Raw genomic sequence first — 56,354 nt, forward strand, 5'->3', positions numbered from 1 at the left:
ACGCGTCGAGTTCCGGGTCCCCGACCCCTCGGCCAACGTCTACCTCGCCTTCTCCGCGATGATGATGGCCGGCCTCGACGGCATCAAGAGCAAGATCGAGCCCCCGACGCCGATCGACAAGGACCTCTACGACCTCCCCCCGGAGGAGTGGGGCGACGTCAAGCAGGTGCCGGGCTCGCTGCCGGCGGTGCTGGACTCCCTGGAGGCCGACCACGACTACCTGCTCGACGGCGGCGTCTTCACGCCGGACCTGATCTCCACCTGGGTGGAGTGGAAGCGGGCCAACGAGGTCGACCCGGTGCGTCTGCGCCCGACCCCGCACGAATTCGCCATGTACTACGACTGCTGAGCAGCCCACGACTGCTGAGCAGTAGCTCGATCACCGGCTGGGCCGGCTCCGCGATCGCGGAGCCGGCCCAGCCGCTTTATAACGCCCCCCGATATACCTTCGTCTCCGATATATTGAGGCGGTGGACACCCCCCTGCGCGAACCCACGTTCCTGATCCTCACCGCACTCGCCGTCGAGCCGATGCACGGCTACGGGCTGATCGGCGAGGTCGCCGCCCTCTCCGACAACCGGGTCTCCCTCCGCCCCGGGACGCTCTACGGGGCGCTCGACCGGCTGGTCGACGCCGGCCTCGTCGAGGTCGACCGGGAGGAGGTGGTGGACGGCCGACTGCGCCGCTACTACCGGCTCTCCCCCGCCGGCGACGCCACGCTGACTGCCGAGACCGAGCGGCTACGTCGCAACGTCGAGGCCGCCACCACGCGACTGGCCGAGCGGACTCGCGCCGCCCGGCCGATCACCCCGCGCGTGGCCGGAGGGCTGGCATGACCGACCTCGAGCGCCGTTACCTGCGGCTGCTGTCCGCGTACCCCGCCGACTACCGGCGCGCCCGTGGCGCCGAGATCGTCGGCACCTACCTGGACCTGGCCGCGCCGGATCGCCGCTGGCCCTCCCCCGCGGACGCCATGGACCTCCTGCGCGGCGGGCTCCGCCAGCGGGTACGCGCCGCCGGCGCGGCCGACCTGGTGCCGGGCGTACGCCTCGCGGCCGTCCTGGCCCTCCTCACCGCCGCCCCGCTCGCCGGGCTCTGGACGGTACTGGAGTTACGCCCCGCACAGCCCGACTTCGGGCTGCCGGCCGCCGGGCCGTTCGTGTCGCTCGGCATCGTGGCGTGGATCGCCTGGCTGCTCGCGGCGCTGGTGCAGGCCGTGACACCCGGTCGGTGGACCCGGTACGCCGTCGCACTCGCGGTGCTCGTCACGGTCGCTCTCGTCCCCGCCGCCGCACTCACCGGCCTGCCGCGTCCGCCGCTGTTCGTGCTGCTGCCGCAGATCGGACTGGGTCTGGTCGCGCTCGGCGCACCCGACACGGTGCCGGCGCCGTTGCGGGCGGCGCCGCTGGTCGCCGTCGGTGTCGTCGGCCTCGCGGGACCGATTCTGCTGCCCAGGGAGCTGTTCGCCGTGAGCTACTACACGACCTGGACGCTGACCCCGGTCCTGCCGGCCGCCGCCGTGGTGGTGCTCGCGGTGGCGGTGCTGCTCGCCGCGGGGCTGGCCCTGCGGGCCGACCACCGAGGCGGCTGGGCCGCGCTGATCCTGCTCACCCCGGTGGGGCTGCTCGCCCTGTACCCGCTGGCCGGGGCAACTGACGGCCAGCCGAGCGCCTTCAGCCCGAGTTGGGCCTCACTCGCCGCGACGGCCGCCCTGGTCACACTGGTCGGCCCCGCACTACTGCCCCTGACGCTCGCCCTCCGCACCCGCCGAACCCGCCTGGCCTGACCCCCGGTGATCATGAGGTTGGCGTGCCTGTCGAAGATCGACAGCGCCGCCAACCTCATGATCAGCGCGGCCGGGGACGCCAGGGACGCCGCGGTAGGGCGCGCAGGAGCACCGCCAGGAGCAGGGCGGTCATCGCCACCGCGCCGGGGGCCTTCGTGAAGCGGGCCAGGTTGGTGCCGTCGGGTAGGGCGAGGAAGGCGGCCGTCGCGGCCGGCAGCGCGAACCACGTCGCGCGGGTGGGGGTGAGCGCGAGCAGCGCCAGCGGCCAGGTCGCGTACCAGGGGTGGAAGACCGGGGACAGCACGACGGTGGCGGTCAGCGCCAGCGCGGCACCGTGCAGCACCACCCGGGGGCGTGTCGCCTCGACCCCGGCCGCCCGGAGCGGGGCGTCGTGCAGTGTGCGCAGCGCCCGCCACCAGAGCAGCACCAGCACCCCGGCGAGCAGGACCAGCGCGACGGTCCGGACCACCGGCACCGCCCCCGGGTCACGTCCGGCCAGCGCGCCGGCGTAGTCCACCACGAAGCCCACCGCGGTCGGTGGCGAGGTCCACTGCTCGGAGTCCCCGCTGCGGGTCAGCCCACCCACCCAGCCGAACCCCAGGCCGGACAGCGCCGAGGTGACCACCAGCGCGGCCAGCAGCCCACCGGCCAGCCAGCCGCCGTCGCGCAGCAACGCCCGTACGCTGTACCGCCCGTGCACGGCGGCCAGCGCGGCGAACGGCACCACCACCACGGCGCTGGCCTTCACGGTCACGGCCAGCCCGAGCAGCGCGCCGGCAAGCAGCAGCGCCGGGGGCCGGCCCGGTCGACGGATCACCACCAGCAGCCCGCACAGGAGCAGGCCCAGCATCACCGCGTCGTTGTGCGCCCCGGCCACCAGGTGCACCCCGATCAGCGGGGCGGCCAGTGCCAGCCAGGCGGCCCGCCGGGTCGGCACCTCGGCCGCCCGGGCCAGCGCGGGCAGGCACAGCGCGGCCAGCAGCAGTCCGGCCACGGCGATCACCCGCAGCAGGACGATCGTGCCGGTGAGGCCGCCGCCGAGTTTCACCGCGAGCGCCGCGAGCAGCACGAACACCGGCCCGTACGGCGCGGGGGTGTCCCGCCAGATCGGCGCCACCGTCTCCAGCCACGGGCAACCCGCCGCGGCCACCCCCACGGCGTACGGGTCGACGCCGTGCGCGTACGCCCAGCCCTGGCAGGCGTACGAGTAGACGTCCCGGCTGCCCAGTGGCGGCGCGACCAGCAGCGGCAACGACCAGAGTCCGGCGGTGACGTACGCCCACCGGCTCGACGGGGCACTCTCGCGCAGGGACCACCACGCCCCGACCAGCAGGGCCGTGCCGAGCAGCCAGCAGGTCAGCGTCGCCGGCCCGCCCGGGGACCGCCAGATCGACACCGGTGTCGCGCCCAGCGGGATGTCGGGCCGCGCCCCGCCGAGGTACCCGGCCACGGTGAGCAGGACCGCGCCGGTCAGGCCGGCGTACCGGACGGCGCGCGGCGTGAGCGAACGGGGTGCGGCGGCGGATCGCGGCGGGGCGGGCGCAGCGCCGGGTCCGGTCACCGGCGCACCTTCCCTCAGTCGGTGGCGACCGGCTGACGGGCCGCCCGAGCCGACCGTACCAACCGGATGACCAGCACGATCACCAACAGCGTCATCAGCGGAGCCCCGACGGACTTGGTGAACCGGGGCAGCCCGGTGCCGTCCGGCAGCACCAGGAACGACGACACCAGGGCGACCACGGCGAACCATCCGGTCCGCCGGGCGGTCGCCGCGAGCACGGCCAGCGGCCAGATCCAGTACCAGGGGTGGAACAGCGGCGCCAGCGCGACCGTGGCGGCCAGCGCCAGGCCGGCGTGCCACAGCGGCTCCCGGGTGCGGGCCCGCCACCAGAGCCAGACCAGCAGCACCGCCAGCACCCCCATGCCGATGGCCCGGGTGACCGGCAGGGCGTCGATGTGCCCACCGAACGGCACCGCCAGGTAGCCGACGGTCTGCCCGACGGCCGTGGACGGCGAGGTCCAGGCGATGACGTCGCCGCCGCGGGCCAGCCCGCCGACCCAGCCGAAGTCCAGCCCGGCGGCGAAGGTCACCGCGACCACGACGGCGACCGCGCCGCCGACCACCCAGCCGCCGTGCCGGATCAGCGCCCGGATGGAGTACCCGCCGACGATCGCGGCCAGCGCGGCGAACGGCACCACGACCAGCGCGGTCACCTTGATCGCGGCGGCGAGGCCGAGCAGGACTCCGCCGGCGAGCAGCGGGCCGGGGCGGCCCGGCCGGGAGGCGATGACGGCCAGCCCGGCGACCAGCAGGCCGACCATCAGGGCGTCGTTGTGGGCGCCGGAGACCAGGTGCACGGCGACCAGCGGGCACGCCAGCGTCAGCCAGACCGCCCGACCGGCCGGTACGCCGACCCGGCGGGCCAGCACCGGCAGGCTGACCGCGGTGAGCGCCACACCGGCCACCGCGATCAGCCGGAACGCCACGATCGCCGCGGTGAGCGACCCGGTGGCCTTGACCACCGCGCCGGAGAGCACCACGAACAGCGGCCCGTACGGCGCCGGGGTGTCCCGCCAGATGAAGGAGATGGTGTCCAGCCAGGGGCAGGGCAGCGCGGATACGCCCTGCTCGTAGGGGTTGATCCCGGCGGCGTAGCTGGCGCCCTGGCAGGCGTACGCGTAGACGTCGCGGCTGGCCAGCGGCGGCGCGACGAGCAGCGGCAGCAGCCAGAGCCCCACGGTGACGAGCGCCCAGCGGGTCGACGGCACCCTGTCCCGCAGAGCCCACCAGGCGCCGGCCAGCAGCGCGGTGCCGACCAGCCAGGTGGCGATGACCAGCGGGCCGTCCGGCCCCTGCCAGATGCTGACCGGGGTGGCGCGCAGGGGTGAGCCGGGCAGGGCGCCGCCCAGGTAGGCGGCGACGGCGAGCAGCGCCGATCCCGCCAGTCCGGTCCAACGCGCGAGGTGGTGAGGCACGCCCGACATGCTGCCAGTACGGTGGTCGCGGTACGGAGGTGGGCATGCGGCGCAGTCGTGTGGTGGCGGTGGCCACCGGTGCCGCCGTCGTGCTCGGCGCGATCTGGCTGGCCCTGCCCCTGATGGGCTCGGACCTCGCCGCGCAGGTGGCCCGGGCTGACTTCTTCGCCGCCCACGGCCCCACCCCGGTGGACCTGCGCTGGTACGGCGGGGTGCAGCAGTTCGGCTACAGCCTGGTGTCCCAGCCGGTGATGGCGCTGCTCGGCGTGCGGGTGACCGGGGCGCTGGCCCTGCTGGGGTCGGCCGCCGCGCTGGCCGCGCTGCTGGTTCGCAGCGGCGTGCCCCGGCCCCTGCTGGGCAGCCTGGTCGGGGTGGTCACGCTGACCGGCAACCTGGTGTCCGGCCGGGTCACCTACGCCCTCGGCGTCGCGTTCGGGCTGGCCGCGTTGCTCGCGCTGACCCGAGGCGTACCAATCGGGCGGCGGCACCCCGGGTGGCGGCTCGGGCTCGCGGCGGCCGGGGCGCTGCTGGCCTCGGCGACCAGCCCGGTGGCCGGCCTCTTCGTCGGCCTCGCGGGCGTCGCGCTGCTGTTGACCCGCCGGTACGCCGACGGCCTGGCGCTCGGGGTCGCGGCGGCCGCGCCGCTGGGCGCGACCGCGCTGCTCTTCTCCGACGGCGGCTGGATGAACATCAGCCACACCGACGCGCTGCGCGCGGTGCTGACCAGCCTGGTGGTGGCGGCGCTGGTCGCGTACCGGCCGGTGCGGGCCGGCGCGCTGCTCTCCGCCGCCGGGGTGCTCACCGCCGCCCTCGTGCACACGCCGGTGGGGTTGAACGCGACCCGGCTGGTGACGATGTTCGCGTTGCCGGTGCTGGCCGCCGCCGCCCGGCCGCCGGCCTGGCTCACCGCCCGGCTGGCCCACCGGCACGCCGGCCCCGCAACGCCGTCCGGCGGTACGCGGCGGACGCGGCTGTTGGCCGGGGTGGGCCTGGCCGCGCTGCTCGTGGCGGTCTGCGGCTGGCAGCCACCGGTGGTCCCCGCCGACCTGCGCAGCATCGGCGACCCGACCAGCGCGCCGGGCTACCACGAGCCGCTGCGCGCGTTCCTGGCCGGGCAGCAGCTCACCGGCCGCGTCGAGGTGCCACCGACGCGCAACTACTGGGAGGCGGCCCGGCTGGGCGAGGTGCCGCTGGCCCGGGGCTGGCTGCGGCAGGCCGACATCGAGCGGAACCCACTGTTCTTCACCACCGTGCCCGGCGCGGCCGGCACCGGCGTACCGCTGACCTCCTCCAGCTACCGGGCCTGGCTGTCGGAGAACGCCGTGCAGTTCGTGGCGCTGCCGGACGCCCCGCTGTCCTGGGTGGGGCGGGCCGAGGCGGAGCTGGTCGAGGGTGGCCTGCCGTACCTGAGGCCCGTCTGGGCCGGCCCGCACTGGCGGGTCTGGGCGGTGGCCGACCCGACGCCCCTGGTCGCCGCCCCCGCCGAACTGGTCGGCGTCGACGGCGCGGCGGTGACCTTCCGCGCCCCGACCGCCGGGCCGGTGGCGATCCGGGTCCGGCACAGCCGGTGGCTGGCCGCCTCCGGAGGCGCCACGGTCGCCGCCGCCGGGGACTGGACCACCGTCACCGTCCCCCGCCCCGGCGAGTACACCCTCGGTAGCTGACCTCCGCTCACATCTCCAGCACGCGCTGGGCGGCGGCGCGGGAGCGCCGGCCGGTCCGCAGGTACTCGTCGAGGAACTCCCCCGGGTCGTCGCGGCCGAGCAGCCGGACCACCGCCGCCAACTCCACCCCGTGCCGGGGCAGTTGGTCGCCGGCCCGGCCTCGGACCAGCATCAACGCGTTGCGGACCTGCGCGGCCAGGGACCAGCCGGCGGCCATCTCCGCGGCGTCCGCCGGGTCGACCAGGCCGGCCTCGGCGGCGGCCGCGAGAGCGTCGAGGGTACGCGTGCCCCGCAGCGCCGGGACCGCGCCGGCGTGCCGGAGCTGGACGAGCTGAACCGCCCACTCCACATCGGCCAGCCCGCCGCGGCCCAGCTTGGTGTGGGTGGCCGGGTCGGCGCCGCGCGGCAGCCGCTCGGTCTCCACCCGGGCCTTGATGCGGCGGATCTCGACGGTCTGCTCCCGGGAGAGCCCGTCGGCCGGGTACCGCACCGGGTCGACCATCGCCTCGAACTCGGCACCCAGGTCGGCATCACCGCAGACGAACCGGGCACGCAGCAGCGCCTGCGCCTCCCACACGCGCGACCAGCGGGCGTAGTACTGCGCGTACGCGGCGAGGCTGCGCACCAGCGGGCCCTGCCGGCCCTCCGGGCGCAGGTCGGCGTCGACGCCGAGCGGTGGGTCGGGCGCGGGCATGCCGAGCAGCCTGCGCAGCTCCTCGGCGATGGCGTGCGCGGCGCCGCTGGCGGTGCTCTCGCTGCTGCCGGCGGGCGGGTCGTAGACGAAGAGGACGTCGGCGTCAGAGAGGTAGTTCGACTCGTACCCGCCGAGCCGGCCCATGCCGATCACCGCGAACCGCAGCCCGGGCGGTGCTGGCTGACTGGCCCGGGCGGCCCGCAGCGCGGCGGCCAGGGTGGCGTCGGTGACGTCGGCGAGCGCGGTGCCGACGCCGGTGATGTCGCTCAGCCCGGGAGCCTTCCGGGCACCGCCCTCCGGCCGGGTGGGTGTGGGTGCGAGGGCGCCGGCCCGGCAGAGCAGGTCGGCGCAGGCCACTCGGACCAGCTCCCGGCGGCGCAACGCGCGCACCGCCCGGGTGGCCTCCACCGGGTCGGTGTGCCGGGACGCCGCCGCGAGGAACCCCTCCCGGAGCACCTCTCGCGGGCGCGGCACCAGCTCGTTCTCCTCGGCCAGCAGCCGCAGCGCCTCCGGGTCGCGGGCGAGCATGTCGGCGACGTACCGGGAGAGGGCGAGGACCCGGGCCAGCCGTCGGGCGACCGGGCCACCGTCGCGCAGCAGCCGCAGGTACCAGGGGGTGCTGCCCAGCTGGTCGGAGACCTTCCGGTAGTTGAGCAGCCCCCGGTCCGGCTCGGGCGCGTCGGCGAACTCGCTGAGCAGCACCGGCAGCAGGGTCCGCTGGATGGCCGCGGTGCGGCTCAGCCCGCCGGTGAGGGCCTGGAGGTGGCGCAGCGCCCCGGCCGGGTCGGCGAAGCCGAGGATCTCCAGCCGGTGCCGGGCCGCCTCGGGGGTGAGCCGCAGCCCGTCGGCGGGCACCCGGGCCACCGACTCCAGCAGCGGCCGGTAGAGCAGCTTGGCGTGCAGCCGGCGTACCTCGGCGGCGTGGGTGACCCACTCGGCCCGGAAGCTCTCCACGGCGCTGCGCCCCGGCGTGGCCGTGAAGCCCAGCGCTGCGGCGAGCCAGCGCAATGCAGCCGGCTCGGTGGGCACGGTGTGCGTACGGCGCAGACCCTGCAACTGGAGCCGGTGCTCGACGCTGCGCAGGAAGCGGTAGCCGCGCAGCAGCGCCTCGCCGTCGGCGCGACCGACGTAGCCGCCCGCGACCAGCGCGCGCAGCGCCGGGATGGTGCCGGGTGCCCGCAGCGTCTCGTCGCCGCGGCCGTGCACCAGTTGCAGCAGTTGGACGGCGAACTCGATGTCGCGCAGACCGCCGGGGCCGCGCTTGATCTCGCGTTCCAACTCCTTCGGCGGGATGTTGTCGATGATCCGGCGCCGCATCGCGCGGACGTCCTCGACCGCCTCGGGCCGTTCGGCCGCCCGCCAGACCAGCGGCGCGAGCTGGTCGATCCACTCCTGCGCCAGCGGCAGGTCACCGGCGGCCGGGCGGGCCTTGAGCAGCGCCTGGAACTCCCACGTGCGCGCCCACCGCCGGTAGTAGGCCAGATGGCTGGCGAGGGTCCGCACCAGTGGACCCCGGCTGCCCTCCGGGCGCAGCGCGGCATCCACCGGCCAGGCGACCAGCCCACAGATGTGGATCAGCCGGGTCGCCACGGTGGTGCCGGCGGTCAGATCGCTGTCCTCGGCCGCCACGAAGATCACGTCCACGTCGGAGACGTAGTTCAGCTCGCCGCCGCCGCACTTGCCCATCGCCACCACGGCCAGCCGCGGCCGCGCCGTGCCCTCCGGCAGCTCCGCGACCGCGATCTCGTACGCCTCGGCCAGCGTCGCGTCGGCCAGCGCGGAGAGCGCCGCCATGGTCTGCTCCAGGCCACGCCCGCCGGTCAGGTCCGCCGCCGCGATGCGCAACAGTGCCAGCCGGTACGCGCTGCGCAGCACCGCCACCGGGTTACCGTCGCCGACCGGTTCCAGCCGGCCGTCGGCGGTCGGGGCGAGCCCGTCGGAGGCGGTGCCCAGCGCGGCGTAGTGCCCGGGGTGGGCCACCAGGTGGTCGCCGAGCGCCGACGACGCGCCGAGCACCGCGATCAACCGCCGCCGCAGCCCGGGGTCGGCGTGCAGCGCCGCCAGCAGGGGTGACCCCGTGTCCGTCGCCTCCGCTGCTGTGCCGCCGTTCTCCCGGCGTTCGGCCTCCACGATGCGGTGCAGCTGACGCAGCGCCAGGTCGGGGTCGGCGGCCCGGGACAGGGCCGCGAGCAGGTCCGCGGCCTGCTCGTCGACCGGCTCCTGCTCGACCGGCTGCCACAGCCGCAGTCCGTCCGGGCCGAGCAGGTCGGCGGCACGCGCACCGCCGTCGCCCTCGGCGGTGCCGAAGCCGTACCGGGCGAGCCGGCCCGGCGCCCTGGTCGGCCGGCTCATCAGTGCCCGAGCAGCGGCAGGCCACGCCGCGTCGTGCTGTCGTCGAGCTCGCCGAGGGCCAGCGCGGCGAACCGGGCGGCGAACGGTTGCCAGACCTCCTCGACGTCGGGCATGACCGACGCGCAGGCCGCGACCACGAGCTCCGGGTCGTAGCCCAGCTCGGCGAGGAGGGTCGAGTCGGCGGCCCAGTCGGCGATCATGGCCGTGTCGCACTCGATGTGGAACTGCAACCCCCAGGCCCGGTCACCGAGACGGAACGCCTGGTTCGGGTAGCGGGTGGAGGCGGCCAGCAGGGTGGCGCCCCGGGGCAGCTCGGTGATCTCGTCGGAGTGCCACTGGAGCACATCCGGGATCAGCGGCACGTACCGGAACAGCGGGTCGCCCTCGGCGGCGTCCCGCCTGCCGACCACGCCGGGGCCGACCTCCGGCCCGGACGGGCTCCGCTCGACCAGCCCGGCGTGTGCGGTGGCGAGCAGTTGGGCGCCCAGGCAGACGGCCAGGGTGGGCACCCGGTACCGCACGGCCTTGCGCAGCAGCCCTTCCACCGCCGGGAACCAGGGTGCGCCGGGCGAGCCGTCCGGCAGCGGGTACGCCTGCTGTTCGCCGCCGAGCACCACCAGCGCCGCGTACCCCTCCAGGTCGGTGGGGAGTTCGTCGCCGGCGTGCGGGCGGACCACCCACAGGTCCAGCCCGGCCTCGGTCAGCCACTCACCCAGTCGGCGCAGGTCGTCCGTCGGGTCGTTCTCGATCACCAGCGCGGTTGCCACCCGTCGAGGCTAGCCGGTGCACCGTGCGGCGCCACGCCCCGCGCCACCCATCCCGCCCGCGTCGCCCATCCCGCCCGCGTCGGACGCGGGCCGGCAGCGCGGCGTTGGTCGTTAGGCTCTGCGGGTGATCAGCGAGGAGCGCGCCACCGTTCGCCCGCCCGTGCTGCGCCCGGGTGACACGGTGCTGTTGGTGTCGCCGTCCGGGCCGACGTCGCCCGAGCGGGTGGCCCGCGGCATGGAGTTGCTCACCGGCTGGGGCCTGCGGCCGGTGCCCGCGCCGAACGCGTACGCCCGGCGGGGTTACCTGGCCGGCGGGGACGAGGTGCGTGCCGCCGACCTGAACGCGGCCTTCGCCGACCCCCGGGTACGCGGGGTGATCTGCACGCGCGGTGGGTACGGCGCCCAGCGGGTGGTCGACGCCATCGACATGGACGCCGTCCGCCGCGACCCGAAGGTGGTGGCCGGCTTCTCCGACATCACCGCGCTGCAGTTCGCGCTCTGGCGCGGCGCCCGGCTGGCCGGGGTGCACGGCCCGGGTGCCGCCTGGCGCGACGAGCGCACCCCGCTGCGCTCGGCCGAGTCGCTGCACGCCGCGCTGATGACGACCGAGCCGGTGACGGTCACCGCCGTGCCCGGCGAGGACACCTTTCCGGTACGCGTCCCGGGCCGCGCCACGGGCACCCTGCTCGGCGGCAACCTGTGCATGATCACCGCGTCGATCGGCACACCGGACCTGCCCGACCTGACCGGGGCCGTGCTGTTGATCGAGGACGTGCAGGAACCCCCGTACAAGGTCGACCGGATGCTCACCCAGCTGCGCCGCGCCGGCGCGCTGGACGGGCTGGCCGGGGTCGCGGTCGGGCAGTTCACCGACTGCGCCGACGGTTGGGAGACCACGATCGCCGACGTGCTGACCGAACGGCTCGGTGACCTCGGCGTCCCGGTGCTCGGCGGGCTGCCGATCGGCCACGGCCCCAACCAGCTCACCGTCCCCGTCGGCACCCGAGCCACCCTCGACACCGAAACCGCAACCCTCACCGTCCAACCAGCCGTCACCTGACCCCGCCGGTCCTCCCCAAGCCCCAGCCCGGTGATGCCTGGATCAGGGGGTCAGGTGGGCCAGGTGGCCCGTTTCCAGGGCGGCGTGGACCGTGCCGTCGGGGGTGATCGTGATGCCGTGTGGTTCCGAACCCGGGGTCGGCAGGTCGTAGGTGTCGATCCGGCCCGCCGGGTCGACGTGGCCGATCCGGTTGCCGGCCCACTCGGTGAACCAGGCGCCACCGGCCGGGTCGGCGACGATGGCGTGCGGCCGGGCCGTCCGGTCCGGCAACGGGTACTCCTCGATCCGGCCGTCGGGGCTGATCCGGCTGACCTGCCCGGCGGCGATCTCCACGAACCAGAGCGCCCCGTCCACGCCAGCGGTGATACCGACCGGTGCGGCGCCCTCGGTGGGCAGCGGGTGCACGCGTACCGCCCCGTCCATGCCGACCCGGGCGATCGCGTTCGCCTGGTTGAGCGTGCACCAGACAGCGTCGTCCGGCCCGGCGGCCACCATCGAGGCGAACGCCCCGGAGACCGGCAGACGCACGTGGGTGACCGCGCCGTCGGTGCTCACCCGGCCGACGGTGTCGGAGTTCATCCCGGCGTACCAGAGGGCGCCGTCCGGTCCTGCCGCGATGCCACACGGGCCGGTGCCGGTCGGCAGGACGACCTCGGTCTGCTCGCCGGAGGCCGTGATCCGTCCGATCCGGTCGTCGCCGGAGCGGGTGAACCAGAGGGCGCCGTCCGGGCCGGGAGTGATGATCAGTGGCCGGCTGCCCGGCCCGCCCGCCGGCCAGCGGCGCACCGAGCCGTCCGCGTCGACCCGGGCGATCGCACCGGCGTGGACCAGGGTCAGCCAGAGCGCCGCGTCGGGCCCGGTGGTGATTGCGTACGGCCCGGCCTGCGGGTCGGTGATCGGGAGTTCCCGGATCGGGGTGGACGTCACGAGGCCTGCCTTCCGTCGATGGGTACCCGCTCGGCCGGCTCACCGGGCGAGACACGGCGAGTAGTCACCCTCACCCACCCGACGTACCCAGGCAACCGGTTTGTCCGGCTCCCCGGCCGGTTTGCCAGCTGGCGGACAGCTTCGGCATGGGTTCCACCCAGGCGGGCTGGTCACTGTCGGTGATGACATCGCAGCACCACCCAGCATCTGGAGGAGAGCATGTCCCGCACGATCCGCAAGAAGCACCTGCTGGCCGGTCTGGCCACCGCCGGCGTCCTCGGCGTGGGCGTCGCGGCCCCGACGATGGCGTTCGCCGCCGACGCCGGTACGCCGACGCCGAGCGCCAGCAGCACCGCCGACGGCTCGGGCACCTCGAAGGCCGACCGGCAGGGCGAGTTCGCCGAGGCTCTCGCCAAGGAGCTGGGCGTCTCCACCGACAAGGTGACCGCCGCGCTGGAGAAGGTCCGCGATCAGCAGCGCGCCGACCGGCCGGAGCGACCGTCCGCCGAGGACCGGCAGGCCGCGCTCAAGGAGCGGCTGGACCAGGCCGTCAAGGACGGCAAGCTCACCCAGGAGCAGGCCGACGCGATCACCAAGGCCGTCGAGGCCGGCGTCTTCCCCGGCCCGGGTGGCCACCGTGGACCGGGCGGCCACGGCGGTCAGGGTGGCCCCGGCGGTACGGCCGGCAAGTGACCGTTGGCGGCCCCGCCCCACGCGGGGCGGGGCCGCCAGCGAAACAGGCGCTCAGTCGACGGCGGCCGGCGGGGGCGTGAACACGCCGAGGTGGTTGCCGGCCGGGTCGAGCAGGTGGGCGAGGGTGAGCCCGCTCGGCACCGTACGCGCCGGCACCAGCACCTTGCCGCCGGCCGCCTCGGCCTGCCGGCAGGTCTGCGCCACGTCGGCGACCTCGGCGTAGAACACGGCGTAGTTCGGCGACGTCCCGTCGGTCGCCCGGATCGCCCCGCCGATTCCGATGTCGCCACCGGCTTCGGTCACGCGGTAGGACCCGCCGTTGGCCCCGCCCTGCTCCTCGAAGGTCCAACCGAACAACTCGCCGTAGAAGCGCTCGGCCTCCTCCGGCCGGTCGGTGCCGATCTCGAACCAGGTGATGGGCGTCGTGGACATCTGCTGCCTCCAGTTTCGTGCCGGCCGTTCGGCCGTCGTCAGGAGCAGTCTCGGGGGCGTCCACGACACCGTCCTGTCGGTGTTTCCGCATCACCCGACGGGGGCCGCACGGTCGGTCTCAGACCAGGCTCAGCCGTCGGACCCGCTCGCGTGGGATGTCGAGATCCGTCGGGCGAAGCTCCCGGGCCACCACCTCGGGCAGCGCCCGGACACTTCCGATGCGGTCGGTGCGGAAGCAACGCAGCTCGTCGCGCAGCCGGCACCAGGCCAGCAGATACCAGTGTCGGGAGTTGCCCAGGTAGCCGAGAGGCTCGACGTCGCGTACCGAATCGGTGCCGCCCCGGTCGGCGTACCGGATGCGCAGCACCCGCCGCGCGGTGACCGCGTCGGCGACGATGGCCGGGACGGGCGTTGCCGGCCCGTCGCCGACCAGGTGCACCCGGCCCGCGAGCCGGTGGGCCTCGGCCGCGTCGGCGGCCGGCAGCACCGCCACCAGCTTGCGCAGCGCGGTGGCGCCCGGCCCGGCGAACGGTGTGCCGGCGAGCCGGTGCAACGCGACGGCCATCGCCACCGCCTCGCCCGGCGTCAGGTTGACCGGAGGCAGGGTGCGGGCGCGGTCCAGCACGTAGCCGCCGGTGCGCCCCGCCTCCGCCCAGATCGGCACCCCGGCCTCCTGGAGGGCGCCGATGTCACGCTCGATGGTCCGGCTGCTGACCTCGAAACGCGCGGCCAGCCAGCGGGCGCTGCGCGGCCGTGGCGAGACCGCGCGCAACTCCTCGACGAGTGCGTAGAGGCGATCCGTGCGGTTCATGCCCCGCACGCTACGACCGGGGTACGACGACCGTGCTCAGGCGATGCAGGCGCAGACGATCAGCGCCGCACCGAAGTGGGTGGCGGCGCTGACCCGGGCCGCCGGGTGCGGCTCGTCCGAGCAGATGATCTCGCCGAGCTTGCCCGGGGTGAGCAGGTCGAGCACGAAGAAGGCCAGCGCCATGATGGCCAGCCCGACGAGCCCGAACACCACCGTGGAGGCGAGCCCCTTGCCGAAGTCGCTGTAGCTGGTGAGGATCGCGGTGAACACGATCCCGGCGATGCCGAGCTGGTTGGCGGCCAGCAGCAGCCCCGCGTTGGCGTTGCGGTGCACCCAGATCAGCTCCCGCAACCGCCCCGGGGTGAGCAGGTCGACCAGCACGAAGCCGGCCGCCATCAGCCCCACGCCGACGATCCCGAACACGACGCTCTGCCAGGCACCGCTGAGCAGGTCCTCCAGCACCGACTGCCTCCCGACTCTCCGCCCGGAGGGGTACCGGCGCGGTGATCGAGACGATAGCGGCAGCGCGCAACGGCGTCAGCCCCGCGCGGCTACAGCGCCAGGTAGCGCTGCCGCTCGTACGGGGTGACCTCGCGGCGGTACTGCTCCCACTCGGCCCGCTTGTTGCGCAGGAAGAAGTCGAACACGTGCTCACCGAGCACCTCGGCGACCAACTCGGACCCGGCCATCACGTCGATCGCCTCGGCGAGGTTCTCCGGCAGCGCCTCGTACCCCATCGCGCGCCGCTCGGCGCTGGTCAGCGACCAGACGTCGTCCTCGGCGCCCGGCGGCAGCTCGTAGCCCTCCTCGATGCCCTTCAGGCCGGCGCCGAGCAGCACCGCGAAGGCGAGGTACGGGTTGGCCGCCGAGTCCGGCGAGCGGACCTCGACGCGGGCCGAGTTGGGCTTGCCGTACGCGGGCACCCGGACCAGCGCGGACCGGTTCAGGTGGCCCCAGCAGACGTACGCCGGGCTTTCGGTGATCCGGTCCGGCAGGTGCTGCGGGAAGAGCCGCTTGTACGAGTTGACCCACTGGTTGGTGACCGCCGTGTACTCCCGGGCGTGCACCAGCAGGCCGGCGATGAACGACTTCGCCACCTTGGAGAGCTTCATCGGGTCGCCGCCGTCGTGGAAGGCGTTGCGCTCCCCCTCGAACAGCGACAGGTGGGTGTGCATGCCACTGCCCGGCTGGTCGGTGAACGGCTTCGGCATGAAGCTGGCCTGCACGCCGGTGGAGAGCGCCACCTCCTTGACCACGTGCCGGAAGGTCATGATGTTGTCGGCGGTGGTGAGCGCGTCGGCGTACCGCAGGTCGATCTCCTGCTGGCCGGGGGCGACCTCGTGGTGGCTGAACTCCACCGAGATGCCGATCCGCTCCAGCGCCAGGACGCCCTGCCGGCGGAAGTCCCGGGCCACGGCGTGCGTGGTGTGCTCGAAGTAGCCGCCGGTGTCCACCGGCGTGGGCACCGAGCCGTCCTGCGGGCCGTTCTCGAGCAGGAAGAACTCGATCTCCGGGTGGGTGTAGAACGTGAAGCCCTTCTCGGCGGCCTTGGACAGCGCGCGGCGCAGCACGTGCCGCGGATCGGCCCAGGACGGCCCGCCGTCGGGCAGGAGGATGTCGCAGAACATCCGGGCGCTCTCGCCGCTGACCCCGCCCTCGAAGGGGAAGACCTGGAAGGTCGTCGGGTCGGGCATGGCCACCATGTCCGATTCGAAGACCCGGGCGAAGCCCTCGATCGCCGAGCCGTCGAAGCCGATGCCCTCCTCGAAGGCCGCCTCCAGCTCGGCGGGCGCCACCGAGACGCTCTTGAGCGTGCCCAGCACGTCGGTGAACCACAGCCGGACGAACCGGATGTCCCGCTCTTCCAGCGTACGGAGGACGAACTCCTGCTGACGGTCCACTTCCACCCCTCGCAACACCTGTTTGCCATCGCCTGCCGGGCCGGCCGGGCCTGACCGACCAGTTTCCACGGGCCTGGTTACGCCGACGTTACGCCAACGCCCGGCTGCCGTCCCGCCGCGCCCGCCGAGGTGTCCACGGGCGGGCGGCGCCCCGGCCGTGAGCGCTGGCCGATCGGGGGGCGGTGCCCCGGCCGCGCGCGTGGCCGCCGTCTCCCGCCGGCACCGTGTCCGCCCCGACGGGCTGGGGCAAAATGAGGACATGCCCACCCTGCGTCTCGCCCTGTCCCAGGTCAATCCGAGCGTCGGCGACCTCGCCGGCAACGCCGACCTGGTCCGCAGCTGGACCCGCCAGGCCTCCGCCGCCGGCGCCCAACTGGTGCTCTTCCCGGAGATGATGCTGACCGGGTACCCGGTCGAGGACCTGGTCTTCCGGCGCTCGTTCGTCGCCGCGTCCCGCGCCGCCCTGGAGCAGCTCGCCGCCGACCTCGCCGCCGACGGCCTCGGTGAGCTGCCGGTGGTGGTCGGTTACCTGGACGCCGACGGGCCACCCCAGGTCAGCGGGGACGCCGAGCAGGGCCGGGGCGCCCGCAATGCCGCCGCGCTGCTGCACCGGGGCACGGTGGCCGCCCGCTACTTCAAGCACCACCTGCCCAACTACGGCGTCTTCGACGAGGACCGCTACTTCGTCTCCGGCGACATGCTGACCGTGGTGCGGATCGGCGGGGTGGACGTCGCACTGACCATCTGCGAGGACCTGTGGCAGGCCGGTGGCCCGTTCGCCGCCGCCCGGCAGGCCGGGGTCGGCCTGGTCGTCAACATCAACGGCTCGCCGTACGAGCTGAACAAGGACGACATCCGGCTGCCGCTGGTCCGCCGGCGGGCCGCCGAGGCGAACGCCGCCATCGCGTACGTCAACATGATCGGCGGGCAGGACGAGCTCGTCTTCGAGGGCGACTCGATGATCGTGGCCGCCGACGGTGAACTGCTCGCCCGCGCCCCGCAGTTCGTCGAGCACCTGCTCGTGCACGACATCGAACTGCCGGCCGCCGGCGCGCCCCCGGCGCAGGAAACCGTCGCGGACGGCATGCGGGTGGTGCACAGCACGCTGGACGGCATCCCGCCCACGCCGTCCGGCCCGGCCGTCACCGGCGGGCTGATCGAGCCGGTGGCCGACGAGGCCGAGGTGTGGCACGCACTGGTCCTCGGCCTGCGCGACTACGTCAACAAGAACCGGTTCCCGTCGGTGGTGCTCGGGCTCTCCGGCGGCATCGACTCGGCGGTGGTGGCCGCGCTGGCCGTCGACGCGCTCGGCCCCGACCGGGTGGTGGGGGTGTCGCTGCCCAGCCAGCACTCGTCGGAGCACTCCCGGGAGGACGCCGCCGACCTGGCCAAGCGCACCGGGCTGGACTACCGCGTCGAGCCGATCCAGCCGATGGTGGACGGCTTCCTGGCCAACCTGTCCCTGTCCGGGGTGGCGGTGGAGAACCTCCAGGCCCGCGTACGCGGCGTGATCCTCATGGCGCTGTCGAACCAGGAGGGCCACCTGGTGCTGACCACCGGCAACAAGAGCGAGCTGGCGGTCGGCTACTCCACGCTGTACGGCGACTCGGTGGGCGGCTTCAACCCGGTCAAGGACGTGTGGAAGACGCTGATCTGGCGGCTGGCGAAGTGGCGCAACGCCGACGCGGCCCGGCGGGGCGAGACCGCCCCGATCCCGGAGAACTCGATCGGCAAGCCGCCGAGCGCCGAGCTGAGCCCCGGCCAGCTCGACAGCGACAGCCTGCCCGACTACGACGTGCTGGACCCGATCCTGATCGGCTACGTCGACGGCGACCTCGGCCGGCACGGGCTGATCGAGTCGGGCCACGACCCGGCGGTGGTGGACAAGGTGCTGCGGCTGGTGGATACCGCCGAGTACAAGCGACGGCAGTCGGCGCCGGGCACGAAGATCTCGATGAAGGCTTTCGGCCGGGACCGCCGGCTGCCGATCACCAACCGGTGGCGGGAGGACGGCTGAGCCGTCCGACCGGGCGCCGGGCCACCGACCAGGTCCGGCGCCTCACCGCGGTGGAGTGACATCTTCCACTGCGCCCTGCCGCCATCCCGTCCCGCGGTGCGACGATCGCGAGGAACCCGGGGACCGCGCAGGCGGCCTCGAGGAAGGAGACAGTGATGGTGGAGTCCACTCCCAACGAGGTGACCGCGCTGTACGGCGGCCCGGCCACCCGACGGGTCCGTACCCGTGACCTGATCGCCGCCAAGGAGCGCGGCGAGCGGTGGCCGATGCTCACCTCGTACGACCAGTACACCGCGGGAATCTTCGACCAGGCCGGCGTTCCGGTGCTGCTGGTCGGCGACTCGGCCGCGAACAACGTGTTCGGCTACGAGACCACCCTGCCGGTCACCGCCGACGAACTGCTCCCCCTGGTACGGGCCGTCGTGCGGGCCACCCGGCAGTCACTGATCGTCGGTGACCTGCCGTTCGGCTCGTACGAGGAGGGCCCGACCCAGGCGCTGCGCACCGCCGTGCGGTTCATGAAGGAGGGCGGCTGCCACGCGGTGAAGCTGGAGGGCGGCCGCCGCTGCGCCGCGCAGATCGCCGCGATCGTCGGCGCCGGCATTCCGGTGATGGCACACATCGGCTTCACCCCGCAGAGCGAGCACACCCTGGGCGGCTACCGGGTGCAGGGCCGGGGCGACGCCGCCGACGAGGTGCTGGCCGACGCCCGCGCGGTGGCCGAGGCGGGCGCGTTCGCGGTGGTGCTGGAGATGGTGCCGGGTGAGGTGGCCAAGCGGATCACCCACGAGCTGTCGATCCCCACGGTCGGCATCGGGGCCGGACCGGACACCGACGCGCAGGTGCTGGTCTGGCAGGACATGGCTGGCCTCCGTACCGGGAAGGCACCACGCTTCGTGAAGCGGTACGCGGACCTGGCCGGCGCACTGACCGACGCCACCCGCCGGTTCGCCGACGAGGTCCGTGGCGGCGAGTTCCCGTCCACCGAGCACACCTTCTAGGACGATCCGCGGCGGCGGGCCGGCCGGCGCGAGTTACTCTCGCCGGTCGGCCCCGTCACGGACCGATCGATCACCACGACTGGCTTTGTCGTACACCTGTTCTAGTCTCGGTTCGTGGTCGAGGAGTTGGCGCAGGCGGAGGACGCGGTGGCGGCCTGCCTCGACGTGGCCACCTGGGCCGCGGCGGAGCACGAGCTGATCGCGGCGCTCGACGCCGCGCACCGGCTTGAGCAGCGCTTGGCGGCCGTGCAACTGGCCCTGGTGCGCGAGCTGGACGGTCGGGGCACCGCCGTCGCCCAGGGCGCGTCCTCGACTGCGGTCTGGCTACGCGACCGGCTGCGGCTGACCGTTCCTGCCGCACGTCGCCTGGTGAACCTCGCCGGCACGCTGGATGCCGCCGCCCCCGGGATACGCCGCGCGTTGGCCGACGGGGACATCAGCCTGGAGCAGGCCCAGGTCATCGGCGACACCGCCAGCACCGTGCACGCCGCCGCCGGCGCCGAGGCCGCCGACAAGGCCGTCGGCGTGCTGGTCGAGTGGGCCGGGCAGTTCGATCCCGCTCTGCTGCGCAGGCTGGGCACGCGGATCCTCGACCACGTCGCCCCGGACATCGCCGAAGCGGCGGCCCGGGCCGCGTTGGAGGCCGAGGCCCACCGGTCGGCCCGAGACCGTCACCTCACCCTGTCCGAGCTGCACGATGGCCGCCTCCGGCTGACCGGCAGCCTGGATGCCGAGACGGCCAGCCTGCTCCGCGCCGCGATCGACCCGTTGACGGCACCATCGGGCCCGGACGACCCGCGCACTCCCGGGCAACGCCGCCACGACGCGCTCGCCGACCTCTGTCGGCTCACCCTGCGCACCGGGCAGCTACCCGAGCATGGCGGCGAGCCCGCCCAGATCGTCGTCACCACCAATTTCGACGGCCTGCTCCGGCAGCTCGACGCCGGAACCCTGGACACCGGCGTCCGCCTCACCCCCGAAACGGTCCGCCGGCTCTCCTGTGACGCGGCCATCCTGCCCGCCGTCCTCGGCGGTGCCGGTCAACTGCTCGACGTGGGCCGGCAACGCCGCCTCATCACCGGGCCGCTACGGCGCGCTCTGGTCCTGCGCGACCGCGGCTGCGCCTTCCCTGGCTGCGACCGCCCGCCCCGCTGGTGCGACGCCCACCACATCCGACACTGGGCGGACGGCGGCGACACCAGCCTGGGAAACGCGGTGCTGCTCTGCGCACACCACCACCGGCACATCCACCACGGCGACTGGACCGTCCGCCTGGACGGCGACGGTCGCCCGGAGTTCGTCCCGCCGGCCTGGCTCGACCCCGACCGACTCCCCCGCCGCAACCAGTACCACCGGCGAACGTGAGCACAACCGCCAAGCAACGATCACAGCCGCAGGCCAACGTGAGCCCGGCGCTCATCTGACGCGGGCCGGCTCGGCGGTGGGCCGAATCGCGAGTCGGTGGGCTCAGAGGTCGGTGACGCGGATGCCGGCGTGGGCCTTGTAGCGCTTGTTGATGGCGATCAGGTTGGCCGTGAACGCCTCGATCTGGTGGGCGTTGCGCAGCCGGCCGGCGTAGATGCCCCGCATGCCGGGGATCCGGGCGGCGAGCGCACCGACCACGTCGACCAGCTCGCGGTCCTCGGTGCAGATCAGCACGTCCAGGTCGATGGTCTCGACCTCGGGGTCGGCCAGCAGCGGGGCGCTGACGTGGTTGAACGCCGCGCAGACCCGGGAGTCGGGCAGGAGCGCGGCGGCCTGCTGCACGGCGCTGCCCTCGGCGACGGTCAGCGCGTACGGGCCCTGCTTGTCGAAGCCGAGCGGGTTGACGCAGTCGACGACGATCGTGCCGGCGAGCGGCTCGGCGAGGGAGGCGACGGTGGCGGCGTGCCCTTCCCACGGCACCGCGATGATCACCACGTCGCTGCGGCGGGCCACCTCGTCGTTGGCCGCACCGGTGATGTCGACGTCGGCGGGCATCCGGGGCAGCGCGGCGATCTCGGCGGCGGACTCGGCGGCCCGTTCCGCGGAGCGGGAACCGATGAGCACCGTCTGCCCGGCCCGGGCGAGGCGGTAGGCGAGACCGCGCCCCTGGTCGCCGGTGCCACCGATGATGCCGACCGTCAGCCCGGACACGTCGGGCAGCGTGCTCGCGTCGTATGCCATGGGCTCATCCTCGCAAACCGCCCGGTCCGGCAGCAGCGCCAGCCGCTGTGAGAATCCCCGCTGCCACCCGCCCGCCGACCCGGGCCAGCTCGAAACGTGCCTGCCGGCAGCCCGGCCAGGCCAACGTCGGACCAGAACGGCGTGGCGGACGGTTCAGGCCAGCTCGAACTGGATCGTGCGGGCAGCCGGGTCGGCGGTGACCAGCCGGACCCGGACCCGTTCGCCGAGCGGTAGTTGGCCGAGGCAGCGGCCGCGTACCGGTGGGGAGTCCAGGGCGACCGTGCCGCCGGGCGGGCGGGGGCGGGACCGGCCGTTGGGCGGGGGGTCCACATCCAGTACGGCCGCGTCGAAGGTCTCCCCCACCCGGTCCGCCAGCAGCACCGCCTCGGCCAGCTCGACCGCGCCCCGGCTGGCCGCTGAGGCGGTCCGGTCGGTCGTGGCCATCACCTCCGGCAGCCGGGGCAGCGCGGCGCGTGCCCAGTCGGGCACCGGTCGACCCGCGTGCAGGGCCAGGCAGACCTCGGTGGCGTACCGGTCGGCCAGGCGCCGCAGCGGCGCCGTGACGTGGGCGTACGCGGCGGCCACCCCGCCGTGCTCCGGCTGCTCCGGCACCGTCCCGTCGAACGCCGTGTACGCGGCGCCGCGCATCAGCTCGGCAGCCTGGTCGATGAACGCGGCGGCACGCGGCTGGGCGGGGTCCAGCCCGGCGATCACCTCGCCCGGGCCCGCGCCGTCCGGCCAGTGCACGCCCAGTGGCGTTGCGGCCGCCCGCAGCCGTTGCACGGCCTCCGGCTTCGGCGCGGGCATGGTGCGCAGCAGGCCGACCCGGCCGGCCAGCATGATGTCGGCGGCGGCCATCCCGGTCAGCAGGGAGATCTGCGCGTTGTGCTCCTCCATGGGCACCGGACCACGCAGCACCAGCCGCCAACCGTCGCCGTCGGGCTCGACGTCCTGCTCGGGCAGGGGCAGGTTGATCGCGCCACGCCGCAGGCCCCGAGCGGTCAGCCGGTCGCCGATCTCGGGCAGCAGCGCGATCGGGTCAGGAAGTCGCCCGGCGTCGGCTGCCGCCTGCACACCCGAGTAGTCGAGTTTGGCCCGGCTGCGGACCAGGGCGCGTTCCAACTCGACGGCCACGGTGCCGCCGTCGGCGTCCAGGTCGATGGTCCACACCACGGCGGCCCGGTCGTCGTCGGGCAGCAGGCTGGCCGCGCCTTCGCTGAGCGTCAGCGGGTGCAACGGCACGTGGCCGTCCGGTAGGTAGACGGTCTGCCCCCGTCGCCAGGTCTCCGCCTCCAGCGCGCCGCCCGGGTCGACGTGGGCGGCGACGTCCGCGATCGCGTACCGCACGCGGTAGCCGCCACCCGGACGGCGGGCGAGGTGCATCGCCTGGTCCAGGTCCCGCGACGTGGCGGGGTCGACCGTGACGAACGGTACGTCGGTGCGGTCGACGGGCGGCCGCGGCGGCGCGGCGGCGGCCTCGTCGGCCTCACGTTGGGCATCGGCCGGGAAGCCCTCGGGCAGGCCGAGCTCGCGGCGCAGCGCGCCGAAGTCGATGCGGGGCGCGAGTACGCGTCGGATGACCACGGGTCAATCCTGACAGTGCCGCCGGTGATCCGCTTCCCGTGACCGGCCGAGATATCCGACCGGCACACGGAGCAACTACCTCCGGCCCGCTTGGGCGAACCGATGCCCGGACAGGGTCAGCCGGTCGCCTTCCGTGCGGTGGTCCGCGTACCGCGAGGGGCGGTGGCGCGCGCGGCGGCCGGACGGGCCGGCGACTTGCGGGCGGTCACCTTGCGGGCTGGCGCCTTGGCCGCGACGGTCTTCTTCGCCGGCGCCTTCTTCGCCGCCGCCTTGCGGGTGGCGGTCGACGACGTGCCGGTCGCCTTCGCGGCCGGTGCCTTCTTCGCCGGGGCCTTGCGGGCGCCGCCGCTCGGGCGGGTGGCTGCGGTCTTCTTCGCGGGCGCCTTCGTGGCCGTCGTCTTCTTCGCCGCGGTCTTCTTGGCGACCGTCTTCTTCGCGGTGGACGCCTTGGTCGCGGTCTTGCGCGCCGGTGCCGTCGCCGCGGTGGTCGTCTTCTTCGCCGCGGCGGTGGTCCGCTTCGCCGCGGCGCTGGTCGTCTTCTTCGCGGCGCCGGTGGTCTTCTTCGCGGCGGCGGTCGTCTTCTTCGCCGTGCCGGTGGTCTTCTTCGCCGCGGCGGTGGTCTTCTTCGCCGCGGACGCCGGGGTCCGCTTCGCGGCGGCGGTCGTCTTGCGGGTGGTGGCCGAGGTCTTCGCCGGGGCCTTCTTCGCGGCGGTGGAGGCCTTGGTCGTGGCCTTCTTCGCGGGGGCCTTCGCGGCCGTGGTGGTCTTCTTGGCCGGGGCACGCCCCGCCCCGCCGGCTGCCTTCCTGGCCGGTGCCTTCGCCGCCGCCGCACCGGCGGTGGACTTGCGCACGGGGGTGGTCCGGCTCGCTCCCGTGTTCCGCTCCGCCGCGGCGGTCTTCTTCGCGGTGGTACGTCGGGCGGCCGGGCGGGTGGTGGCCTGCTGTGCTTCGGCCATCTCGGTTCCCTCCTTGGGGACGTGCTCTCGCGTGTCTCCTCGCGGAGCACGGAGTACCTCGGCGCGGGCCGTCCCGCGCCGTCTACCTGTCCTCCCCGGCCCAACGGGCGTCCTCGGCCTCCCACGCCTCGTTACGCTCCTGCACGCGCTGCAGGGCGTTCTCCGCGTCGGCCGCCGAGTCGTACGGGCCGAGGACGTGCTTCGCCGGGCACACGTCGGCGTCCGTCTCGACCCGGTGGTGCCGGGTGCACCAGTAGAACTGCCCACCACGTCCGCTGTCGCTCATGGGAATCACTGTGCACCGCGAACTGACCAGCCGCCACCGGATCACGCAAGTCGCCGACCTTCTCCACAGTAGAGCCGGTCCCGGCGCCCCGGGCCGGAACAGCGAAAAGATGCGCAGGCCGGGACGCTTCGCCGCCGCCGGTCGTCGGCTGAACGGCCAGTTCCCGCGCACACGCGGCTGGGGCAGGATCGGTCCCCGTGATCAACACGGTGACCGGCGCGGGGGCGTGCCCGGGGTGTGGGGCCAGCACGGCGTCCGTACGCGACGCGGTGCCCTGGTGCCCCCGCTGCGAGTGGAATCTGGACACCTACGACCCGGTGCGGCGTGAACGCGAGTTCGGCTGGACCTGGGTCGACCGGTGGACCTACCGGATGGCGTTCCGGGCGACCGGGCAGCAGTTCACCCGGTTGGTCGGGCGGCCGCTGGGTGCCAATGGTTCCAGCGGTGCCCGGACGCTGACGGCGGTGGCGTCACTGGTGCTGGTCGCCGCGGTGCTCGCGCTCGCGGTCACCGGTGTGTGGTTGATCGTGGCCTTCCCCTTCCCCAACCTGGCGATCCTGCCCGGGGTGGCGATGGTCGGTCTGGCGGTCGCGCTGCGGCCCCGGTTCGGCCGGCTCGACCCCGAGTTGGAGGTGCTCTCCCCGGACCGGGCACCGGAGCTGTTCGCGCTGATCGGCGAGGTGGCGGCGGCGATCGGGGCACCGGTGCCGGACGTGGTCGGCGTCGACGACGACATCAACGCGTACGCGACCGTGGTCGGGTTGCGGCGCCGGAAGGTGCTGGGTCTCGGGCTGCCGCTGTGGGGCTCGCTCACCGCCGGCGAGCGGGTGGCGTTGCTCGGCCACGAACTCGGCCACTTCGTCAACGGCGACCCGCGCCGAGGGCTGCTCACCCAGCCCGCGTTCACCATGCTCGGCTCGGCGGCCGACCTGTTCCGACCGGTGCGCACCAGTGTCGGAGCCGGGTTGGTGGAGATGCTGGGCGACGCGATCGGCCGTGCGTTCCAGTGGATGATGTCCCGGGCGCTGTTCGTCGCCTACCTGCTGCTGGTGAGCGTGGCGTTGCGGGACAGCCAGCGCGCCGAGTACCTCGCCGACGAACTGGCCGCCAAGGCGGCCGGCACGACGGGCGCGACCAACGTCCTCGACGCCCTGCTCGCCGGCGAATCGCTGGCACTCGCGGTGCGCCGGGAGACCAGGGCGGGACACGGCCCGGACCGGTGGCGTTCCGCGCTGGCCGAGGCTCGCGCGGCGAGCGCCGATCGGCTGCCGCTGCTGCGCCAACTGTCCGTCCGCGACGAGGCGTCGCTGTTCGCCGCCCACCCGCCGACCGGGCTGCGCCGCCGGATGCTCGCCGGCCGGCCGTGGCAGGACCCGGCGGTGGTGCTCACCGAGGCCCGGCTGGAGCGCATCGACGCCGAACTGGCCCGGGAGTACGAGCGCTTCCGCCGTACCGTCAGCTGGTCGGCCTGACGCCGGACGTGTCGTCGCGCAACGGCGGCGGCCACGGGGTCGCGGCCTATGATCGCCGGATGGCGGTACCGGACTACATCCTGCGGATGCGCAAGCACGTCGGTCACGACCTGCTCTGGCTGCCCAGCGTCAGCGCGGTGGTCCGCAACGACGCCGGTGAGCTGCTGCTCGGTCAGCGCGCCGACGACGGGCGCTGGTCGGTGATCAGCGGGTTCGTCGAGCCGGGCGAGCAGCCGGCCGCCGCGCTCGTGCGCGAGGTGCAGGAGGAGACGGGTCTGGACGTGGCGCCGGTGCGGCTGTCCAGCGCCGTCTCGCACCCGCACACCTATCCCAACGGGGACCGCTGCGAATACCTCAACCTGGGCTTCCTGTGCCGGGTGGTCGCCGGGACCGCCCGGGTCAACGACGACGAGTCGCTGGCCGTGCGGTGGTTCCCGATGGACCGGCTGCCCGAGCTGGACGCCCACGCCCTGCTGGTCATCGCCTACGCGCTGCGCGACAACCAGACGGCCGGTTTCCTGCCGCCGGGCACCACCTGGGACGACGTGCCCGCCTGAGCCCACGGGTCAGACCGGTGACGGGGCCGGCGCGAGGGCGACCGGCGCGGTGGGTTCCGACCGGGCCGCCCGGATGGTGTACGCGAGCGCGTACGGCGTGCACGCCAGGTAGAGCATGGGCTCCACCAGCAGCTGGTCGGTGATCAGGAAGATCTCCCACCGTGTGGGCCGGGGCAGGCCGAAGTTCCAGTCGGTCCAGCAGGCGAAGAGCCACAGCGGCGCCGAGATCCGGTCGACGGTGTCCGGCGGTGATCCCGCCGCCACGGCACCGGAGCCGGGAATGTTTCCGACCACGAAGAGGATCACGGCGAGGTCGGCGACGACGAGTGCGCCGAGGAGTCCGAGCCACCAGGCCGCCCGGACGCGTCCCCGCGCGGCGAGGGCCGCCACCGCCCAGAGGACCAGCGTCAGGCCGGCCAGCCAGAGCAGCAGACCGGGCACGGTGCGGGCCAGGCCCTCGGCGGGAAGGACGTATCCGGCCAGGGCCAGGGCCGCGCCGATGGGCAGCACCACGCCGAGAGCGATGCGCAGCGGGCCGCCGAGCACGGTGTGCCGTGCCCAGCGGGTGGCGGAGACCGCCAGCAGCACCGCCAGCCCGGCGGTCAGGGCCGACCAGAGCGGCAACTGCACCTGCGGCAGCAGCAGCCAGTTGAAGACCACGTTCATCAGGACCGCGCTGACGACCACGATCCCGATGCAGGCGAGCGGGGCCAGCAGCAACGCGGCCGCCGTACGGCGGGCCCGTCGGTGCATCATGGCGCGATCGACCAGCGGGGAGCCCGCCCGGCTGACGGCGAGACTCACGGCGAAGCCCAGCATCCTCGTTCGGCGCCCGCTCGCGGCGAGCACGTGCACCTCGGCGTCCCACTCGCGGTGCAGATCGTCGCGGAGGTCGGCCGGCCAGCGTCGCGCGGCGATCGCCAGCAACATCTCGGCGGCCCGGCGGGTCACCATGCCGGCGCCTCGCTGGGACCGGCGCCGCCCCAGGAGGGACGACCGTCAGGAATGGCGGCGCGCAGGTCGGCGAGCGTCCGACGGGCTTCGGCCACCCCTTCGGCGGTGAGCCGGTAGTAGCGGCGGGCTGGTCGGCCCGCCGCCACCGGATCGATGGCCTCCCAGTCGGCGGCCAGCCAACCGGCCGCCCGCAGTCGGTGCAGCACCGGATAGAGGGTGCCGCTGGGCAGGCCCGTCATTCGCATCAGGTCCAGCCCGTACCGCTCCGCGTCGGGCTCGGCGAGCAACGCCGCCAGGACCTTGGCGACCGGGATGGTGATCCGCATCCGACCACTGTATCGGAACTCTACATAGGGGTGGGGACCCGTTCGACGGGGATCCACAGCTCCGCGTCCGCGTGGCCGCCGTCCGGCGACACGCGCACCCGCGAGATCTCCGGACCGGGCCGGCTGCGGTACGGGTTGGACGGGAACCACTGGGTGAACACGTCCCGCCACAGGAACTGCACCGCCTGCGGGAACGCGCCGGACGTCGTGAACACCGCCCACGTCCCGGCCTGCACAGGCAGTGCGTCCAGGTCAGCCGGCACCGCTGCACCGGTCACGACGCCGTGCCAGTAGTCCAGCTCGGTGCCCTCCGCGCGGCTGTCGGCGAGGTTGTCGCTGACGTTGACGATCCCGGCCGGCTCCTGGTCCGAGAGCGCCTCGATCCGTTCCACCGTCTCCCGGTCGATGCCGCGGATGAACGCGACGATCGCCGGGTTCATCCCCTCGTGCACCAGCGGAACCCGCGCCCTGCGCCCCACCAGGGCGAACGCGTCCTTGTCGACGATTCGATACTCCATGCTGCCGCTCCCTTCGACGGTCAGTCGGAAGGACATCCGGGGCTGGGAGCGCAGCGCGGCGCCCGTACGCCGGGCCTCGCCGGGCCCCACGCCGTGCACGCCGTGGAACGCCCGGGCGAACGCCTCCGCCGAGCCGTAGCCGTAGTGCACCGCGATGTCGAGCAGCGTCCGCTCCCCCGCCAGCACGTCCGCGCCGGCGACGGTGAGCCGACGCCGCCGGATGTACTCCGACAGCGGGATGCCGGCCAGCGCGGAGAACAACCGCCGGAAGTGGTACTCCGAGGTCAGCGCGATCCGCGCCAGGTCGGCCACCTCGATCCGTTGGTCGAGGTGACGCTCGATGTGCGCCATCGCCTCGTTGAGCCGCTCCAGCACCCGGGTCTCCTTCCCTCTCGAACAATCACGCTAGGCGGCGGGGCAGGTGGCCCACCCGACAACCGGTGCCCGCAACGGTCGGGTCGGTCTCCGGGGGCGGCGGCCCGCCGGAACGGCCCTCCGCGGACCGGCTGATCGACCGGTATGAGCGTCCAAGCGGTGACGGCAGACTCGCACGGGTGACCTACCCCCCGCCGCAGGACCCGTGGCAGCAGCCGTCGGATCCACCGACCCAACAGCTTCCCGTGCTGCCGCCGTACGGCCAGCCAGCGTCCACGATGCCCGCGCCCGGCGCGCACGGCGCACCGACGGATGGTCGCAAGCCCGTCAGCCGAGGCCGGAAGGTCCTCATCGGATTCCTCGGCCTGGTCGTCCTCTGCTGCTGCGGAGGCGGCATCGTCGCCACCCTGACCGACTCCGGCGACGATCGACCCGCCGCGACGGCGACCACCGCCCGTGGGCAGTTGGTCGAGGAGTCGTCGTCCGCCGCCGAACCGGACGTTCCGTCGCCCAGCCCTCTCGTGCCGACGCGCACAGCGAGCCCATCGCCGCAGCCGAGCCCCACCCGGACCGGCCCGAGGCCGACCCCGACCCGGAGCAGCCCCAAGCCGACGCCGAAGCTCACCACCGGCGCGCCTCGGACCACCGAGCCCGCGGAGCCGATCGTCCGCACCGGGGTACGCCCGGGGGCGTTCTGCAAACCCGCTGGCGCACTCGGCCGGACCAGCTCAGGCAAGCTGATGGTGTGCCGAACGACCTCCAGCGACAACCGACTCCGCTGGCGTGCCCCGCTCTAGTGTCCCGCCCGGCCTCCGGTGTCGTACTCTGGCGGACTTTGATTGTGTGGGCACCGGCTCTTCCGCGACTGGCTGCGATCGCATCCCGACGACCGCGAGCTGTACGCCACGACCAAGCGGCGCCTCGCGCGGGACACCGCGCACCGACCCGGCGACTACAGCCTGGCGAAGAACGCCGTCATCGACGAGATCTACGGGCGCATCTTCGCCGCCTCAGAGGCAGCCGAAGGGTAGTCGAGCGGACCGAGGGCGGTCAGCGCGCCGGCTGTTGCATGATCCAGGTGGGCAGCGGCTCGGAGAAGGAGTCCGCCACCTCCCAGCCGGCGCGGCGGTACAGCTCGACGTTGACGGGGTTGCTGGTTTCGAGGATCGCCGGCAGACCGTCCGCCGCGGCGCGGCGCAGCCCGACACCCATGACGGCGCGGCCCCACCGACGACCGGCGTTGTCCGGGTGGGTACCCAGGACACCGAGGTACCAGAAGGGGGCGTCCGGCAGTGCGGCGTGCACGGCCTCGTCGTAGGCGACGACGCGGGCCAGCACGTCGGCGGGGAGATGAGCGGCAAGGGCGTCCTCGCGCGATTCGGGAGAGGCTGCCGGGGGTTCCCAGATGGCGACCGAGGCGCCGCGCCCGACCGTCCAGATCGTCTCCCTGTGCACCCGCTTGTCGAAGAGGTACCCGAAGAAGGCGGCGGCGTACTGCGGATAGGTCTCCTCGGCCGGGAACAGGTACCGCAGGACGGGATCGGTGGCGAACGCGGCGACCAGAGCGCCGACAACCGCGTCACGGTCCGCCGGGGTGGCGACCGTGATCTCAGGTGCTGTCACAGCAGGCGATGCTATCGGTCACCGGCGGGTGGCGGGAAGGGCGTCGCGGGACACGGCCGTCCACCGTGTCAGCGGGTCGGCTCAGCCGAACGTCAACGCGTACGCCTCGGCGCCGGGTTCGCCGAACGTGATCTCCAGGGTCCGTTCGCGGACCGCGTCGTGCTGGCGTACGAGCTGGTGGAGGCGACCTTCCCGGAGCAGACCGTTGCCGTCCTCGTCGACGTCGACGCCGTGTGACGGGCCCGGAGGTTCGCCGTCGAGGAGCACCCGGAACGGGATGGCCTCACCAGCTCCGGGAGACAGCACGAGATGCGCGTCGCGTGCGTGGAACCGGTAGGCGATGCTCCCGCCGGCCTGGCCCAGCACGGCGTTCTCGGAGCCGATCGTCCACTCCCCCGCGAGGGCCCACTGGTTGAGGGCCAGGCTCTCGGGGACCTCGTAGGCGCGGCGCTCGTCGAGCGCGGCGCCGTTCGGCGACGCGAAGTGTTCGCCGCGCTGGAAACCGAGGTACGTCTCGGGCGTACGCAGGTGAGCCCAGTCAGCCTCCGCCTCCACGCCGCGCCCTTCGACTCCGACGAGGTCGCGCTCGATGCCGAGCAGTTGCTGGATGACGCGCTCGGACTGCTCGTAGCGTCCCTCGCCGAAGTGGTTGTCGCGGATGACGCCGTCCGTGTCGACGAAGTAGAGCGCAGGCCAGTAGTGGTTGTCGAAGGCGCTCCAGACCCCGTAGTCGTTGTCGACCGCGACCGGGTAGTCGATTCCGCGCGCCGTGATCGCCTGTCGCACCCAGCCGGTCTCGTGCTCGAACGAGAACTCCGGCGTGTGGACTCCGACGACGACCAGCCCGTCGTCGCGGTATGCCTGCGACCACGCGCGGACGTACGGCTCCTGGCGCAGCCAGTTGATGCAGGTCAGCGTCCAGAAGTTCACGAGGACGACGCGGCCGCGCAGCTCGGCGGGGCCGAGCGGCTCGGAGTTGAGCCACTCGGTCGCCCCGTCGAACGTGGGCAGGTGCGGACGGCCGGACACGGTCATCTAGCGGAGCGACCGGAAGGCGGCACGCATCTCTTCCGAGAAGATCTGCGGCTGTTCCCAGGCCGCGAAGTGCCCGCCCCTGTCGAGCCTGTTGTAGTGGATGAGATTGGGATACGCCTGCTCGGCCCAACTCTTCGGAGCCTGGTACAGCTCGTCGGGGAACACGCTCACGGCGACCGGGATGGTGACCCCCTTGGTTGCGAAGAAGGAGAGCTGGTTCTCCGCGTACAGACGAGCCGCGGAAACCCCGGTGTTCGTCAGCCAGTAGAGCGAGATGTTGTCGAGGAGGTCCTCCGGCGTGATGCCTCGGGGCTGCCCTGCGACGGACTCGGTGATGAGCTTCAGGCTGGCCACGTCATGGTCGAGCATGTACGCCGCCAGGGCGACGGGCGAATCCGCCAACCCGGTCAGCGTCTGCGCACGCCCCATCTCGATGGCGTAGCCGGAGTGCTTCCAGAAGAAGTCCGCCTGCTCGCACGCACGCCTCTCCTCGTCGGAGAGATTGGACGGGAGTGAGTCGAGCGGGGTGTTCGCACCGGTGATACCGGACTGGAGCAGCGCGTCGATGTCGGGTGGGAACACGCCGGGCATGTTGGTGTGAATGCCGATCAGTTCCTGGGGCGCCTGCACACCCATCAACTCGGTGATGAGCGCGCCCCAGTCGCCGCCCTGCGCCACGTACCGCGTGTAGCCCAGGCGCTTCATCAACTCGATCCAGGCGGTCGCGATGTGTTGCGGGTCCCAGCCGGGCATGCTCGGCTTGCCCGAGAAGCCATAGCCGGGCATCGACGGGATCACCAGATGGAAGGCGTCCGAGGCACTCGCGCCATGCGCGGTGGGATTCGTGAGCGGGTCGATGATCTTCAGCTGTTCGATCACCGAGCCGGGCCATCCGTGCGTGACGAGGAGCGGCAGGGCGTCTTCGTGCTTCGAACGGACGTGGATGAAGTGGATGTCCAGCCCGTCGATCTGGGTGATGAACTGCGGTAGGGCGTTCAGTCTCGCCTCGACCTTGCGCCAGTCGTAGTCCTTCTCCCAGTAACGCGCGAGCGCCTGCATCGTCGCCAGCGGTACGCCCTGCGACTGATCCGGTACGGTTTCCTTCTCAGGCCAGCGGGTGGCCGCGATACGCGCCCGCAACGCCTTCAGATCCGACTCCGGCACTTCCACCGTGAACGGCCGGATCTCCGTGGTGCCTGGGCGCGCTTCGGTCTTGACAGCCATGCGTGCTCCCTCTCATCTGAGTTCACTGGAGGTCGAGCGGGCATTTCTGCTCTCTTGACTGCACAAACGGGACGGCCCGACTCGTGCCTCCCGAAGGCCACTTCGGTTCGAGGCGCCGCCCGGCCATGTCTGCCAGCTCACAGGCGCGCCGCCGCCATATGTCGAAGCCTAGAACGCCTCGCCCCTTGACCGCGGGCATACGAGCAGTCCTCAGTGCCCGTTACCCAAACCTGGTCCCGCGAGTGGTTGCGGCGGAATGGCAGGTTTGGCCATCCCGACGGCGGGGATGCGCGCCTGTGCACATCGACATAAACGAGCCGAATGCCGCCGAACGGTTCTGGGAAGGGATGCAGGAAGTAGCCGCTGCCGCCAGGAAGCACCAGGATTACGATCTGTACAGGGCCATTGTCAAGATTGGCAGGGCAGCCCTGGCTCAAGGCGTCGAACTGGTGCCAACCGGCGGACTGTTCCTCCAATGTCCGGTCTGTGAGGCCCTGCCAGGCCAACGGTGCATCAACATTCCCGGCCACCCACTACACGGCAACATCCTCCACCCCCGACGCTTCGAGTTGGCCGAGAAGGCGATAAAGGGGGAAGTGCCTCCTCCCATTCCCCTCAGCTGATGTCCGGCGCATGACCGACGGCCGCCACGCTGACACCGTAGGGCTTGGCCGAGCGCCAGGATATTGTTGGAGGGGCCGAGCGGGAATGGGATGGGTTGACACGTTTCCACCAACCCGCTCCCGCCGTCCCCACCGTTGACTGGGAAGCTGAGCTTGTGGTGGTGCTGGCTGTTGGTACCCGTCCGGCGAGCGGCTATCAGGTGACCATCGAACGGTTGACCGTCACGGATCGCCAGCTACATGTCAGCGCCTGGGAGGAAAGGAATGGAGGCGCCGCATTGGATATCGTCACCAACCCGGTTCATGCTGTCGCCATGCCGCTGCACGACCTTGGCGATGACCTGCACCTCGTCCAGCGCATCACCCTGTGGACGGACAACTAGAAGCAGCAGGTGGGCGACGGACGAGTCGACCTGTACGCCGGATTCTGTGCGCGACGCGTACCCCGAGGGGTCAGCGCCGGCGGCGGCCATCCATCTCGGCCTACCGTTGCCGGCAGGCTCCAGCGGCCTACCCGCAGACATCGGGCGGGCAGCCCTCAAGCGTCTGCGCGGGGTCGTCATCTTGCGGTGACGGCCCCTACTTGGCCTTGCTCCGGGTGGGGTTTACCGAGCCACCCCGGTCACCCGGGGTGCTGGTGGGCTCTTACCCCACCGTTTCACCCTTACCGTCCCCGTTGGGGTCGGCGGTCTGTTTTCTGTGGCACTTTCCCGCGGGTCACCCCGGGTTGCCGTTAACAACCACCCTGCCCTGTGGAGTCCGGACGTTCCTCGGCGGCGGGCCAGAGCCCGCCGACGCGGCCGCCCGGTCGACTCGTCCGTCGCGCTCTCATCCTAACGACGGGCGGCCCGCCGGTATTGCCACCCCGCCTGGGCAAGATCGCGCAGGTCAGAGGGCGGTCGGGGTGGATCGGCGGCGGGAGTCCGGCGTGCCCGCCCGACCGGGTGGGGGCTAACCTCGTCAGGCTATGGATCTCTCCCACGCCGCGCTGCTGCTCGCCGCCGGTCTCGCCGCTGGCACGATCAACGCGGTGGCCGGTGGCGGTTCGCTGATCACCTTTCCGGCGATGATCGCGGTGGGGCTGCCCCCGGTGCCGGCGAACGTCAGCAACTCCGTCGCCGTGTTCCCCGGGTACGTGGCCAGCGTGGCGGGCAGCCGGGTGGATCTGCCGCGTGGCCGCGCGCTGGCGACGCTGGTGCCCACGACGGTCGTCGGCACGATCCTCGGGGCGTTGCTGCTGCTGGCCACCCCGGCCCGCGCGTTCGAGCTGGTCGTGCCATTTCTGGTGCTCGGCGCGACCGCGGTGCTCGCCTTCCAGGACCCGCTGCGCCGGCTGGTCGGTCATCCCCGGGACCTGTCGCCGCGTCAGCGCACGGTCGCGGTGCAGACGATGGTGGCGCTCGGCGCGGTGTACGGGGGGTACTTCGGCGCGGCGCTCGGGGTGATGCTGGTCGCCGGGTTGGCCCTGGTGCTGGACGCGACGCTCGCCCGGGTCAGCGCGATCAAGAATCTGCTCTCCGCGGTGGTGGGCTTCACCACGCTGGTGGTGTTCGCCCTGTTCGGCCCGGTGAACTGGGCCGCCGTCGCGGTGGTCGCCCCGGCGACCCTGATCGGGGGGTACGCCGGCGCCCGGCTGGTCCGTAGGCTGCCACCGGTGCTGCTCAAGACGATGATCGTGGTGTTCGGGACGGTCATCGGGCTCTACCTGCTCTGGCGCGCCCTCACCTGACCTCCGCCCAACGCAGCCCCGCCGCCCCAATGCCAAGATCCGCGCAGCTTCCGGGAAAGTGCTGCCTCGACAGGAGCTGAGGCAGCAGGTTGCCCGAACGTGCGCGGATCTTGACGGTGGGGGACGGCGGTCAGTACGCCTCGCCGACCGGCTCTTCCGGGGCGTGCTCGGTGCCGGCGGCGACCCGGTTCCAGCGGGACCAGAGCACCCGCTCTCCGTAGCCGGCGGCCATCAGGTGCGCGAAGGCCAGGTAGACCAGCACGCCGACGGCGAGGACGCCGAAACCGACCCAGTACGGCAGCGACAGCGAGTGTTCGGCGAGCTTGCCGGAGATGATCGGTGCCGGCGCGGCGGCGCCCCAGCGGACCAGGTTGAAGGCGCCGGTGGCCACCCGGCGGTCGCTGGAGCCGAGGCCGAGCGCCAGGTCGGTGAGGTTGGCGTTGGCCAGCCCCATGCAGAGCCCGGAGAGCACCAGCACCACCAGCGCCTCGGCGGTGCTGGTCGAGGTGGCGAAGAGGACCATGCAGACCAGCAGGCCGGCGATGGCCACGCCGACGGTCTGCACCGCGCCGATCCGGTGGGCCAGCCGGTGGCCGACCACCAGGATGCCGGCGGCCAGGCCGAGGCCCCAGCCGGTGAAGGCCAGCCCCAGCGGGATGACGTCCAGGCCGAGGAAGAGCGGCGTGTAGCCGAGCACCACGAAGAAGACGAAGTTGTACGTGCCGGTCACCACGCAGAGCGCGATGAACGCCGGCCGGCGGTAGGTGGCGAAGATCTGGCCGACCCGCACCGGGGCCTGCCGGTTGGTCGGCTCGCGCAGCTTGCGGGCGGCCACGCCGAGCGCCAGGACCATGAACACGCCGCACACGAAGAACGGCAGCCGCCAGCTGACCTCGCCGAGCAGGCCGCCGATCAGCGGGCCGACGGCGAAGCCGAGACCGAGGGCCGTCTCGAAGAGGCCGACCACCCATTCCCGGTCGACGGCGAGGTTGACCAGCACCACCATGGCGGTGGCGAAGAACATCGCGTTGCCCAGTCCCCAGACGCCGCGCAGCACGGACAGCTGCACGATGCTGTCGCTGAACGAGGCGAGGATCGCCGCCACGCCGACCACGGAGACGCCGGTGATCAGCACCGGCTTGAAGCCGAACCGGCCGCTGGCCAGCGTCGCCGGGATCATGCCGAGGGCCATCACCGCGATGTACGCGGTGAACAGCAGCTCGACCTGCCAGGCGGTGACCCCGATGGCGTCGCCGATGGCCGGCAGGATCGGGTCGACGACGGCGATGCCGGCGATCGCGAGGAAGGCCACCAGTGTGGTGGCGTAGATGGCACTGCGGTTCGGTTCGGAACGCCGATCCACTCCGACTCCCCAATTAGCTGTATCGTACAGGTACTTACCTTGTATCATACAGCTATGAGCGACGACCCCTACCGGGACACCGATGCCGACGCCGACGACCACGAGGTCACGCTCGGCCGGATCGAGACCGAGGTGGCCCTGCTGATGCGCTTCGGCGAGGCGACCCGGCGGGCCACCGGCACCGCCGAGCACCGGGTGCTCGACCGGGCGGCGTACGTGATCCTGCGGCACCTGGACGCCGCCGGCCCGCAGAACGTCTCCGCGCTCGCCGCCCGGCTCAACCTGGACGGTTCGACCGTGACCCGGCAGGTGTCCGCGCTCCAGCGCGACGGTCTGATCACCCGCGCCCCCGACCCGTCCGACGGGCGGGGCACGGTCATCTCCCCCACCGCGGCGGGCCTGCAACGGATGGCGGCGGTGCGGGCCGCGCGGACCCGCCTCTACGGCGACATGCTCGCCGACTGGCCCGCCGAGGACCGGGAGACCCTGGCGCGGATGTTGCACCGCCTCAACGAGGCCCTGGTGTCCCGCAACCGGGGCCGCTGAGCCTCCCTGACACCGAAGGGCCGCCTCCCGACGCCACGCGTCGAGAAGCGGCCCTTCCTGTGCGCTAGGCGACCGGTTCGCGGGCCGAGTCGGCGTCGCGCTCGGTGCCCGGAGTGACCCGGGGGTCGCCCTCGTCGGCGAAGTAGTCGTCTCCGACGGTGCCGTCGACACCCTCGTCGGCCTTGGCGGCCCGCAGGACCAGCGTCAGCAGCGCCGCGACCGCCAGGTTGACCAGCACCGCCACGATGCCGACGTAGATCGTCTTGGGCGTGTCGAAGCCGAACTTCTCCAGCGGGAAGGCCGAGCCGCCGAAGTGCTTCCGGGTCGGGCTGGCCACCTGGTAGAGCATCCACATGCCGAGCCCCATGCCGGCGACCCAGCCGACGACCAGCGCGGTCCGGTGGAACCAGCGTGTGTAGAGACCCAACGCCACCGCCGGCAGCGTCTGAAGGATGATCACGCCACCGATGAGCTGCAGGTCGATGGAGAACTGCGGGTCCAGGAACACGATGCAGGCCACCGCGCCGACCTTGACCACCAGCGAGGTGATCTTCGAGACGTTCGCCTCCTGCGCCGGGCTGGCGTCCCGCTTCAGGTACTCCTTGTAGATGTTGCGGGTGAACAGGTTCGCCGCCGCGATCGACATGATCGCCGCCGGCACCAGCGCCCCGATGCCGATGGCCGCGTACGCGACCCCGGCGAACCAGTCCGGGAACTGCTGGTCGAAGAGCAGCGGCACGATGGTGTTGTTGTCCACACTGCCCGCCGACGCACCCGGCAGCGGCTTCACCCCGGCCGCGATGGCCATGTAGCCGAGCAGCGCGATCAGCCCGAGCAGCAGGCTGTACGCCGGCAGCGCCGACATGTTCCGCTTGATCACGTTCCGGTTCCGGCTGGCCAGCACACCGGTGATGCTGTGCGGGTACAGGAACAGCGCCAACGCCGAACCGAACGCCAGCGTGACGTACTGGAGCTGGTTGTTGCCGTTGAGCAGGACACCGTCGTTCGGGTTCGGTGACGCCTGGAACTTGGCGTCCGCCGCGTCGAAGATGTCGCCCCACCCACCGAGCTTGTACGGCAGGTAGATGACCGCCACCAGGATCACGACGTAGATCAGGCTGTCCTTGACGAACGCGATCAGCGCCGGCGCGCGGAGCCCGGACTGGTAGGTGTACGCGGCCAGGATGGCGAACGCGATGATGATCGGCAGGTGCCGGGCGAGAGTGCTCTCCCCGGTCACGCCCATGGTCTTGAGGACCGCCTCGATGCCGACCAGTTGCAGCGCGATGTAGGGCATCGTGGCCACGATGCCGGTGATCGCGACCAGCAGCGCCAGCACCGGCGAGTCGAACCGGGTGCGGACGAAGTCGGCCGGCGTGACGAAGCCGTGCCGGTGCGAGACCGACCAGAGCCGGATCAGCACCAGGAAGACCAGCGGGTAGACGACGATCGTGTACGGCACGGCGAAGAACCCGGCTGCCCCGGCACCGAACATCAGTGCCGGCACCGCCACGAAGGTGTACGCGGTGTAGAGGTCACCGCCGACCAGGAACCAGGTGATCCAGCCGCCGAAGTTACGCCCGCCCAGGCCCCACTCGTCGAGGTGCGCCATGTCCTTCGGCGCACGCCAGCGGGCGGCCACGAAGCCCATCACGCTGACCAGCAGGAACAACAGCGAGAAGACGATGATCTCGGTGAGATGATCGCGCCACATCAGCGCTCACCCCGCTTCTTCGTCAACTGGTAGACCAGCGTCGTGGTGGAGACGCCGAGCAGGATCCACGCCAACTGCAGCCAGTAGTACCGAGGAAACCCGAAGATCCGGGGTGAGTCGCCGTTGAAGAAAGCCGGGATCAGCGGCACCACGATGGGGATGAAGAGCAACCAGTTCCAGGGGCTGTGGTCCTTCGCCCTGACTGGCGCCGTGGTGGTCGCCTCCGGTTCGGGTGCAGCCATCTGACACACCTCCGGGAAGTCGTAGCTAGCCATGTAACGGCCGGAGGCTACGACCCTGTGAGCGCCGTCACGCTCAACCAGTCGAGGGCGCTGCGCCGAACGGCATCCGTAGTGCGCCGAGCGGCATCGACCGGCGTACCCGGTGACGGACGACGGGACCGGCCCGGCGACGGCGTGGGGCCCGGGTGCGGTCGGCACCCGGGCCCCACATCGGCCGGTCGTCGGCTCAGCCGGTCGGGGTCACCGCCGGGCCGCCCAGAGCACGGCACGGCCAAGCTGCGACTGAAGACCCTTGGGGTGCAGGCGGAACGTCGGGTCGGTGCCGAACAGCACCACGCCGTTTCCGGCGACGGAGACACCCCGCACGATGCTGGCCTGGTTGGCCGCCGCAGCCTGTCCATTGGCACCGTCGGTGGCCCACCAGCCGGAGAGCAGCGGGTCAGCGGCGTACGACTGCTCGACCTCGACGTTGGCGCCCAGGTGGGTGAACCAGACGGGCTGGCTGATGAACGCGTGCGGGATGGCCGACGTGGTGACGGGTCCCCCGTTGTTCACGATGTTGGCCACCCCGCTGGCCAGGCTCTCCGCCGCGGTGGCGGTCACGGTGAGCAGCGCGGCGGCGTTGCTGAAGGACGCCCCGGCGGTGCCCAGGCCGACCACTCCGCCGCCCCGGGCGAGGAAACCCTCCACGGCGGCCCGGTTCTCGGCGGTCAGGTTCGCCAGGTCGACGTTGCCGGCGACCAGCAGCACGTCGACGTCCTCGGTCAGCGTGCCCGCCAGCGTCGCGGCGGTCACCGCCCGCGCCTCGAAGCCCAGGTCGGCGAGGGTGTCCCGCTCCTCGACCGTGCCGATGTAGCCGACCACGACCCGGTCCAGCGGGGTGCCCCGCCAGCCCCTGGGCGCCGGTTCGAAGCTGACCGCGCGGGCCTTCACCTCGGCGCCGGCCAGCTTACGGTTGGCCGGGGTGCCGGGGACGACCACCGACCCGTCCTCGAGCCGGTAGACGGCGACGCCCTTGGCCAGCAGCGAGTTGACCGCGAGCAGATCGGCGGCGTCCCGCAGATCCAGGCGTAGGTCGGACCGGCCGGCGGGCAGCGTGCCCTCGGCCCGCCCATCGTAGGTCCGCTCCAGGTGCACCCCGGGCAGGGTGTTCCACAGGACGTCGACGGTGGCGCCCCAGGTCAGCCCCTGACTCCAGGCGGCCGGGCCGGCGTACAGGTCGCCCACCCGGTCGGTGATGTCCGCGCCCGGTTCGAGCAGTGAGTTGACCAGGCCGCGCTTCGGCTGGTGCATGTCGACGACGTACGAGCCGGCCCGGTAGCTCTTGCCACCGGCGGTGAACGCCTTCTTCGCCCGCCACACCCGGCCACCGCTGCCGATCAGCAGGTCGACCAGGCGAGCCGCAGCCGGCTCGGAGCGCTGCCCGGTGCCGGTCGGGATGACGTAGGACCGGGGGAAGGTGGTGTTGTAGTTGTCCTCCGGCCCCCAGCCCGGCACGTAGCCGTCGGGGATGTCGCGCAGCGGCTCACCGGCCAGGCCCCGGCGGTAGACCTCGGCCTGGTCGTGCAGCACCTCGGCCCGGTGGTCCTGGATGTAGCGCAGCGAGGTGCGGATCGCCACCTCGTGCACGTCGGTGTTGATGCCGGAGCGACGGACCCGCTCGGCGGGAGTGAGCGTGCTGCCGCGCGGGTTCAGCGGCGCCTCGATGGTGTACGGGATGCTGCTCTGCAGCATGGCGAACGACGGCACGTAGATCGGCGGGAAGTCGTCCCACACGCCCGGCTCGTCGTCGCGGAACGGGATCCGCGCCCGCTGGGTCTCGGCGTACCCGAGGCCGCGCAGTCCCTCCTCGATCGCCAGCGCGTTCGGCAGGCCGTGCTTGATGTACAGGTCGTACTCGTTGTTGACGTTGTGCGGCGGGGTGCTGGGGTGCAGCAGGGTCGGGTTGACGTACCCGTGCAGGTCCAGCGTGATGATCGGCTTGGTGTCGATGATCAGGTCGCGGATGAGGTTGGTCTCGGGTTGCGCGACGATGGTCAGGTCGCGGTTCAGGTCGTAGCCCGCCGCGTTGGCCCGGGTGCCGGCCACCCGGCCGTCCGGGTTGGAGGTGATGTTGAAGACCAGCCGGTTGCGCCTCAGCAGCGCGGCCACCTCGGGGCTGCGGTTGGTGGCGAGGTCCTCGATGACCCGCAGCGCGGCGTCGGTGCCCTCCCACTCGTTGCCGTGGATGTTGGCGTTGACGAAGAGCGGGGTCTTGTAGCCGGCGAGCAGCTTCCGGTCCCGCTGCGCCCGGGCCGGTTCGTCCTCGATGAGCCGCTTCCAGGTCTCCTGCTGCCGGGCCTCGGTGCGGCTCTCCGGCGCGGTCACGGTGACCGCGTACAGGTCGTAGCCGCCGGCGGACCTCCCGGCGACCCGGGCGGAGACCCGGTCGCTGGCCCGCTGGAGGGCGTTCAGCTTCGGCGCGATCTCGTCGTACGGGAGGACACCGATCGGGATGGACGCGTCGGCCGGGTTGTCCGGCCAGAGCGGGAGGGTGCTCTGCCGGGGGTAGCCGCGGATGTCGGAGAGGTCGACGGCACGCGGCGGCACTGTGGGTAGCGCGGTGGCGGACGCGGGCCCGGTGAGGGCCACGGTGGCGAGCAGCGCGGCGCTCACCACGGTCACGGTGAGCCGGGGTAGACGTCTTGCGGACAACATGGACAGGACTCCTGTCGGGGAGGTACGCGCAGGCGGACGCGCCGCGGGGCCGGAGACCAGCGGTGATGGGAACGCGCCTGCAGCGTGCGAGGAAGGAAGGGAACCCGGCGTCAGATGGAGCGTCGACAGGCGGCGCTGGCGACGCGCAGGAGGTCGATGTGACCCCGCTTCGTCAGGTGAACGCTTCGCACGAAACCGATCTTGAATCGGGCGTCATCCACTGTCAACAGTTCCTCACCGGTTGGTGCCGCCGAGCTAAAACCCTCCCGACAGATGGGAATTAGTCGATCTTGGCGAGGTGCGCGGTGTCGTTGACCGTGCGCACCGCGACGCCGCCGTCGGGCCACAGGTCGAGCACCGAGATGCCGGCCGCGTCCAGGAAGAGCCGGTGCAGGAAAGCGTCACCGGCGGCGAGCGCGTCGCGCAGCACCAGCTTGATCGGCGAGACGTGCGAGACGACCACCACGGTCTCACCGGGGTACGCCGTGAGCAGCCCGGCGATGACCCGCTGGCAGCGCTCGGCGACGTGGGTGAACGACTCGCCACCCGGCGGGGCGATCCGGGGCGACGCGAGCCAGGCGTCCATCTCCCCCGGCCACTGCGCGCGCACCTCGGCGAACGTCCGCCCCTCCCAGTCACCGAAGTCGCACTCGATCAGGTCGTCCTCGGTGCGGACCGGCACGTCGCCGAGCGCCCCGGCGATCGCCGCCGCGGTCTGCGTACACCGGGACAGCGGTGAGCTGAGCACGGCCGCGACGGACGGGGCCAGCGCGGCCACCCGGGCGGCGGTGGCCTGGGCCTGGGCCCGGCCGCGCTCGGAGAGGGGCACGTCACCGCGCCCGGAGTAGCGGCGCTGCTCGGTGTACGGGGTCTCGCCGTGCCGGACCAGGATCAGCCGGCTGGCGGTGAAGCTCGGTCGCGGCTCCCAGGACGCCGGCGCGGTCGCCGGGTCGCTGCCGACGATCGGGGCGGTGGCGGGCGTCGCCGCGGCGGGTCGGACGGCGGCGGGCGTCGGGGGCCGGCCGGCGGCGGCATCCATGGCGGCGTTGGCCAGCGCGTCGGCGTGCCGGTTCTGCTCACGCGGGATCCAGGTGAACCGGACCGCGGCGAACCGACCCACCAGCCCGGCCGCCTGGGCGGCGAGCGGTCGCAGACCGGGATGCTTGATCTGCCACCGGCCGCACATCTGCTCGACCACCAGCTTGGAGTCCATCCGGACGTCCACCTCGGCGACACCCAGCTCGGCGGCGGCCGCCAGCCCGGCGATCAGCCCCTGGTACTCGGCGACGTTGTTGGTCGCCGTACCGAGCGAGTCGGAGCGCTCGGCGAGCACCTCGCCGGTCTCCGGGTCACGTACCACCGCGCCGTAGCCGGCCGGGCCGGGGTTGCCCCGGGACCCGCCGTCGGCCTCGACGACGACCACGCGCGGCGCCACGACCTACAGGCCCGACTCGTTGGTACGGACCATGATCCGTCGGCAGTCCTCGCAGCGGATCACGTCGTCCGGGGCGGCCTTGCGGATCCGGGCCAGGTCGGCCCCGGAGAGCTCCAACCGGCAGCCGCCGCACCGGCCGGCGGTGAGCAGCGCGGCACCCAGACCCGTGTCCTGGCGGATCTTCTCGTAGAGGGTGACCAGCTCGGCCGGGAGGTCGGCGGCGAGCGGCTGACGGGCTCCCCGCTTGAACTCCTCCTCCTTGGCGATCTCGGCCAGCGCGTCGTCCCGGCGCTGCTCGGTGGCGGCCCGCTTCTCCCGGGTGTCGGCCAGCCGCTGCTCCACGCCGTCCAGCACGCTCTGCGCGGTCTCCCGCTGCTCCATCAGCTCCAGCTCGGCGTCCTCCAGGTCGCCCTGGCGCCGGTTCAGCGAGACCAGCTCGTGCTGGAGTGCCTCCAGCTCCCGGGCCGGGCCGGTGCCGGCGGCCAGCCGGTTCTGGTCCTTCTCCTTGCGGGCCCGGACCTGCTCGACGTCCTTCTCCAGGCGGGCGATGTCCCGGTCCAGGTCGTCGACCGCCACCTGGGCACGGACCCGCTCGTCCTCCAGCGACGACAGCTCCCGGGCCAGCGCCTCCAGCTCGGCCCGCTCGGGCAGGGAACGCCGGCGGTGGGCGAGCTGGGCGAGGTTGGTGTCGATCGCCTGGAGGTCGAGCAGGCGGCGCTGCACCTGGGGGTCAGCCTTCACGGTCGGGCTCCTTGTCGTCCACAACGGGTGCGGCGGCGTGTACGGTCCACGGGTCGGTGTCCAGGTCGGACACCAGCGTCTCGACGCCCGGCGCCTCCCGCAGGAGGGCTGCCAGATCGTCCAGCCACGGTCGTTCGGTCGCCCAGTGGGCGGCGTCGATCAGGGCGGGCCCATCGGCGGCGAGGTGCTCGCTTGCCGGGTGGTGCCGCAGGTCGGCGGTGAGGAACGCGTCCACCCCGGCGGCGGTCGCGGCGCCGAGGAAGCTGTCCCCCGACCCTCCGCTGACGGCGAGGGTACGAACCATACGCCCGGGATCCCCCGCGGCGCGAACTCCCCAGGACGTGACGGGGAGCACGGCGGCGGCGTGCCGGGTCAGCTCGGCGAGGGTCATCGGGCGGGGCAGCTCACCGATGCGGCCGATGCCCCGGTCGTCGCCGTACGCGGGCGAGGAGGGCGCGGGCCGGTGCAGCGGGCGCAGGCCGGTGAGCCCGAACCGGGCGGCGAGGGCGTCGGAGACCCCCGGGGACGCCACGTCGGCGTTGGTGTGCGCCACGTAGAGCGCCACCCCGGCCCGGATGAGTTGGTGGACGATCCGCCCCTTGAACGTCGTCGGGGCGACCGAGGAGACCCCGCGCAGCAGCAGCGGGTGATGCGCAACGATCATGTCGGCGTCAGCCGCCAGCGCCTCGGCGACCGTCTCCGGCACCACGTCGACCACGCAGAGCACCCGGCGGACCGGGGCGGCCGGCTCGCCGAGCACCAGGCCCACCCGGTCCCACTCCTCCGCCCAGACCGGCGGGTAGCGCCGTTCCAGCTCGGCCACCACGTCGGTCACCGTGGGGGTGGATGCGCATACGCTCACGGCGGGCCAGCTTACCGGCGCGGGAGCCGTCGAGCGGCGACGCCCGGCCCGGCCGCGCCGGTCAGGTGGCGCGGCGGGCGGGCGATCCGACCGCTAGGCGGCGCTCCAGGAGGCGGCGCGCAGCGTGGCCAGCGGCATCGGCCAGGGGAACGAGTGCAGGTGCTGCTCGCCGGTTCCCGGCGGGTGCAGGGCGACCACGTGGTCACCGAAGAGCACCGTGACACCCCACTCGCTCAACCGGGCGATGCCGGCCCGGAACGCCGGGTGGGCGGCCATCGCGGCGTTGGTGTACGGCACCGCCACGATCGGAAGCCCCTTGCCCTGCGCCTCGACCAGCAGCCCGAGCGCCAGGGTGTCGGCGATCCCGGCCGCCCACTTGTTCACCGTGTTCACGGTGGCCGGGCAGACGATCATGGCGTCGGCGGGCGGCAGCACGTCCGGGTCACCCGGGTTCTTGTAGTGCGTCCGCACCGGGTGGCCGGTCTGTCGGGCCAGGGCGGGCTTGTCGACGAACTTGGCGCCGTCCGGTGTGACGACCACGCAGACCTCCCACCCGTCCTGCTGGGCCAGGTCGACCAGGCGCCCGACGTGCCGGGCCAGCGGCGAACCGCAGGCGATGACATAGAGCACCTCACGGTGCCCGCTGATGTGTTGCGGACCGGTCATCAGACCGGCTCCGCGCTCATACCCCTACTCCCATGTGCTCAGCCAACTCCGCTACCGGAGAAGGCGGCGCACCACGTGTGCGACGCAGGATGTCCGACATCACCTCGTGGGCGATCGGCCGGCAGCGGATCTCGGACGGGGCGAGCCGGTCGCCGCGCAGCAGCATCTCGCCGGCGTTCGCCACGTCACCGATCTGAGCGAAGCCACGGGCGATGTCGAGCAGGTGGTGCGCGCGACGCTCGGGCAGCAACGCGTTGAAGGAGGGCTCCACGATGCGCAGCTGGTGCACCTCCACGGCCCTCCCCCCGTCGCCCAGCTCCACCGCGGCGGCGGCCCGGTGCAGCTCGACGTTGGTCGGGCCGAACGAGGTCCAGTAGTGGTTCTGGTCGCCGCCGAGCAGGGTGGCGGCCTCCTCGGCGCCGTTGATCAGGTCGTCGACGGTGGCCGAGTCACCGATCCGGGAAGCGGCCATCGCGCCCTGGAGCAGCAGCATGCCGTAGACGGAGAGCCGGGCCGGGGTGGCGTCGTTTCCGCCCCCGGGTGCGAGCCGGTTGGCGATGGTGACGTTCAGCTCCAGTGCCGGACGGGCCCGACCCATCGCGACCAGGGCGTTGCAGACGCGAGTGGTGGCGATGCCGGCCAGCAGCGGGTCGTCGGCCCGCTGGGCCACCGCCATCGACCGGTCCGCGGCCAGCCAGGCCAGCTCGCACTCGCCGAGCTTGCGCAGCACCGAGGAGGCGATCTGGTAGACCTGCCCGAGCAGGTGAGCGGCCTCCGGGGCCTGCTCACCGGCGTAGCCGGCGTCGGCCGCCTGGGCGTCGCGCAGCAGCTTCGGCAGCGCGCGGGTGAGCATTCCGTAGCGGCCGTACTGGTAGGTGAGCCAGGCGTGGTTGACGGCCTTGCGCATGTCGTCCAGCGGCGGCGGGTACGGCGCGGCGTCGAAGTACGCGCTCATCGAGTCGTACCGCTCCAGCGCCGCCCGGATCTCCTGCACCTCGACCTGGTCGATGCAGTTCAGCGCGTCGGTGCGCCGCTCCGGGTCCTTGCCCATCAGCAGCTGCACGTCCACCTGGAGGATGTCGGCGATCTCGTAGAGGACCGAGAACTTGTCCAACCGACGGACGCCCCGCTCGACCTTGTCCACCCAGCTCTTCGACTTGCCCAACCGGTCCGCGAAGACCTGCTGCGACATCTTGCGTCGCCCCCGCCAGTAGGCCACTCGCCGCCCTATGGGTAGCTCGTCCATCTCCCCATCCCTCCCCCTGCCGCCCCGGCCCATCGGGCCGGAACGATGTCCGCGGGCGCGGCGATACTCGTTCATCTTCAGGTTTTCGCTGGTCGCACAGCCAGTGCGTCAGCCGTACAGCCAGTCCTCGTACTTTTCGTGCAAGTTGCACGAGCCGTTCGTCAACCTCAACGATCGTGGGTTACGGCAGTGACGGTGCTCGACATGCGACCTGGCGTTCGCCGGGCCCGACGATGGGAGATGGCACACATGTGGGGGAACGTCGGACCGCGCGTCGCCGAACTGTCGCCGTTGGAACGAGTGCGGCTCCGCCGGGTCGCCGTGCGGTACGCCGCACACGGCTGGGAGGTCACCCCGGGCGCCTGCCTGGCCCGCAGCCGGTTCGTCTGCGGCCGGGCCGGCTGCCCCACCGTGGGCTGCCATCCCGCCCTGGAGAACTGGGAGCTGGCCGCCAGCGCCGACCCGGCCCGGGTGGCCACCTGGTGGCGGAGCCGCCCACACGGCGTGCTGCTGCCCACCGGCCGGTCCTTCGACGTGCTGGAGGTGCCCGCCCACCTCGGCCGGCACGTGCTCGACGCGGTGCAGACCCACCCGGCCGGCACCGGCGTACGCGGGCCGGTGCTGGCCACCCCCACCGGGCGGTGGATGTTCCTGGTGCGCCCGGGCGATCCGCTCCGGCCGGAGTTGGAGCACTGCTTCCACGTCGTCCGGCACGGGCCGGGATCGTGGATCCCCGCGCCGCCCACCCGGCTGCCGGAGGGGCCGGTCCGCTGGGCGGTCGCCCCGGAACAGGCCCGCTGGCAACTTCCGGATTCCTACCTCGTGCAGAACACCCTGATCGAGGCGCTGCGCGCCACCGGCGTGACGCTCGCCCCCGAGCTGCTCCCCGGTCACCTGCCGCTGCCCCGGCGGGGCATGTGAACCGGCCGCGCCGGGCGATTCGATCCGCTCGCCGACAGCGTCGCCGGGGCGTCGGTGCTCGTTGACAGGGGGACGGCGCGAACGCGCGCCACGAACGGGGGAACGATGTCCACCGACGACAGAGCGCCTCATCCCGGCGGCACGGAGCCGCCCCGGCGCAGCCACCGACGGCACCGGTGGGCCGGCACCCGCCCGTCCGGCTCCCGACCCGGCCGTCCCCGCCCGACGGGCTCCCGTCCCGCCGGCACCCACCGCCCGCTCCGCTAGTCCGTCAGGGGCAGGCTGGTGGACAGGAACTGGCGGGCGTCGTCGGTGATGACGGCGTGGGTGTGGTCGGGGAGGCGGTCCAGCCAGCCGATCCCGGCGGCCCCCATGGCCAGGGCCGCGGTGGCGTAGGCGTCGGACACCCCGAGGTCGGTCCCGACCACGGTCACCGAGCGCAGTCCCCCGGCCGGCGCCCCCCGGCGCGGGTCGAGCACGTGCCGACCCCGCTCGTACACCCCGGACGTGGCCACGGCCAGGTCGGTCCCGGCGACCACCAGGCAGGTCGCCATCGGGTCCCACGGGTGCCGGATGCCGATCCGCCACGGCTCGCCCGACGGGGAGAAGCCCCGCACCCGCACGTCACCGCCGGCGTTCACGCAGTGGTTCGCCGCGCCGGCGGCGAGGAGCCGGTCCGAGGCGACCTGCGCCGCCCAGCCCTTCACGAACCCGGACGGGTCGAGCCGGCCGGTGGCGTACGCGTCGAAGAAACCGTCCGTGGCGCCCCACAGGTCGGCGCAGGCCTCCAGCACGAACCGCAGGTCCGCCGACGCCTCGGAGAGCAGCACCTCGCCCCGGTCGAAGCGGCTCACCTCGCTGTCGGCCCGGTACGTGCTGAACCGCGCGTCCACCTCGCGCATCCAGGCGAAGACCTGGTCGGCCAGCTCACGCAGGCGCTCCGGCGGCAGGTCGTCGGCGAGGTCCAGGGTGATGGCCGTACCCATGATCTGCTCGACCCGGCACAGCCCGGGTCGGGTCATCGCCGCCGGCACGTCAGAACGCCTGCTCGATCGCGCCCCGCAGCGACTGCTTGTAGGAGTTGCTGGTCTCGGTGGCGCCGGAGACGGTGTTGAGGTTCGCGCTCTGCTTCTGCACCACCTCGCCGCCGGTGCCGTTGTACCTGTCCCGGACGTCGCCGCTGTGGATGTCGGACTCGCCTCCGCTGGGCAGCGACAGCGCGACGGCCTCGACGATCCGGTTGCCGGAGACGACGATCTGCACCTGCACGTACCCGTACTCGTTGTCCACGCCCGGACCGGTGACCCGGCGGGTGGTCGGCTGGGGCGCCTTGGTGGTGGTCCGCGGTGCGGTGGGGGCCTTCGCGGTGGTGCGGGTGCCGGACGGGCGGGCCGTGCTCCTGCTCGGCTTCGGCGACGACGGCGCGCCGGCGCTCACCGACGACTTCGGTGTCGTGCCGGCCGGGCCGGCGTCCGGAGCGGCGCTCGGGTCGACGCCCTGCGGGGTGGGACTGACCGGCTGGGCGGCCGGCAGGTCCTGGGCGACCTGAGAGGTCCCCGGTGAGCCCTTGAGCACCACCAGCGCGGTGGTGCTGGCGGCCAGACCGGTGATCGCGAGGAACGCGCGACGCATGGATTGCCCTTCCTACAACTCGAAGGTGGCCAGGTGGATCTGCCGGCGAGGCACGCCGGCCCGGCGCAGCGCGCGCACCGACTGCTCGACCAGCCCGGGCGGCCCGCACAGGTAGACGTCGCGGTGGGTCATGTCGGGCACGAGCTGGAGCAGACCGTCGGGGCTCATCAGTTGGCGGGGGCCGGGGTCGTCGCGGGAGCCGATGACGTACCAGATCGAGGTGTCCCGCGCCTGGGCCAGCCAGTCCAGCTCACGGCTGAGCAGGACGTCGGCCGGGGTACGGGCGCGGTAGATCAGCGCGGCGCCCGGCGGCAGCTCCTCCAGCATGGCGCGGATCGGGGTGATGCCGCTGCCGCCGGCGATCAACAGCGCCCGGTCACGCAGCCGGTGCGCGGCGGTGAACGTCCCCGACGGACCCTGCGCCCAGACCCGGGTGCCGGGATCCAGGTCGCGCAGGTCGGCGGTGTGCGCGCCGACCACCTTCACGGTGAGGCGCAGCCAGCGGCCGTTGGCCGCGGCGGAGACGGAGAACGGGTGCGACTGCCACCAGCAGCCCCGGGTGAGGAAGCGCCAGCGGAAGTGCTGCCCGCCGAGCATCTCCAGCCGGTCCAGCCGTTCCCCGGTGAGATAGATGGAGATGGTGTCCGGGCTCTCCGCGACCACGTCGGCGACCCGCAGCCGGTGCCGCAGGTTGAACGCCAGCGGCGCGATCACCCGGCCCCAGAGCAGGGCGGCGACCACCAGCAGGTAGAGGGCGATCCACCCGGTGCGTACCGGGCCGGGCTTGTACAGCTGTGCGCCGTGGCTGAACTGGTGCCCGAAACCGAGCAGCAGCACCAGGTAGCTCGACCGGTGCAGCAGGTGCCACAGCTCGTAGGGCAGCGCCCGCCGGATCGCCCGCACGCTGCTGAACCCGACCAGCATCATGATGCCGGTCGCGACGAACGCCGAGAGCATGTCCTCGTAGTCGCCGAGCAGCGTGCCGACCTCGGCGAGGACGGAGTGGTTACGCAGGTCCGCGTAACCGACCAGGATCAGCGACAGGTGCGCCAGCACGGCGACCAGCAGGGTCGCCCCGACGTCGCGGTGCCAGCGGCCCAGTTGCTCGCCGCCGATCCACCGCTCCAGCACCGGAAGCCGGCTCATCATCAGCACCTGCACCAGCAGCAGGTAACCGGCGACCAGACCGGTGATCCGGCCGGCGGCGGTCACGGTGGCCGCCGTGGTCCTGAGGGAGCCCGCGGGGGTGCCCAGCCACCACGGCAGCACGCTGGCGAGCAGGCCGACCAGGAGCAGCGCGGCCAGCAGCCGCCGGCCGCCGGGTCCGCGTCGGGCCGGGATCTGCGGGGGTACGGGTTCAGCCGTCCGGCCGCCGTGCCGGGACGTGGTCCCGGTACGGCGGCCGGCGGCGTGGGTGTGCGAGTGCGTCACGCGTACAGCTTCATCGGGGCGTACTTCTGGCGGGGGAAGACCTTGTCCACCTCCGCGTTGGTGAGCCCGAACCGGCCCTGCGCCACCGCGCCGTAGACGTTGAACATGTTGTTGTACTCCGGCACGTCACCGGAGTCGAGCTTGTCCAGACCGTTCCAGGTACCGAGCAGCGAGCCGGCCAGCTTCTTGCCGGAGAGCAGGGTGACCACGCCGCCGTGCCCGTGGTCGGTGCCGCCGCTGTTGGAGCCGACCCGGCGCCCGAACTCGCTGGACACCATGATCGTCACATCGGCGGCCTGGGGGCCGAGGTCGGTGAAGAACGCGGCCATGGCGCTGGCCAGCTCGTTCAGCCGGCGGTGCAGCTGGCCGCCCTCGCGGGTGCCCTGGTTCTCGTGGGTGTCGTAGCCGCCCATGCCGACGGTGGCGACCCGGACGTTGGCGCCGCCCTTGATCAGCTGGGCGAGCTGCTTGAACGCGTTGCCGACGCCCTCGTAGGTGACGCCCTCGGCCGGCTGGTACGGCTTGGCGGCGAGCTTCTGGGCGGTGGCCAGCGCGCCCATGCCCTCCTGCACGGCCTCCTCGACCGGGTGGTTGATCCCGGTGAAGAGCCCCTTGATGGCCTTCTCGGTGGCGGCCCGGAACCGCTCGTCGCCGTTGAGCCGCAGCGAGCCGACGTTGTTCAGCGAGAGCGCGCCGTTGTTGCCGACCAGCGAGCGGGGCAGGGTGCTGCCGATGCCGACGCTGCGGAACGCCGTGCCCTTGCCGAGGTTGTCGACGAGGCCGTCCAGCCAGCCCCGGCCGCCGGTCTCGTTGGGCAGCCCGCCCAGGTTGCAGGCGTCCGCGGCCTGGAAGTGGCTGCGGGACAGCCGCTCGTCCGAGACCGCCGGGATGAAGCCCAACTGGCCGGCGCCGAGCCACTTCTCCAACGGCTTGAAGGCGCTGGTCAGCTTGAAGCCGCGGCCCAGGGCCAGCGAGTCGTTGCCGAGCAGCAGGTCGGGGCGGGCCTTGGCGAGCACCGGGTCGTTGTCCGGCGCGATCAGGCTCAGCCCGTCCAGCCCGCCGTAGAGGAAGACGTGGATCAGGGTGCCGGTCTTCGTCGCCGCGAACGACGCCGAGGTGGTGACGAACTGGGCGGTCGCCAGCGCGGTGGCGGTGGCGGCGGCACCGGCGACGAAGGTCCGTCGGGTGACTCCGCGACCGTCCTGCTGGGCCTCCTCCAGGTTCTCCAGGGTGCGGTAGCGGTCGGCCTCGGCGGCGTTCTCGGCGGCGACGAGGTCGGCCTCCGCGCGCAGCAGCGCCTCGGCCGGGTTGTCCGCCAGCCGCCGCAGGTCGGGGCAGTCGGGGTGCAGGGGGAAAGAGTTGTACACAGTCTTCTCCATCGGGTGCCTCACCGGAGGTGGTGCTGGGGGGAAGCGAGGATCGCCCGCGCGACGGCGGTGATGGCCCCGTTGAACGTGGCGTCGACCTTGGCGGTCGCCGGCACACCGGCCACGCCGAGGATCAGGCCCTTCTCGCGGGCGCTGAGCTTCTGGCCGACCAGGCGCAGCGAGAGCGCGTCCACGTACGCCCCGGCGGTGGCCGGCGACTTGGCGACCAGCTTCTCCGGCGCCGTGTACGTGAAGACCGTGCGGTAGCCGGCGAGGAGTTCACCGGCCTCGTTCCAGCCGTTGACCATGGTGCCGGCCGAGGTCCAGGCGACGTACACGTCCGGGTAGCCGTCCGGGGTGGGCTGGCCCATCGGGTAGTGGCCCAGCTCGCGCAGCTTGTCGTGGATCTGCCGCAGGCCGCGGGCGTACGGGGTGCGCTTGTCGTCACCGTTGTTGTGCGTCGGCGACGGATCCGGCGAGACGCCCAGGGTGCGGTACGTGGCCACCAGGTACTCCATCGGCCGGCGCACCTTCTGGCCCACCGCCGCCCAGAACTCCGAGGAGCTGAACAGCGTCATCAACACCGGCTTGATCAGGCCGTTGTTGGTGGTGTACGTCTTGGCCAGCCGGTCCACGAGGGACTTCGGCGGCGTGTCCGAGACGAACCGGGTCGCCAGGCTCTGCGCCACGTACTTCGCGGTCGACGGGTGCAGCGCGATGTAGGTGATGTACGCGTCGATCGCCGCTTCGGCCTTCTTCGGGTCCGCCGAGTTGTTCGCGTGCGTGAACCCGAGGATCTTCACCTTGCCGACGTAGTGCTGCTCGGGCTTGAAGACGTACTTGCCGTCCTCGACGCCCCGGCCGGTCTGGAGCATGGCCGCCTGGCGCACGTCCGGCTCCTTGTAACCGCCGTCCACACCGACCGAGTACAGCTCCAGGTTCTCCCGGGCGAGGTTCTCGTTGATGGCGTCCTTGCGGGAGTCCTTCTGGTTCAGGTAGATCAGCAGTGCGGGGTGCTTGTTCGCGGCGACCAGCATCTCCGGGTAGCTGCCGAGCGCGTGCGCCCGCACCACGTCCTTGTCGAACGAGTTGCGGTACACCTCGCCGCCGTCGAAGTCCGCGGCGACGTGCAGGAAGTCGTTCCAGAAGTCGACCATCACCTCGAACAGCTGGCGTTTGGACCAGATCTGCCGCGCGATGGTGGCGTCGACCATCTCCCGCTCCGGCTGGGCGCCCTGGTCGTTGAGCTTGTCCCGCTGGTCGCGCAACTGCTGCACGGTGAGCTTCTGGGTGGGCAGCTCGGCGAGCTTCAGCTCGGCCTTGCTCGGCTCCAGCTTGTCCGGGTCGAGCTGGGCGCGGATCCAGCCGTCGATGCCCTGCTTCTTGATGTCGGCGACCACGCCGGGCGTCGCACCGAAGGTGGCCCGCCGGGCCAGGTGCAGGATCGGGTCCTTGGCCAGCACCGTCTTGACGGTCACCTTGGTCTCCGCCGCGGCCGCGGCCGGGCCGGAGAAGGTCCGGCCACCGACCGGGGCGTTCTTCTTCAGCGCCTCACCGGCCCGGGAGCCCATGTAGCTCTCGTTCTGCTCGGTGTAGGTGCGCACCGTGCTGGGCTGCTGGCCGCTGGGCCGGGCCGCGGTGCCGTCGGTGACGGTGCTGCCGGTCGCGTCGCCGGCCACCGCCTCGTCGCCGAAGAGGCCGCGGAACTGCGGGGTCATGGCGAGCGCCGCGCCACCGGCGACGACGGCGGCGGTGCCGCCGAGGGCCACCATGGCCTTGCGCCGGCCGACCTTGCGGTCCGGCTCGTCGCCATCGTCCAAACTGGGCAGTCCGGCGCCGGCAGGCCGGGCCGGGGCCGGGCGCCCCAGGCCCTCCGGGCCGACCCACTGCGGCCCGCGCGGGGCGGGGGCGGGGTGTCCGGCGTGGGCATACTCGTCGGCGTACTGCCCGCGCGGGTCACCCTGCGCCGGGTAGTCGCCCTGGTAGGTGTGTGGCGAGTCGTACCCGTAGGACGCGGACGCGTTGTGGTCGCCGTACGCGTCCGAGGTGTGGTGCTGGCGTCCGTCCCAGCCGCGGTCGTCCCGCGGTCGACGTGGTGGCACATTCTGGTCGGCCATGTACCAATCCCGATTTCTGATGAGCGCCGGAAGCTGCGACCGGGCAGGTGCGGCAGGTGCGGCGACTGTTGCCTGAGGGGGTTGCTACGGCAAGGTAACCAAGCCCTCAGGTGCCTTCAAGGCGGGCTGAACGCCCTCGTGAGGGCACTTAAGACAGCCCTCAGCGCCGCGTTGGCGGCGGGTCGCGCAGCGGGAACGGGGTCGGACCTTCCCAGCAGGGCGGACGCACGGCAGTCGGGTACGGATCGGACCGCGCCGCCGTACGCGACACTTTCCGCGCCGTTCACCACCACAGGGAAACTTAAGGTTCGGATAAGCCGGACGTGAGGCGGTCTCGGAGTCGAGGAAAAGTAACAACAGCGTGAGCGTGAGCCGCCACCGCAGCGGGTATGCCGCCGAACCGCTGAACGCGTGAGGGGAAGGCAGCGCCATGCTCAGCAAAGAGGATCAGCGCAGGTTCGACCAGATCACCCGTCAGCTCCGGGAGAGTGACCCGGCTTTCTTCAAGCGGCTGGACCACCGGGTCCGGGCCCGCAGGGGCCGGTACCTGATGTTGTTGACCATCGTGCTGTGGGCGTCGCTGCCGGCGATGACCGTGTTCGCCGGCCGGCTCGCCGGCGCGATCTGCGCGGTGGTGCTGGTGGCGAACGCCGCCATCATGTGGCGGTTCCGCCGGCGTTGGACGTGACGGCTCACCGGTCGTCCGGGCCGAGCGCCCGGTACGCCCGGCGCAGCCGTTCCAGCAGTCCCGGCCCGCCGATGGCCGGCGCCGGCGGGCCGAGCTGGCGCAGCAGCAGGTCCGGCCCGGTCGCCAGCCGGGGTGGCCGGTCGGGCAGGGGCACCGGCGGCAGCCAGAACCGGTCCGCCGCCTCCGCCAGCGGGGTCGCCGACAGCCCGGCGAGCGCCCGGGCCGCGCCGGCCGGGGGCGGAACGGCGTCCACATCGGACCCGTTTCCGTCCTGATCGGACACCAGGTCGGATTCGTCGGGTGACGTGGTGACCGGTCCGCCGGTGGCCTCGGCACGCCGGGCGCGGAGCCGGTCGAGCAGCTCCGCGCGGGACCGGCCACGCCAGTGCAGCAGCTCGAACGGGTCCGCGTCGAACGCCTCGGCCAGCAGGTAGAAGGTGGCCGCGAGGTGCTTGCACGGCACCGCGAAGTCGGGGCAGCTGCACCGCTGGGTCAGCTCGTCCACGCCGGCCGGGAAGAGCGGCGCGCCGGCGGCGACGAACAGCTCCTCCAGCTCGTCGGGGAGGTCCCCGGCGAGCAGTCGGGCGCTGAAGAACGCCTGCCCGGCCAGCTCCGCCTCGATCCGGGACCAGAGCTCGGCCGGGAACGGCGCCAGCGCGATGGAGACCTGGTACGGCTGCGGCCGCGACCCCTGGACCACGGCGCTGACCAGTCCCGGTGCGATGTCGAGCCGGAGCACCTGCCCGGCCCGCGCGTACGAGCGGCCACGGGTCAGCCGGGTGCCCAGGGCGAACGACTCCAGCACCTCCAGGAAGCGCCGGGACCACCAGGACCGCCCGATCGCGCCCCGGGCGCTGCGCGCCCGCAGACCGCCGTCGACCCGGCGGGGCCGGCCGTAGTCGGCGAACCGGTCACCGGTCGGCTGACTCACTCCACCACCGCCCCGGCCTCCAGGGTGAACAGCTCACGCAGCTGCCCGGTGGACAGCTCGGTGATCCACTGCTCGCCGGTGCCGACCACCCGCTCGGCGAGGTTGCGCTTGTCGGCGATCAGTGCGGCCACCTTTTCCTCCACCGTGCCGGCGCAGACGAACTTGCGTACCTGCACCCGCCGGCGCTGCCCGATCCGGAACGCCCGGTCGGTGGCCTGGTCCTCCACCGCCGGGTTCCACCAGCGGTCCACGTGCACCACGTGGTTGGCGGCGGTCAGGGTGAGCCCGGTGCCGCCGGCCTTGAGCGAGAGCACGAACAGCGACGGCCCGTCCCCGGACTGGAACCGCTGCACCATGGCGTCCCGCTCGGCCTTGCCGAGCCCGCCGTGCAGGAACAGCACCTCACGGCCGAAGCGGGCGGAGAGGTGACCGCGCAGCATCGCGCCGAACTCGGCGTACTGCGTGAACAGCAGCGCCCGCTCCCCCGCCGCCAGCACCTCCTCCAGGATCTCGGTGAGCCGGGCGAGCTTGCCGGAGCGGCCGTCCAGCGGCGACCCGTCGCGCAGCAGTTGGGCCGGATGGTTGCAGACCTGCTTGAGCCGGGTCATGGTGGCCAGCACCAGGCCCCGGCGTTCGATGCCGTCGCTGGACTCGATCCGGGCGAGCATGTCGTCGACCACCACCCGGTACAGGGCGGCCTGCTCGGCGGTGAGGTTGCAGACCACCTCCATCTCCAGCTTCTCCGGCAGGTCGGAGATGATCGACGAGTCGGTCTTGAGCCGGCGCAGCACGAACGGACCGGTGATCCGGCGCAGCCGCTCGGCGGCCTCGGCGTCGCCGTGCCGCTCGATCGGCTCGGCGAACCGCTTGCGGAACGTCGCGGCCGGGCCGAGCAGGCCCGGGTTGGCGAACTGCATGATCGACCACAGGTCGGCGAGCCGGTTCTCCACCGGTGTACCGGTGACCGCCACCCGCTGCCGGGCGGGCAACGCGCGGACCGCCTCGGCCTGCCGGGTGGAGGCGTTCTTGATCGCCTGCGCCTCGTCCACCACCACCCGGTGCCAGTCGATGCCGGCCAGGTCGACGGCGTCGCGGGCGGCCACCGAGTAGGTGGTGAGGACCAGGTCCGCGCCGTGCGCGGCCGCCGTGAACTCCGCCCCCCGGGCCCGCTCCGCCCCGTGGTGTACGTGCACACGCAGCCCCGGGGTGAACCGCGCCGCCTCCCGCTGCCAGTTGCCCACCAGCG

Annotated in this window: 53 protein-coding genes, 1 other RNA gene and 2 pseudogenes (1 of these 56 running past the window's edge); 19 read left to right on the forward strand and 37 right to left on the reverse strand. The window is 72.9% G+C overall.

Annotation, left to right across the window (positions count from 1 at the left end):
- From M8C17_RS18370 to M8C17_RS18380, 3 genes and pseudogenes are all read left to right on the forward strand, one after another.
- A pseudogene (locus tag M8C17_RS18370) lies at nt 1–349 on the forward strand (glutamine synthetase); the annotation flags it as partial.
- A 121-nt stretch (nt 350–470) separates the two neighbouring features.
- Nucleotides 471–836: a PadR family transcriptional regulator gene (locus M8C17_RS18375; RefSeq protein WP_252417731.1), complete on the forward strand. Its 366-nt coding sequence runs from the start codon at nt 471–473 to the stop codon at nt 834–836.
- Nucleotides 833–1,786, forward strand: a complete 954-nt coding sequence (locus tag M8C17_RS18380) for a hypothetical protein (RefSeq protein ID WP_252417732.1) — start codon at nt 833–835, stop codon at nt 1,784–1,786. The genes M8C17_RS18375 and M8C17_RS18380 overlap by 4 nt, the downstream gene beginning before the upstream one ends.
- Nucleotides 1,787–1,847: 61 nt before the next feature.
- Here the strand turns inward: M8C17_RS18380 and mptB (M8C17_RS18385) are convergent, their stop codons facing one another.
- Together mptB (M8C17_RS18385) and mptB (M8C17_RS18390) are read right to left on the reverse strand one after the other, a co-directional pair.
- Nucleotides 1,848–3,347 carry a polyprenol phosphomannose-dependent alpha 1,6 mannosyltransferase MptB gene (mptB, locus tag M8C17_RS18385; RefSeq protein WP_308209457.1) on the reverse strand — a complete coding sequence of 500 codons (1,500 nt, stop codon included), beginning with the start codon at nt 3,345–3,347 and terminating at the stop codon, nt 1,848–1,850.
- Between the two features lie 14 nt (nt 3,348–3,361).
- Nucleotides 3,362–4,762 carry a polyprenol phosphomannose-dependent alpha 1,6 mannosyltransferase MptB gene (gene mptB, locus M8C17_RS18390; RefSeq protein ID WP_252417733.1) on the reverse strand — a complete coding sequence of 467 codons (1,401 nt, stop codon included), beginning with the start codon at nt 4,760–4,762 and terminating at the stop codon, nt 3,362–3,364.
- 44 nt (nt 4,763–4,806) lie between these two features.
- Here mptB (M8C17_RS18390) and M8C17_RS18395 point away from each other — a divergent pair, with 44 nt between their 5' ends.
- Complete coding sequence (locus tag M8C17_RS18395; RefSeq protein ID WP_252417734.1) at nt 4,807–6,426, forward strand: hypothetical protein; 1,620 nt, start codon at nt 4,807–4,809, stop codon at nt 6,424–6,426.
- A gap of 7 nt (nt 6,427–6,433) precedes the next feature.
- Here the strand turns inward: M8C17_RS18395 and M8C17_RS18400 are convergent, their stop codons facing one another.
- On the reverse strand, nt 6,434–9,472 hold the full coding sequence (locus M8C17_RS18400) for a bifunctional [glutamine synthetase] adenylyltransferase/[glutamine synthetase]-adenylyl-L-tyrosine phosphorylase (protein ID WP_252417735.1): 3,039 nt from the start codon (nt 9,470–9,472) through the stop codon (nt 6,434–6,436).
- On the reverse strand, nt 9,472–10,239 hold the full coding sequence (locus tag M8C17_RS18405) for a type 1 glutamine amidotransferase (RefSeq protein WP_252417736.1): 768 nt from the start codon (nt 10,237–10,239) through the stop codon (nt 9,472–9,474). Before M8C17_RS18405 ends, M8C17_RS18400 begins: the two co-directional genes overlap by 1 nt.
- Nucleotides 10,240–10,363: 124 nt before the next feature.
- On the opposite strand from M8C17_RS18405, the gene M8C17_RS18410 reads away from it, so the two are divergent.
- Nucleotides 10,364–11,299, forward strand: a complete 936-nt coding sequence (locus tag M8C17_RS18410; protein WP_252417737.1) for an LD-carboxypeptidase — start codon at nt 10,364–10,366, stop codon at nt 11,297–11,299.
- A gap of 42 nt (nt 11,300–11,341) precedes the next feature.
- Here the strand turns inward: M8C17_RS18410 and M8C17_RS18415 are convergent, their stop codons facing one another.
- On the reverse strand, nt 11,342–12,226 hold the full coding sequence (locus M8C17_RS18415) for a virginiamycin B lyase (protein WP_252417738.1): 885 nt from the start codon (nt 12,224–12,226) through the stop codon (nt 11,342–11,344).
- Between the two features lie 219 nt (nt 12,227–12,445).
- Between M8C17_RS18415 and M8C17_RS18420 the strand changes: the two genes are divergently transcribed.
- Entirely contained in the window at nt 12,446–12,919 is a 474-nt protein-coding gene (locus tag M8C17_RS18420) for a hypothetical protein (protein ID WP_252417739.1), read from the forward strand.
- A 51-nt stretch (nt 12,920–12,970) separates the two neighbouring features.
- Here the strand turns inward: M8C17_RS18420 and M8C17_RS18425 are convergent, their stop codons facing one another.
- The 4 genes from M8C17_RS18425 to glnA form a co-directional block, all read right to left on the reverse strand.
- Nucleotides 12,971–13,351, reverse strand: coding sequence for a VOC family protein (locus tag M8C17_RS18425; RefSeq protein WP_252417740.1), 381 nt, complete (start codon nt 13,349–13,351; stop codon nt 12,971–12,973).
- Nucleotides 13,352–13,469: 118 nt separating this feature from the next.
- Nucleotides 13,470–14,162, reverse strand: a complete 693-nt coding sequence (locus M8C17_RS18430) for a YafY family protein (RefSeq protein WP_252417741.1) — start codon at nt 14,160–14,162, stop codon at nt 13,470–13,472.
- 36 nt (nt 14,163–14,198) lie between these two features.
- Nucleotides 14,199–14,624, reverse strand: coding sequence for a DUF350 domain-containing protein (locus M8C17_RS18435; RefSeq protein ID WP_252417742.1), 426 nt, complete (start codon nt 14,622–14,624; stop codon nt 14,199–14,201).
- 89 nt (nt 14,625–14,713) lie between these two features.
- A complete protein-coding gene (gene glnA / locus M8C17_RS18440) occupies nt 14,714–16,063 on the reverse strand; it encodes a type I glutamate--ammonia ligase (RefSeq protein WP_252417743.1) in 1,350 nt (449 codons plus the stop codon).
- A gap of 259 nt (nt 16,064–16,322) precedes the next feature.
- Here glnA and M8C17_RS18445 point away from each other — a divergent pair, with 259 nt between their 5' ends.
- The 3 genes from M8C17_RS18445 (at nt 16,323) to M8C17_RS18455 (ending at nt 20,446) form a co-directional block, all read left to right on the forward strand.
- Nucleotides 16,323–18,080, forward strand: a complete 1,758-nt coding sequence (locus M8C17_RS18445) for an NAD+ synthase (protein WP_252417744.1) — start codon at nt 16,323–16,325, stop codon at nt 18,078–18,080.
- Nucleotides 18,081–18,235: 155 nt separating this feature from the next.
- A complete protein-coding gene (gene panB, locus M8C17_RS18450) occupies nt 18,236–19,081 on the forward strand; it encodes a 3-methyl-2-oxobutanoate hydroxymethyltransferase (RefSeq protein ID WP_252417745.1) in 846 nt (281 codons plus the stop codon).
- A gap of 114 nt (nt 19,082–19,195) precedes the next feature.
- On the forward strand, nt 19,196–20,446 hold the full coding sequence (locus M8C17_RS18455; RefSeq protein WP_252417746.1) for an HNH endonuclease signature motif containing protein: 1,251 nt from the start codon (nt 19,196–19,198) through the stop codon (nt 20,444–20,446).
- A 102-nt stretch (nt 20,447–20,548) separates the two neighbouring features.
- Here M8C17_RS18455 and npdG read toward each other — a convergent pair whose 3' ends face one another.
- From npdG to M8C17_RS18475, 4 genes are all read right to left on the reverse strand, one after another.
- Entirely contained in the window at nt 20,549–21,247 is a 699-nt protein-coding gene (npdG, locus tag M8C17_RS18460; protein ID WP_252417747.1) for an NADPH-dependent F420 reductase, read from the reverse strand.
- 153 nt (nt 21,248–21,400) lie between these two features.
- Nucleotides 21,401–22,831 carry an RNB domain-containing ribonuclease gene (locus M8C17_RS18465; RefSeq protein ID WP_252417748.1) on the reverse strand — a complete coding sequence of 477 codons (1,431 nt, stop codon included), beginning with the start codon at nt 22,829–22,831 and terminating at the stop codon, nt 21,401–21,403.
- Nucleotides 22,832–22,947: 116 nt separating this feature from the next.
- Complete coding sequence (locus tag M8C17_RS18470) at nt 22,948–23,787, reverse strand: histone (RefSeq protein WP_252417749.1); 840 nt, start codon at nt 23,785–23,787, stop codon at nt 22,948–22,950.
- A gap of 82 nt (nt 23,788–23,869) precedes the next feature.
- Nucleotides 23,870–24,073, reverse strand: a complete 204-nt coding sequence (locus M8C17_RS18475) for a hypothetical protein (RefSeq protein ID WP_252417750.1) — start codon at nt 24,071–24,073, stop codon at nt 23,870–23,872.
- Nucleotides 24,074–24,270: 197 nt separating this feature from the next.
- Here M8C17_RS18475 and M8C17_RS18480 point away from each other — a divergent pair, with 197 nt between their 5' ends.
- Both M8C17_RS18480 and M8C17_RS18485 read left to right on the forward strand, forming a co-directional pair.
- On the forward strand, nt 24,271–25,545 hold the full coding sequence (locus M8C17_RS18480; RefSeq protein WP_252417751.1) for a M48 family metallopeptidase: 1,275 nt from the start codon (nt 24,271–24,273) through the stop codon (nt 25,543–25,545).
- Between the two features lie 59 nt (nt 25,546–25,604).
- Nucleotides 25,605–26,102 (forward strand): NUDIX domain-containing protein, encoded by a 498-nt coding sequence (locus M8C17_RS18485; RefSeq protein ID WP_252417752.1) that lies wholly within the window; start codon nt 25,605–25,607, stop codon nt 26,100–26,102.
- A 9-nt stretch (nt 26,103–26,111) separates the two neighbouring features.
- Here the strand turns inward: M8C17_RS18485 and M8C17_RS18490 are convergent, their stop codons facing one another.
- Genes M8C17_RS18490 through M8C17_RS18500 form a run of 3 tightly spaced genes read right to left on the reverse strand, consistent with a single transcriptional unit; the run spans nt 26,112 to nt 28,275 of the window.
- Nucleotides 26,112–27,056 carry a hypothetical protein gene (locus M8C17_RS18490; protein ID WP_252417753.1) on the reverse strand — a complete coding sequence of 315 codons (945 nt, stop codon included), beginning with the start codon at nt 27,054–27,056 and terminating at the stop codon, nt 26,112–26,114.
- Nucleotides 27,050–27,382 carry a PadR family transcriptional regulator gene (locus M8C17_RS18495; protein WP_252417754.1) on the reverse strand — a complete coding sequence of 111 codons (333 nt, stop codon included), beginning with the start codon at nt 27,380–27,382 and terminating at the stop codon, nt 27,050–27,052. Before M8C17_RS18495 ends, M8C17_RS18490 begins: the two co-directional genes overlap by 7 nt.
- 20 nt (nt 27,383–27,402) lie before the next feature.
- A complete protein-coding gene (locus M8C17_RS18500; protein WP_252417755.1) occupies nt 27,403–28,275 on the reverse strand; it encodes an AraC family transcriptional regulator in 873 nt (290 codons plus the stop codon).
- A 179-nt stretch (nt 28,276–28,454) separates the two neighbouring features.
- Between M8C17_RS18500 and M8C17_RS18505 the strand changes: the two genes are divergently transcribed.
- Nucleotides 28,455–29,072, forward strand: coding sequence for a hypothetical protein (locus M8C17_RS18505; RefSeq protein ID WP_252417756.1), 618 nt, complete (start codon nt 28,455–28,457; stop codon nt 29,070–29,072).
- 42 nt (nt 29,073–29,114) lie between these two features.
- Complete coding sequence (locus M8C17_RS18510) at nt 29,115–29,306, forward strand: GrpB family protein (protein ID WP_252417757.1); 192 nt, start codon at nt 29,115–29,117, stop codon at nt 29,304–29,306.
- Between the two features lie 19 nt (nt 29,307–29,325).
- On the opposite strand, the gene M8C17_RS18515 is transcribed toward M8C17_RS18510, so the two are convergent.
- The 3 genes from M8C17_RS18515 to M8C17_RS18525 form a co-directional block, all read right to left on the reverse strand.
- Nucleotides 29,326–29,898, reverse strand: coding sequence for an N-acetyltransferase (locus M8C17_RS18515; RefSeq protein ID WP_252417758.1), 573 nt, complete (start codon nt 29,896–29,898; stop codon nt 29,326–29,328).
- A gap of 81 nt (nt 29,899–29,979) precedes the next feature.
- Nucleotides 29,980–30,927 carry a redoxin family protein gene (locus tag M8C17_RS18520; RefSeq protein WP_252417759.1) on the reverse strand — a complete coding sequence of 316 codons (948 nt, stop codon included), beginning with the start codon at nt 30,925–30,927 and terminating at the stop codon, nt 29,980–29,982.
- A gap of 6 nt (nt 30,928–30,933) precedes the next feature.
- A complete protein-coding gene (locus M8C17_RS18525; protein ID WP_252417760.1) occupies nt 30,934–32,157 on the reverse strand; it encodes an epoxide hydrolase family protein in 1,224 nt (407 codons plus the stop codon).
- A 296-nt stretch (nt 32,158–32,453) separates the two neighbouring features.
- Here M8C17_RS18525 and M8C17_RS18530 point away from each other — a divergent pair, with 296 nt between their 5' ends.
- Nucleotides 32,454–32,780, forward strand: coding sequence for a hypothetical protein (locus M8C17_RS18530; RefSeq protein ID WP_252417761.1), 327 nt, complete (start codon nt 32,454–32,456; stop codon nt 32,778–32,780).
- Nucleotides 32,781–32,824: 44 nt separating this feature from the next.
- Nucleotides 32,825–33,163, forward strand: a complete 339-nt coding sequence (locus tag M8C17_RS18535) for a protease complex subunit PrcB family protein (RefSeq protein WP_252417762.1) — start codon at nt 32,825–32,827, stop codon at nt 33,161–33,163.
- Nucleotides 33,164–33,180: 17 nt separating this feature from the next.
- Here M8C17_RS18535 and rnpB read toward each other — a convergent pair.
- Nucleotides 33,181–33,596, reverse strand: an RNA gene (gene rnpB, locus M8C17_RS18540) — RNase P RNA component class A.
- A 151-nt stretch (nt 33,597–33,747) separates the two neighbouring features.
- Here rnpB and M8C17_RS18545 point away from each other — a divergent pair.
- Nucleotides 33,748–34,509 (forward strand): sulfite exporter TauE/SafE family protein, encoded by a 762-nt coding sequence (locus M8C17_RS18545; RefSeq protein WP_252417763.1) that lies wholly within the window; start codon nt 33,748–33,750, stop codon nt 34,507–34,509.
- Nucleotides 34,510–34,639: 130 nt separating this feature from the next.
- On the opposite strand, the gene M8C17_RS18550 is transcribed toward M8C17_RS18545, so the two are convergent.
- On the reverse strand, nt 34,640–35,872 hold the full coding sequence (locus M8C17_RS18550) for an MFS transporter (protein WP_252417764.1): 1,233 nt from the start codon (nt 35,870–35,872) through the stop codon (nt 34,640–34,642).
- Between the two features lie 54 nt (nt 35,873–35,926).
- Between M8C17_RS18550 and M8C17_RS18555 the strand changes: the two genes are divergently transcribed.
- A complete protein-coding gene (locus M8C17_RS18555; RefSeq protein WP_252417765.1) occupies nt 35,927–36,418 on the forward strand; it encodes a MarR family winged helix-turn-helix transcriptional regulator in 492 nt (163 codons plus the stop codon).
- A 64-nt stretch (nt 36,419–36,482) separates the two neighbouring features.
- Here the strand turns inward: M8C17_RS18555 and mctP are convergent, their stop codons facing one another.
- From mctP to M8C17_RS18595, 9 genes are all read right to left on the reverse strand, one after another.
- The gene (gene mctP / locus M8C17_RS18560) at nt 36,483–38,132 is read right to left on the reverse strand and encodes a monocarboxylate uptake permease MctP (protein ID WP_252417766.1); all 1,650 of its coding nucleotides are present in this window, start codon (nt 38,130–38,132) and stop codon (nt 36,483–36,485) included.
- Complete coding sequence (locus tag M8C17_RS18565; protein WP_252417767.1) at nt 38,132–38,374, reverse strand: DUF3311 domain-containing protein; 243 nt, start codon at nt 38,372–38,374, stop codon at nt 38,132–38,134. Before M8C17_RS18565 ends, mctP begins: the two co-directional genes overlap by 1 nt.
- A gap of 240 nt (nt 38,375–38,614) precedes the next feature.
- Nucleotides 38,615–41,071 (reverse strand): M14 family zinc carboxypeptidase, encoded by a 2,457-nt coding sequence (locus M8C17_RS18570; protein WP_252417768.1) that lies wholly within the window; start codon nt 41,069–41,071, stop codon nt 38,615–38,617.
- A gap of 110 nt (nt 41,072–41,181) precedes the next feature.
- Complete coding sequence (locus tag M8C17_RS32310; protein ID WP_374558621.1) at nt 41,182–41,418, reverse strand: putative leader peptide; 237 nt, start codon at nt 41,416–41,418, stop codon at nt 41,182–41,184.
- Nucleotides 41,352–42,506: a bifunctional RNase H/acid phosphatase gene (locus M8C17_RS18575; protein ID WP_252417769.1), complete on the reverse strand. Its 1,155-nt coding sequence runs from the start codon at nt 42,504–42,506 to the stop codon at nt 41,352–41,354. Before M8C17_RS18575 ends, M8C17_RS32310 begins: the two co-directional genes overlap by 67 nt.
- 3 nt (nt 42,507–42,509) lie before the next feature.
- Nucleotides 42,510–43,247 (reverse strand): zinc ribbon domain-containing protein, encoded by a 738-nt coding sequence (locus M8C17_RS18580; protein WP_252417770.1) that lies wholly within the window; start codon nt 43,245–43,247, stop codon nt 42,510–42,512.
- Nucleotides 43,237–44,073, reverse strand: coding sequence for a Nif3-like dinuclear metal center hexameric protein (locus M8C17_RS18585; protein WP_252417971.1), 837 nt, complete (start codon nt 44,071–44,073; stop codon nt 43,237–43,239). The genes M8C17_RS18580 and M8C17_RS18585 overlap by 11 nt, the downstream gene beginning before the upstream one ends.
- A 129-nt stretch (nt 44,074–44,202) precedes the next feature.
- On the reverse strand, nt 44,203–44,775 hold the full coding sequence (locus M8C17_RS18590) for a flavoprotein (protein ID WP_252417771.1): 573 nt from the start codon (nt 44,773–44,775) through the stop codon (nt 44,203–44,205).
- 16 nt (nt 44,776–44,791) lie between these two features.
- Complete coding sequence (locus M8C17_RS18595) at nt 44,792–46,021, reverse strand: helix-turn-helix domain-containing protein (RefSeq protein WP_252417772.1); 1,230 nt, start codon at nt 46,019–46,021, stop codon at nt 44,792–44,794.
- Between the two features lie 249 nt (nt 46,022–46,270).
- On the opposite strand from M8C17_RS18595, the gene M8C17_RS18600 reads away from it, so the two are divergent.
- On the forward strand, nt 46,271–46,942 hold the full coding sequence (locus M8C17_RS18600; protein WP_252417773.1) for a bifunctional DNA primase/polymerase: 672 nt from the start codon (nt 46,271–46,273) through the stop codon (nt 46,940–46,942).
- 263 nt (nt 46,943–47,205) lie between these two features.
- Here the strand turns inward: M8C17_RS18600 and M8C17_RS18605 are convergent, their stop codons facing one another.
- From M8C17_RS18605 to M8C17_RS18625, 5 genes are read right to left on the reverse strand one after another with little or no spacing between them, the layout of a single operon-like run.
- Nucleotides 47,206–47,928 (reverse strand): FAD:protein FMN transferase, encoded by a 723-nt coding sequence (locus tag M8C17_RS18605; protein WP_252417972.1) that lies wholly within the window; start codon nt 47,926–47,928, stop codon nt 47,206–47,208.
- 49 nt (nt 47,929–47,977) lie between these two features.
- A complete protein-coding gene (locus M8C17_RS18610) occupies nt 47,978–48,574 on the reverse strand; it encodes an FMN-binding protein (protein WP_252417774.1) in 597 nt (198 codons plus the stop codon).
- A 12-nt stretch (nt 48,575–48,586) separates the two neighbouring features.
- A complete protein-coding gene (locus tag M8C17_RS18615) occupies nt 48,587–50,005 on the reverse strand; it encodes a ferric reductase-like transmembrane domain-containing protein (protein WP_252417775.1) in 1,419 nt (472 codons plus the stop codon).
- A complete protein-coding gene (locus tag M8C17_RS18620) occupies nt 50,002–51,384 on the reverse strand; it encodes a DUF1501 domain-containing protein (protein ID WP_252417776.1) in 1,383 nt (460 codons plus the stop codon). The genes M8C17_RS18615 and M8C17_RS18620 overlap by 4 nt, the downstream gene beginning before the upstream one ends.
- A gap of 8 nt (nt 51,385–51,392) precedes the next feature.
- The gene (locus tag M8C17_RS18625) at nt 51,393–53,489 is read right to left on the reverse strand and encodes a DUF1800 domain-containing protein (protein WP_252417777.1); all 2,097 of its coding nucleotides are present in this window, start codon (nt 53,487–53,489) and stop codon (nt 51,393–51,395) included.
- A 430-nt stretch (nt 53,490–53,919) separates the two neighbouring features.
- On the opposite strand from M8C17_RS18625, the gene M8C17_RS18630 reads away from it, so the two are divergent.
- Entirely contained in the window at nt 53,920–54,177 is a 258-nt protein-coding gene (locus M8C17_RS18630) for a DUF3040 domain-containing protein (RefSeq protein ID WP_252417778.1), read from the forward strand.
- Nucleotides 54,178–54,181: 4 nt separating this feature from the next.
- Here M8C17_RS18630 and M8C17_RS18635 read toward each other — a convergent pair whose 3' ends face one another.
- Together M8C17_RS18635 and M8C17_RS18640 are read right to left on the reverse strand one after the other, a co-directional pair.
- Nucleotides 54,182–55,108: an SWIM zinc finger family protein gene (locus tag M8C17_RS18635; protein ID WP_252417779.1), complete on the reverse strand. Its 927-nt coding sequence runs from the start codon at nt 55,106–55,108 to the stop codon at nt 54,182–54,184.
- Nucleotides 55,105–56,354, reverse strand: a pseudogene (locus tag M8C17_RS18640) (DEAD/DEAH box helicase) (its annotated part continues 1,318 nt past the right edge of the window); the annotation flags it as partial. The pseudogene M8C17_RS18640 and the gene M8C17_RS18635, both read right to left, overlap by 4 nt.

It is taken from the genome of Micromonospora sp. RHAY321 (assembly GCF_023896955.1).
In the GTDB taxonomy this organism is placed as follows: domain Bacteria; phylum Actinomycetota; class Actinomycetes; order Mycobacteriales; family Micromonosporaceae; genus Micromonospora.

Excerpts from the sequence above, each read along its gene's own strand:
- M8C17_RS18380 (WP_252417732.1), top strand. The coding sequence starts at position 833 with ATGACCGACCTCGAGCGCCGTTACCTGCGGCTGCTGTCCGCGTACCCC.
- M8C17_RS18395 (WP_252417734.1), top strand. The coding sequence starts at position 4,807 with ATGCGGCGCAGTCGTGTGGTGGCGGTGGCCACCGGTGCCGCCGTCGTG.
- M8C17_RS18400 (WP_252417735.1), bottom strand. The coding sequence starts at position 9,472 with ATGAGCCGGCCGACCAGGGCGCCGGGCCGGCTCGCCCGGTACGGCTTC.
- M8C17_RS18420 (WP_252417739.1), top strand. The coding sequence starts at position 12,446 with ATGTCCCGCACGATCCGCAAGAAGCACCTGCTGGCCGGTCTGGCCACC.
- M8C17_RS18425 (WP_252417740.1), bottom strand. The coding sequence starts at position 13,351 with ATGTCCACGACGCCCATCACCTGGTTCGAGATCGGCACCGACCGGCCG.
- M8C17_RS18430 (WP_252417741.1), bottom strand. The coding sequence starts at position 14,162 with ATGAACCGCACGGATCGCCTCTACGCACTCGTCGAGGAGTTGCGCGCG.
- M8C17_RS18445 (WP_252417744.1), top strand. The coding sequence starts at position 16,323 with ATGCCCACCCTGCGTCTCGCCCTGTCCCAGGTCAATCCGAGCGTCGGC.
- panB (WP_252417745.1), top strand. The coding sequence starts at position 18,236 with ATGGTGGAGTCCACTCCCAACGAGGTGACCGCGCTGTACGGCGGCCCG.
- npdG (WP_252417747.1), bottom strand. The coding sequence starts at position 21,247 with ATGGCATACGACGCGAGCACGCTGCCCGACGTGTCCGGGCTGACGGTC.
- M8C17_RS18470 (WP_252417749.1), bottom strand. The coding sequence starts at position 23,787 with ATGGCCGAAGCACAGCAGGCCACCACCCGCCCGGCCGCCCGACGTACC.
- M8C17_RS18475 (WP_252417750.1), bottom strand. The coding sequence starts at position 24,073 with ATGAGCGACAGCGGACGTGGTGGGCAGTTCTACTGGTGCACCCGGCAC.
- M8C17_RS18485 (WP_252417752.1), top strand. The coding sequence starts at position 25,605 with ATGGCGGTACCGGACTACATCCTGCGGATGCGCAAGCACGTCGGTCAC.
- M8C17_RS18490 (WP_252417753.1), bottom strand. The coding sequence starts at position 27,056 with ATGGTGACCCGCCGGGCCGCCGAGATGTTGCTGGCGATCGCCGCGCGA.
- M8C17_RS18495 (WP_252417754.1), bottom strand. The coding sequence starts at position 27,382 with ATGCGGATCACCATCCCGGTCGCCAAGGTCCTGGCGGCGTTGCTCGCC.
- M8C17_RS18525 (WP_252417760.1), bottom strand. The coding sequence starts at position 32,157 with ATGGCTGTCAAGACCGAAGCGCGCCCAGGCACCACGGAGATCCGGCCG.
- M8C17_RS18545 (WP_252417763.1), top strand. The coding sequence starts at position 33,748 with ATGGATCTCTCCCACGCCGCGCTGCTGCTCGCCGCCGGTCTCGCCGCT.
- M8C17_RS18555 (WP_252417765.1), top strand. The coding sequence starts at position 35,927 with ATGAGCGACGACCCCTACCGGGACACCGATGCCGACGCCGACGACCAC.
- mctP (WP_252417766.1), bottom strand. The coding sequence starts at position 38,132 with ATGTGGCGCGATCATCTCACCGAGATCATCGTCTTCTCGCTGTTGTTC.
- M8C17_RS18565 (WP_252417767.1), bottom strand. The coding sequence starts at position 38,374 with ATGGCTGCACCCGAACCGGAGGCGACCACCACGGCGCCAGTCAGGGCG.
- M8C17_RS18570 (WP_252417768.1), bottom strand. The coding sequence starts at position 41,071 with ATGTTGTCCGCAAGACGTCTACCCCGGCTCACCGTGACCGTGGTGAGC.
- M8C17_RS18590 (WP_252417771.1), bottom strand. The coding sequence starts at position 44,775 with ATGACCGGTCCGCAACACATCAGCGGGCACCGTGAGGTGCTCTATGTC.
- M8C17_RS18595 (WP_252417772.1), bottom strand. The coding sequence starts at position 46,021 with ATGGACGAGCTACCCATAGGGCGGCGAGTGGCCTACTGGCGGGGGCGA.
- M8C17_RS18600 (WP_252417773.1), top strand. The coding sequence starts at position 46,271 with ATGTGGGGGAACGTCGGACCGCGCGTCGCCGAACTGTCGCCGTTGGAA.
- M8C17_RS18605 (WP_252417972.1), bottom strand. The coding sequence starts at position 47,928 with ATGGGTACGGCCATCACCCTGGACCTCGCCGACGACCTGCCGCCGGAG.
- M8C17_RS18610 (WP_252417774.1), bottom strand. The coding sequence starts at position 48,574 with ATGCGTCGCGCGTTCCTCGCGATCACCGGTCTGGCCGCCAGCACCACC.
- M8C17_RS18620 (WP_252417776.1), bottom strand. The coding sequence starts at position 51,384 with ATGGAGAAGACTGTGTACAACTCTTTCCCCCTGCACCCCGACTGCCCC.
- M8C17_RS18625 (WP_252417777.1), bottom strand. The coding sequence starts at position 53,489 with ATGGCCGACCAGAATGTGCCACCACGTCGACCGCGGGACGACCGCGGC.
- M8C17_RS18630 (WP_252417778.1), top strand. The coding sequence starts at position 53,920 with ATGCTCAGCAAAGAGGATCAGCGCAGGTTCGACCAGATCACCCGTCAG.